The sequence below is a fragment of the Streptomyces sp. NPDC017991 genome (assembly GCF_044328075.1).
In the GTDB taxonomy this organism is placed as follows: Bacteria; Actinomycetota; Actinomycetes; order Streptomycetales; family Streptomycetaceae; genus Streptomyces.
Window position 1 is genome coordinate 1 of record NZ_JBIRGP010000012.1, and the last position, 56,724, is coordinate 56,724.

At 70.8% G+C, this 56,724-nt stretch carries 50 protein-coding genes (1 of these 50 only partly in view); 21 read left to right on the forward strand and 29 right to left on the reverse strand.

The window, feature by feature from the left end; translation table 11 throughout:
• Positions 1-227: 227 nt before the first annotated feature.
• The 4 genes from ACH4DZ_RS30820 to ACH4DZ_RS30835 form a co-directional block, all read right to left on the reverse strand.
• Complete coding sequence (locus ACH4DZ_RS30820; RefSeq protein ID WP_398290676.1) at positions 228-1,055, reverse strand: SDR family oxidoreductase; 828 nt, start codon at positions 1,053-1,055, stop codon at positions 228-230.
• 17 nt (positions 1,056-1,072) lie between these two features.
• Positions 1,073-1,714, reverse strand: coding sequence for a DUF1707 domain-containing protein (locus tag ACH4DZ_RS30825; protein ID WP_398290677.1), 642 nt, complete (start codon positions 1,712-1,714; stop codon positions 1,073-1,075).
• Between the two features lie 402 nt (positions 1,715-2,116).
• Positions 2,117-3,487, reverse strand: a complete 1,371-nt coding sequence (locus ACH4DZ_RS30830) for a PQQ-binding-like beta-propeller repeat protein (protein ID WP_398290678.1) — start codon at positions 3,485-3,487, stop codon at positions 2,117-2,119.
• Positions 3,484-4,035 (reverse strand): SigE family RNA polymerase sigma factor, encoded by a 552-nt coding sequence (locus ACH4DZ_RS30835; protein ID WP_398290679.1) that lies wholly within the window; start codon positions 4,033-4,035, stop codon positions 3,484-3,486. Before ACH4DZ_RS30835 ends, ACH4DZ_RS30830 begins: the two co-directional genes overlap by 4 nt.
• Positions 4,036-4,394: 359 nt before the next feature.
• On the opposite strand from ACH4DZ_RS30835, the gene ACH4DZ_RS30840 reads away from it, so the two are divergent.
• Entirely contained in the window at positions 4,395-4,793 is a 399-nt protein-coding gene (locus tag ACH4DZ_RS30840) for an STAS domain-containing protein (protein WP_398290680.1), read from the forward strand.
• A 215-nt stretch (positions 4,794-5,008) separates the two neighbouring features.
• Here the strand turns inward: ACH4DZ_RS30840 and ACH4DZ_RS30845 are convergent, their stop codons facing one another.
• The 4 genes from ACH4DZ_RS30845 to ACH4DZ_RS30860 all read right to left on the reverse strand — a co-directional run bounded on the left by ACH4DZ_RS30845 (position 5,009) and on the right by ACH4DZ_RS30860 (position 8,206).
• A complete protein-coding gene (locus ACH4DZ_RS30845) occupies positions 5,009-5,674 on the reverse strand; it encodes a response regulator (RefSeq protein WP_398290681.1) in 666 nt (221 codons plus the stop codon).
• Entirely contained in the window at positions 5,671-6,882 is a 1,212-nt protein-coding gene (locus ACH4DZ_RS30850) for a sensor histidine kinase (RefSeq protein ID WP_398290682.1), read from the reverse strand. The genes ACH4DZ_RS30845 and ACH4DZ_RS30850 overlap by 4 nt, the downstream gene beginning before the upstream one ends.
• Before the next feature lie 2 nt (positions 6,883-6,884).
• Entirely contained in the window at positions 6,885-7,430 is a 546-nt protein-coding gene (locus ACH4DZ_RS30855) for a hypothetical protein (RefSeq protein ID WP_398290683.1), read from the reverse strand.
• Between the two features lie 215 nt (positions 7,431-7,645).
• Positions 7,646-8,206 carry a hypothetical protein gene (locus tag ACH4DZ_RS30860; RefSeq protein WP_398290684.1) on the reverse strand — a complete coding sequence of 187 codons (561 nt, stop codon included), beginning with the start codon at positions 8,204-8,206 and terminating at the stop codon, positions 7,646-7,648.
• Between the two features lie 102 nt (positions 8,207-8,308).
• Here ACH4DZ_RS30860 and ACH4DZ_RS30865 point away from each other — a divergent pair, with 102 nt between their 5' ends.
• From ACH4DZ_RS30865 to ACH4DZ_RS30875, 3 genes are all read left to right on the forward strand, one after another.
• Entirely contained in the window at positions 8,309-9,001 is a 693-nt protein-coding gene (locus ACH4DZ_RS30865; protein ID WP_398290685.1) for a response regulator transcription factor, read from the forward strand.
• Positions 8,998-10,302 carry a sensor histidine kinase gene (locus tag ACH4DZ_RS30870; protein WP_398290686.1) on the forward strand — a complete coding sequence of 435 codons (1,305 nt, stop codon included), beginning with the start codon at positions 8,998-9,000 and terminating at the stop codon, positions 10,300-10,302. Before ACH4DZ_RS30865 ends, ACH4DZ_RS30870 begins: the two co-directional genes overlap by 4 nt.
• A gap of 124 nt (positions 10,303-10,426) precedes the next feature.
• Positions 10,427-10,957 carry a PepSY domain-containing protein gene (locus ACH4DZ_RS30875; protein ID WP_398290687.1) on the forward strand — a complete coding sequence of 177 codons (531 nt, stop codon included), beginning with the start codon at positions 10,427-10,429 and terminating at the stop codon, positions 10,955-10,957.
• A gap of 259 nt (positions 10,958-11,216) precedes the next feature.
• On the opposite strand, the gene ACH4DZ_RS30880 is transcribed toward ACH4DZ_RS30875, so the two are convergent.
• On the reverse strand, positions 11,217-12,530 hold the full coding sequence (locus tag ACH4DZ_RS30880; protein WP_398290688.1) for an NtaA/DmoA family FMN-dependent monooxygenase: 1,314 nt from the start codon (positions 12,528-12,530) through the stop codon (positions 11,217-11,219).
• 423 nt (positions 12,531-12,953) lie between these two features.
• On the opposite strand from ACH4DZ_RS30880, the gene ACH4DZ_RS30885 reads away from it, so the two are divergent.
• The 7 genes from ACH4DZ_RS30885 (at position 12,954) to ACH4DZ_RS30915 (ending at position 22,173) form a co-directional block, all read left to right on the forward strand.
• Positions 12,954-13,604, forward strand: coding sequence for a hypothetical protein (locus ACH4DZ_RS30885; protein ID WP_398290689.1), 651 nt, complete (start codon positions 12,954-12,956; stop codon positions 13,602-13,604).
• Between the two features lie 68 nt (positions 13,605-13,672).
• Complete coding sequence (locus ACH4DZ_RS30890; protein ID WP_398290690.1) at positions 13,673-14,965, forward strand: ABC transporter substrate-binding protein; 1,293 nt, start codon at positions 13,673-13,675, stop codon at positions 14,963-14,965.
• Positions 14,966-15,044: 79 nt separating this feature from the next.
• Positions 15,045-15,983, forward strand: coding sequence for a carbohydrate ABC transporter permease (locus tag ACH4DZ_RS30895; RefSeq protein WP_398290691.1), 939 nt, complete (start codon positions 15,045-15,047; stop codon positions 15,981-15,983).
• A 15-nt stretch (positions 15,984-15,998) separates the two neighbouring features.
• Complete coding sequence (locus ACH4DZ_RS30900; protein ID WP_398290692.1) at positions 15,999-16,826, forward strand: carbohydrate ABC transporter permease; 828 nt, start codon at positions 15,999-16,001, stop codon at positions 16,824-16,826.
• Complete coding sequence (locus ACH4DZ_RS30905; protein WP_398290693.1) at positions 16,823-17,896, forward strand: LacI family DNA-binding transcriptional regulator; 1,074 nt, start codon at positions 16,823-16,825, stop codon at positions 17,894-17,896. Before ACH4DZ_RS30900 ends, ACH4DZ_RS30905 begins: the two co-directional genes overlap by 4 nt.
• Positions 17,897-17,968: 72 nt before the next feature.
• The gene (locus ACH4DZ_RS30910; RefSeq protein ID WP_398290694.1) at positions 17,969-19,903 is read left to right on the forward strand and encodes a cellulase family glycosylhydrolase; all 1,935 of its coding nucleotides are present in this window, start codon (positions 17,969-17,971) and stop codon (positions 19,901-19,903) included.
• Entirely contained in the window at positions 19,900-22,173 is a 2,274-nt protein-coding gene (locus ACH4DZ_RS30915) for a glycoside hydrolase family 3 N-terminal domain-containing protein (protein ID WP_398290695.1), read from the forward strand. Before ACH4DZ_RS30910 ends, ACH4DZ_RS30915 begins: the two co-directional genes overlap by 4 nt.
• Before the next feature lie 25 nt (positions 22,174-22,198).
• On the opposite strand, the gene ACH4DZ_RS30920 is transcribed toward ACH4DZ_RS30915, so the two are convergent.
• From ACH4DZ_RS30920 to hisD, 9 genes are all read right to left on the reverse strand, one after another.
• A complete protein-coding gene (locus ACH4DZ_RS30920) occupies positions 22,199-22,990 on the reverse strand; it encodes a DUF4097 family beta strand repeat-containing protein (protein ID WP_398290696.1) in 792 nt (263 codons plus the stop codon).
• 78 nt (positions 22,991-23,068) lie between these two features.
• Positions 23,069-24,271, reverse strand: a complete 1,203-nt coding sequence (locus ACH4DZ_RS30925) for an NAD(P)/FAD-dependent oxidoreductase (RefSeq protein WP_398290697.1) — start codon at positions 24,269-24,271, stop codon at positions 23,069-23,071.
• Positions 24,272-24,385: 114 nt separating this feature from the next.
• On the reverse strand, positions 24,386-25,330 hold the full coding sequence (locus ACH4DZ_RS30930; RefSeq protein WP_398290698.1) for an RNA polymerase sigma-70 factor: 945 nt from the start codon (positions 25,328-25,330) through the stop codon (positions 24,386-24,388).
• A 10-nt stretch (positions 25,331-25,340) separates the two neighbouring features.
• On the reverse strand, positions 25,341-27,107 hold the full coding sequence (locus ACH4DZ_RS30935) for an alpha-amylase family glycosyl hydrolase (protein WP_398290699.1): 1,767 nt from the start codon (positions 27,105-27,107) through the stop codon (positions 25,341-25,343).
• A complete protein-coding gene (locus ACH4DZ_RS30940; RefSeq protein ID WP_398290700.1) occupies positions 27,104-28,006 on the reverse strand; it encodes a nitrilase-related carbon-nitrogen hydrolase in 903 nt (300 codons plus the stop codon). The genes ACH4DZ_RS30935 and ACH4DZ_RS30940 overlap by 4 nt, the downstream gene beginning before the upstream one ends.
• Positions 28,003-28,803 (reverse strand): carbohydrate ABC transporter permease, encoded by an 801-nt coding sequence (locus ACH4DZ_RS30945; protein WP_398290701.1) that lies wholly within the window; start codon positions 28,801-28,803, stop codon positions 28,003-28,005. Before ACH4DZ_RS30945 ends, ACH4DZ_RS30940 begins: the two co-directional genes overlap by 4 nt.
• Positions 28,800-29,807: a carbohydrate ABC transporter permease gene (locus tag ACH4DZ_RS30950; RefSeq protein ID WP_398290702.1), complete on the reverse strand. Its 1,008-nt coding sequence runs from the start codon at positions 29,805-29,807 to the stop codon at positions 28,800-28,802. The genes ACH4DZ_RS30945 and ACH4DZ_RS30950 overlap by 4 nt, the downstream gene beginning before the upstream one ends.
• Entirely contained in the window at positions 29,804-31,201 is a 1,398-nt protein-coding gene (locus tag ACH4DZ_RS30955; RefSeq protein WP_398290703.1) for an ABC transporter substrate-binding protein, read from the reverse strand. The genes ACH4DZ_RS30950 and ACH4DZ_RS30955 overlap by 4 nt, the downstream gene beginning before the upstream one ends.
• A 59-nt stretch (positions 31,202-31,260) precedes the next feature.
• Entirely contained in the window at positions 31,261-32,580 is a 1,320-nt protein-coding gene (gene hisD / locus ACH4DZ_RS30960; protein WP_398290704.1) for a histidinol dehydrogenase, read from the reverse strand.
• An 89-nt stretch (positions 32,581-32,669) separates the two neighbouring features.
• Between hisD and ACH4DZ_RS30965 the strand changes: the two genes are divergently transcribed.
• Positions 32,670-33,587: a LysR family transcriptional regulator gene (locus ACH4DZ_RS30965; protein WP_398290705.1), complete on the forward strand. Its 918-nt coding sequence runs from the start codon at positions 32,670-32,672 to the stop codon at positions 33,585-33,587.
• Between the two features lie 218 nt (positions 33,588-33,805).
• Here ACH4DZ_RS30965 and ACH4DZ_RS30970 read toward each other — a convergent pair whose 3' ends face one another.
• The 5 genes from ACH4DZ_RS30970 to ACH4DZ_RS30990 all read right to left on the reverse strand — a co-directional run bounded on the left by ACH4DZ_RS30970 (position 33,806) and on the right by ACH4DZ_RS30990 (position 39,291).
• Positions 33,806-34,051, reverse strand: coding sequence for a DUF5133 domain-containing protein (locus tag ACH4DZ_RS30970; protein WP_398290706.1), 246 nt, complete (start codon positions 34,049-34,051; stop codon positions 33,806-33,808).
• A gap of 214 nt (positions 34,052-34,265) precedes the next feature.
• Positions 34,266-35,720 carry a GH1 family beta-glucosidase gene (locus ACH4DZ_RS30975; protein ID WP_398290707.1) on the reverse strand — a complete coding sequence of 485 codons (1,455 nt, stop codon included), beginning with the start codon at positions 35,718-35,720 and terminating at the stop codon, positions 34,266-34,268.
• 101 nt (positions 35,721-35,821) lie between these two features.
• On the reverse strand, positions 35,822-36,766 hold the full coding sequence (locus tag ACH4DZ_RS30980; RefSeq protein WP_398290708.1) for a carbohydrate ABC transporter permease: 945 nt from the start codon (positions 36,764-36,766) through the stop codon (positions 35,822-35,824).
• Positions 36,767-36,779: 13 nt separating this feature from the next.
• Positions 36,780-37,769 carry a carbohydrate ABC transporter permease gene (locus ACH4DZ_RS30985; protein ID WP_398290709.1) on the reverse strand — a complete coding sequence of 330 codons (990 nt, stop codon included), beginning with the start codon at positions 37,767-37,769 and terminating at the stop codon, positions 36,780-36,782.
• 208 nt (positions 37,770-37,977) lie between these two features.
• A complete protein-coding gene (locus ACH4DZ_RS30990; RefSeq protein WP_398290710.1) occupies positions 37,978-39,291 on the reverse strand; it encodes an extracellular solute-binding protein in 1,314 nt (437 codons plus the stop codon).
• A 283-nt stretch (positions 39,292-39,574) separates the two neighbouring features.
• Between ACH4DZ_RS30990 and ACH4DZ_RS30995 the strand changes: the two genes are divergently transcribed.
• Positions 39,575-40,591 (forward strand): LacI family DNA-binding transcriptional regulator, encoded by a 1,017-nt coding sequence (locus ACH4DZ_RS30995; RefSeq protein WP_398290711.1) that lies wholly within the window; start codon positions 39,575-39,577, stop codon positions 40,589-40,591.
• 1 nt (position 40,592) lies between these two features.
• On the opposite strand, the gene ACH4DZ_RS31000 is transcribed toward ACH4DZ_RS30995, so the two are convergent.
• Together ACH4DZ_RS31000 and ACH4DZ_RS31005 are read right to left on the reverse strand one after the other, a co-directional pair.
• Positions 40,593-41,120, reverse strand: a complete 528-nt coding sequence (locus tag ACH4DZ_RS31000; RefSeq protein ID WP_398290712.1) for a hypothetical protein — start codon at positions 41,118-41,120, stop codon at positions 40,593-40,595.
• 40 nt (positions 41,121-41,160) lie between these two features.
• On the reverse strand, positions 41,161-42,138 hold the full coding sequence (locus ACH4DZ_RS31005; RefSeq protein ID WP_398290713.1) for a TIGR01777 family oxidoreductase: 978 nt from the start codon (positions 42,136-42,138) through the stop codon (positions 41,161-41,163).
• A 43-nt stretch (positions 42,139-42,181) separates the two neighbouring features.
• On the opposite strand from ACH4DZ_RS31005, the gene ACH4DZ_RS31010 reads away from it, so the two are divergent.
• Both ACH4DZ_RS31010 and ACH4DZ_RS31015 read left to right on the forward strand, forming a co-directional pair.
• Positions 42,182-42,322, forward strand: a complete 141-nt coding sequence (locus ACH4DZ_RS31010; RefSeq protein ID WP_398290714.1) for a hypothetical protein — start codon at positions 42,182-42,184, stop codon at positions 42,320-42,322.
• On the forward strand, positions 42,319-42,630 hold the full coding sequence (locus ACH4DZ_RS31015) for a hypothetical protein (protein ID WP_398290715.1): 312 nt from the start codon (positions 42,319-42,321) through the stop codon (positions 42,628-42,630). The genes ACH4DZ_RS31010 and ACH4DZ_RS31015 overlap by 4 nt, the downstream gene beginning before the upstream one ends.
• A gap of 122 nt (positions 42,631-42,752) precedes the next feature.
• Here the strand turns inward: ACH4DZ_RS31015 and ACH4DZ_RS31020 are convergent, their stop codons facing one another.
• Together ACH4DZ_RS31020 and ACH4DZ_RS31025 are read right to left on the reverse strand one after the other, a co-directional pair.
• Positions 42,753-43,280 (reverse strand): DinB family protein, encoded by a 528-nt coding sequence (locus ACH4DZ_RS31020; protein ID WP_398290716.1) that lies wholly within the window; start codon positions 43,278-43,280, stop codon positions 42,753-42,755.
• Between the two features lie 47 nt (positions 43,281-43,327).
• Entirely contained in the window at positions 43,328-44,104 is a 777-nt protein-coding gene (locus ACH4DZ_RS31025; RefSeq protein ID WP_398290717.1) for an alpha/beta fold hydrolase, read from the reverse strand.
• 111 nt (positions 44,105-44,215) lie between these two features.
• Between ACH4DZ_RS31025 and ACH4DZ_RS31030 the strand changes: the two genes are divergently transcribed.
• From ACH4DZ_RS31030 to ACH4DZ_RS31055, 6 genes are all read left to right on the forward strand, one after another.
• Positions 44,216-45,055, forward strand: coding sequence for a helix-turn-helix domain-containing protein (locus tag ACH4DZ_RS31030; protein ID WP_398290718.1), 840 nt, complete (start codon positions 44,216-44,218; stop codon positions 45,053-45,055).
• Between the two features lie 97 nt (positions 45,056-45,152).
• A complete protein-coding gene (locus ACH4DZ_RS31035) occupies positions 45,153-45,998 on the forward strand; it encodes an MIP/aquaporin family protein (protein ID WP_398290719.1) in 846 nt (281 codons plus the stop codon).
• 27 nt (positions 45,999-46,025) lie between these two features.
• Positions 46,026-47,543: a glycerol kinase GlpK gene (gene glpK, locus ACH4DZ_RS31040; RefSeq protein WP_398290720.1), complete on the forward strand. Its 1,518-nt coding sequence runs from the start codon at positions 46,026-46,028 to the stop codon at positions 47,541-47,543.
• A gap of 404 nt (positions 47,544-47,947) precedes the next feature.
• Entirely contained in the window at positions 47,948-51,061 is a 3,114-nt protein-coding gene (locus ACH4DZ_RS31045; RefSeq protein WP_398290721.1) for an AfsR/SARP family transcriptional regulator, read from the forward strand.
• A gap of 416 nt (positions 51,062-51,477) precedes the next feature.
• Positions 51,478-52,419, forward strand: coding sequence for a TauD/TfdA dioxygenase family protein (locus tag ACH4DZ_RS31050; protein ID WP_398290722.1), 942 nt, complete (start codon positions 51,478-51,480; stop codon positions 52,417-52,419).
• Between the two features lie 253 nt (positions 52,420-52,672).
• The gene (locus ACH4DZ_RS31055) at positions 52,673-55,039 is read left to right on the forward strand and encodes an AbfB domain-containing protein (protein ID WP_398290723.1); all 2,367 of its coding nucleotides are present in this window, start codon (positions 52,673-52,675) and stop codon (positions 55,037-55,039) included.
• A 48-nt stretch (positions 55,040-55,087) separates the two neighbouring features.
• Here ACH4DZ_RS31055 and ACH4DZ_RS31060 read toward each other — a convergent pair whose 3' ends face one another.
• Both ACH4DZ_RS31060 and ACH4DZ_RS31065 read right to left on the reverse strand, forming a co-directional pair.
• Positions 55,088-55,774, reverse strand: a complete 687-nt coding sequence (locus ACH4DZ_RS31060; protein WP_398290724.1) for a beta-glucanase — start codon at positions 55,772-55,774, stop codon at positions 55,088-55,090.
• A gap of 168 nt (positions 55,775-55,942) precedes the next feature.
• On the reverse strand, positions 55,943-56,724 hold the 3' portion of the coding sequence (locus tag ACH4DZ_RS31065) for a PP2C family protein-serine/threonine phosphatase (protein WP_398290725.1). 424 nt of this gene lie beyond the right edge of the window; only the last 782 of its 1,206 coding nucleotides appear in the window; its start codon lies off the right edge, out of view; the stop codon is at positions 55,943-55,945.

A 56,724-nucleotide genomic window follows, 5' to 3' on the forward strand; every position in this document is an offset into this window, starting at 1 on the left:
TCGCCCTGGTCCTGCACTGCACAGCAAAATGCCCGCACCGGAGCGCGGGCAGGTACTGCGAACCACGACATCTGGGGATGACGCTACACCGCGAAACCGGCTACCACCAGAGAGCAACAGGACATGATCCCGAACCATGTCGCGTGGACCACCCGGCGGAGGTCCGGGTTGCTGTGCCCACCGAGGCGGCCCGGGTGGTGCCGCACGCGTCCACCGGGAGCCGAGGGTCACACCCGGGCGGCGAGAAACCGGCGGGCGCCTCGTAGGGTGGTGCGCAGTTTCCGCTGGGTCGCCCGGCTGTCGAGCCGGACATCGAGGGCGCCGGGAAACGCACTGTCGGCGCGCAGACCCGCAGGCAACCGGGAGGGGTCGACGCCGTCGCGCTCGGCGATGAGAGTGCCGAGTTCATGACGGCTCAGAGCGTCTGCACCTGCAAGGTGGTGAACTCCATGGGCGTCCGTCGAGGCCAGTTCCAGGATGGCTGCGGCCAGGTCGGCGACGTGCACCGGGCAGCGGATGTCGTCGGTGAACAGGCAGCCCTCGCGGGTGCCGGCAGCCAGTTCGTGCACAGCGCGTTCATGACCGGACCGACCGTCGCCGATGATCAGCGAGGTACGGGCCACGACGGCCTGCGGGTGCACGAGCAGGACCCCGGTCTCCGCCGCCGCCTTCGCCGCTCCGTACGGGGTGACGGGGTCGGGGAGGCTGAACTCGTCGTAGTGCACACGGGATCCGGAGAAGACCGCGTCGCTGGAGACATGAACGAGGCGACAGCCGTGCCGCGCCGTTGCCATCGCAAGGCGGACCGGACCCTGGGCCGTGACCGCCCAGTCCGCCCGGCCGCTCGACGCGTTGACGACCGACCGGGCGCCGACCTCGGCCACGACCGCGTCCACCCGCCCAGGGTCCCGCAGGTCGAGGTGGCGCCATGCGGCGTGGGCGGCGCTGCCGGGTACGGTCGCGTAGGTCGCGACCGTCGGCCGTCCGGCTGCCGCCGCCTGCCGGATCAGCTCGGTGCCCAGAAAGCCGCTGCCGCCGATGATCAAGGTCGTCACGAGGTGACACCGTAGACCTACGAGGGCCTGCGCAGCAGCCACCGGCCGAAGGTCCGGCGTGCGGGTCGCACCACCACGCGGCCGTGGGCCTTCTGACCGACCAGCTCCACTACCAGAATGACCGGCGTATCAGGATTCGCGGGACTGTGACGGTACTTGAGCCTGCTGTGCAACAGCTGCAGACCATCCAGGTCGACCACGACGCCCGGCTTCGTGACCAGCCTCAGGGTCTTGCCCGTCATGGCCACATCGATCCGCAGGGTGTCGTGCGTGATCACTGCCTCGGTGAAGTCGAGTGTCACCTCACAGAAGGTGACTGCCAGTTCCAGCCTCCGCGGCACCACCCAGCGCCCCACGCGCTCGACCGCGCCACTGAAGGCCTGTTCGATCCGCACCATGTCCTTGGCCTCCGCCCCGGTCCCGCCGACCGTGGCCGCGGTGGGCGGCAGGTCGGCGGTGAGCGTGGCCAGTTCGCCCAAGGTGCGTGCGTTCAGGGCGACTTCGAGGCGCTGGTCCAACTCGTCCACGGTCAGCAGGCCGTCTCCCGCCGCGATCCGCAGCACGTCCACCACCCGATCCCGGTCCGCGTGAGAGGCACGCAGCTCGGGCGACGAACCGGGGCCGGAGTGCTCCCCGGTGGGCGAAATCTCTTCCGGCATGCTTCCGTCCTGGTCCGGTCGAACGTCTCCGCGCGACGCGGTCAGCGGCGCGAGGAGAAGACTAGCGTTATATCGCGACATGAATTCCGGCCGGGCCGCCCTCAGGGAGAGGCAATGGTCAGCCCCGGTTCATGTCATGCGCCGTCCATCATGCCGAGGTCCGGTCGCGGCAACAACCGCGTCCCGCGGCCGGTTCGCCGCACCAACAGAACTCGCGGAGAACAAGGGAACAGCAGGACCCGCAAGCCCGCAGGACACAGGACCCACAGGACCATGGTCCGCCCGGAGTGGCGAGGGGTGAACGGCGAGAGGGCGGGGCGCCGAACCATCGCCCCGCCCCTCCGCGGCCGTGTGGGACCCGGGTTCCCCCTCCGGGTCCCACACGGCCTCCTCGCGGTCCGGCTACGAGCCCGTCTCGGCCGGTTTCGGCTCGATCCGGAACAACTCGCCGCCGACCTGGCCGATGAGCCCTCGGTCGTAGAGCATCAGCTCGGGGGCGATCCCGCCTTCCACCGGGCTCTTCGGCACATCCACCGCGCCGCGCCAGCGCACCGCGCCGCTGTCCAGGTCAAGACCCACCAGGTGCCCGGACGGATCGAGGTAGTACGCCACCCGGCTGTCGAGATCCACCACGGCGGCCGAGGGCAGCTCCCGCATGGTCGGATCGCCCGACTCCTTGCGCAACTTCAGCCCCGGTGCGTGGGACCACAGCCGCCGGCCGTCGTCGGCGGAGTACGCGATGACGTTGCCGCTCCTGCCGGTCACCAGGACGATGCCGTCCTCGACCGGGCCCATCGGCAGGCCGTCGACGCGGTGTTGCGACACCTTGCCGGAGTCGAGGTCGACGCGGGTGAGGGTGGCCGGACCCGCGTCTCCGAAGAACTTCTGTCCATCCGCCATACCTCCCAGCAGTACGGCGTCCCCGTCGGTGCCGATGTAGGCGGTCGGGCCCTCCACGGTCGCGACCGTCTTCGGCGTGCCGGTCTCCGGGTCCAGCCGGACGACGGTGCTGCGCTGCGGAGCCTTGTCGCTGTCAGGTGAGCACATCAGGTAGGGGACGCCACCGATGGCGGTCCGGTCGCAGTCGGCCTTCTTCCACGAGTACGTCCACAGCGTTTGGCCCGTCCTGTCGTCGAGCGCGACGACGCTCTTGAAGGTCGGGGAGTTGGCGAGGATTCCGCCGTCGAACAGCACGGCGGAGGAGCGGTTGCGGCTGTCGTCGGCCAACTCGTGCTTCCACAGCACCTGTTGCCCGTCGATGTCGAGGGCGACGAGATCGGTACCGGCCCGGGAAGCCCCCGGCTTGTGATCGGCGTACGTGTACAGCACGCCGTCTCGGACACCGGGGAGCGACCCTGCCGGGGAGCGGCTGCCGTTGGCGTCCTGGGCCTTCTGCCGCCACTCGACCTTTCCGGTACGGGCGTCCACGCCGATGCCGTCGAACTCCGCCCCACGGCAGTAGACGGCACCCGTATCCGTGGTGCAGGCGTCCCAGGACTTGCCGGGCAAGGTGGTCTGCCACAGAAGCCTGCTCTCCCTGCTGACCCGCGAGGCCGGCGGCTGCGCCCCGTCGCCGTCGCCCGCGCCGGTGGCGAGAACCGCGCCGAAGGTGATGCCGGCGACGGCGAGGACCGCTCCGGCGGCCCGCGCGAGGTTGCGCCGCCGATGGCGGCGCACGATGCGGTCGGCGACACCGGCGGGGGCACTGGGGTTGTCCGGGGTCCACTCGTGCAGGACGTCCCGGATCACGCGGTCGAGCTGGTCGCCGTTCATGTGTGGGCTCCCTTCGGCAGGTTGCTGCTGGGGATGCCGGTCGCGGCCCGCTCCGGCGTGTCCAGTTCCGGCGCGAGACGGCGCAGCCGGGCCAGTGACCGGTGGGTGGTGCTGCGCACCGTGCCCACGGAGCAGCCCAGGGTGGCCGCCACCTCCGTCTCTGACAGGTCCTCGAAGTAGCGCAGCACCAGCATCGTGCGCTGCCGCGGGGTCAGCCGGGCGAGCGCCTGGCCCACGGTGATCCGCAGGTCGGCGGCGGACGTGCCGTCGGCGACGCCGAAATCCGCCGGTGGCGTCGCGAACGTCGGCTCGCGGTGCGGGCGGCGCAGGCGCCACCGGCTGATCTGATGCCGGTACATCACCTTGCGTACGTAGCCCTCCGGGTCCTCGATGTGCCGCCAGCGGCTCAGCGCCTTCATCAGAGCGATCTGCACCAGGTCCTCGGCCTCGTGCCGGTCGCCACCGGTGAGCAGGTTCGCCAGGCGCAGCAGACTGCTCCACCGGCCTTCGACGTACTCCCGGAATCTCTCGTGATCCTGCGGATCCATGGGCCCTCCCGTTGTCTGACGCACACAAGGACGTGCGGACCCCTGACGATCTATGCCTCCCGGTTCGGAGTTTCTTCTCCGGCGTCAGGGCGCCTGAGGGCGAGCGCGCGGTACCGCGGTACCGCGCGGCGCGTACATCGCGAAGGGGGAAGCACAGGCCCACCGCAAGCGCCTTGGCCATCATTCATTCGATCGGGTGACCTTGTGGACAGGCATATCGTTTCTGCGTGCCCATCGCGCCCTACCGTGCGACTGAGGCGACCTGGACCCCGTGAGCCTGCAGCAACAGATCAGCGCGGCCTCCGCATTGCCGTGCCGCCGTGCACGGAGGCCCGGACGACGCTCTTGGTGAGGCCCTCATGCCGCTGCACGATTCCTGCCCGCTGCCCAGTACAGATCTGCCTGACGCCCATGCTCGCTGCTTTCCGCTCGGCAGGGCCACGGTGGTCGAACTCCACGGGGAGATCGACGTCTTCACCGTCGACAAGATCAGCCTCGACCTCGACGCCGCGACCGCCCAGCCCGTCCCGCACGTCATCGTCGATCTGCGGCAGGTGTCCTTCATCGACTCCAGCGGCCTGCACCTGCTGGACCGCGCCAACGGTCGAGCCCGCGCCCGCAACGGCGGTATTCAGCTGGTCAGCGACGAGCCGCGCATCCGGCAGCTGCTGCGGCTCACCGCCCTGGACCACATCCCCCTCTCCGCCACTCTCGACGAAACGCCCGCCGTCGGGGCCCATCAGCAGGCCACCCCGTGAGAGCCGCGCTGTGCGGACGGCGCGCGCCGCGCGCGTAGGACGATGTCGTGGGTGGTGGAGAGCAGGGTGCCGCCGGGGGCTGCCCACTCGACACTGCCGACGTGGCGGGGCCGGCCGCCGTACTAGCCACGCTCACCGCACTCGCCGCACCGAAGCAGGTCCCGGACGAGGGGGAGGACCGGGACAGGACAGTGAGAGGACTCAGGGGCCGAGGGTCAGGCGAGGCCCGCCGCGATGGCCCGGCGGACGGCGTCGGGGCGGTCTCGGATACCGGCTTTGGCGAACAGGTTGTTGATGTGGGTCTTGACCGTGGCCTCGCTGATGAAGAGCTTCTCGGCGATGGCCCGGTTCGGCAGGCCCTGGCCGATGAAAGTGAGCACCTCGCGCTCGCGTGGTGTCAGGTCCGGCGGTAGTGCCTGGTCCGTGGCCGGCGGACGGGCGCGGGCGGTGGCGAGGAGACGGTCCTGGACCTCGCGGTCGAGTACGGACTGTCCCGCGGCGGCTGCGCGGATCGCACGGAGGATGTCCTGGCGCCCCGCGTTCTTCGTCAGGTAGCCGCGGGCACCGGCGCCGAGTGCGGCCAGGATCGAGTCGTCGTCGGCGAAGGTGGTCAACACGACCACGGCGACCTGTGGGTGCTCCTCGTTCAGCCGGCGGGTCGTCTCGATGCCGTCCATCACGGGCATGCGCAGGTCCATCAGGACGACGTCCACCGATGCGGCGGCCACGGCGGCGAGCACTTCGGCGCCGTCCGCCGCGGCGGCGACGACCTCGATGTCCTCGGACATGCCGAGCACGGCGGCAAGGGGCTCACGGACGGCGGCCTGATCGTCGGCGACGACCACCTTCAGCCGTTGCGGTTCATCGGTCGGTTCACTCATCCCGGGATCACTGCCTCCACGTGCCAGCCGCCTTGGTCAGGGCCCTCGGTGACCGGGCCCGCGGTAATGGTGCCACCCAGCAGGGCGACGCGCTCACGCATCCCGATCAGCCCCATTCCGCTGCCGACGCCTGCGGTCACCGCGCCGGTCGCGGGTCCGTTGCGGATTCTCAGCGTCGTCGACGCGGCGTCGAACGTCAGCTCCACCCCGGCGTCGGCGCCCGGGGCGTGCCGGGCGGCGTTGGTCAGCGCCTCCTGGGCGATGCGCAGCAGGTTCTGAGTGACCTGGGCCGGCAGTTCGCGGACGGTTCCGGTGACGGTGAGGGCATCACGGTGGCCGGAGGACTCGACCATCGCGCTGAGGCTGTCGAGCAGTGGAAGGGAATCCTCCCGCAGCGCGTGTACGGTCCACTGGGCCTGCTTCAGGCTCTCCTTGACCAGGCTGTGTGCCTTGTTGTTTGCCTCGCGGACCTTTTCCAGGTCGCCGGTGTCGATCAGGGCGTCCGCCAGTTCCAACTGCATGTTGATCCCGGCCAGTGAGTGCGCCAGTACGTCGTGGACGTCCCGGGCGATGCGGCCGCGTTCGGTGAGTACGGCCGTCCGGGCCTCGGCGCGGGCGGCCCGCTCGGCGGATTCGGCGGACGAGAGCATCGCCTCCATGGCGCGCTGTCTGCTGCGGCTGAGGATCCCCGCCACCACCGGAGCGCCGATGGTGAGGCCGAGGGCCCAGGGCAGCGCCTCGTGGCCGGGGCCGAGGCGGAAGTACAGGACACCGCCGCAGAGGAGGCTGGTCAGAGCGGCGAGCGAGAGGGCCTGCTTGAGAGGAAGCCGGTAGCCGATGTGGCCGACGAGGAAGTAGGCGAACAGGTAGCTGGAGCCGGTGCGGCTGACGCCGATCAGGGCGGCGGCCGCAACGACACCCGTGGTCAGCCAGACGAGCGCGACGCGGGGCGGAATCCTGGCCTCGGGAAGGTGTCGCGCAAGCAGGGCGACGGAGTTGACCACGAGCAGTGCGGCCACCACCAGACCATGGCCGCTCGTGTCCAACGGACGGACGGTCACGAACGCGGCGACGACGACCGTCAGGGTGATGGCCCACTGCAGACGGGGGTCCTGGCGGGGCACGACCCGGGGGCCGGGCTCCCGGTCCGGGGCCGGCCCGGGGTGCGGGGCACTCACGGATGCGGACACGCCGTGACCATAGTCCACGGTCAGACCGTGTGGTCGAGGGCCGCGGCGGCGGGGCGCGTGCCCACGGGGCGCTGCGGCTCGCGTATCGCCAGGCGGCTCCTGACGAAGATCGTCGCCAGGCGGGTGACCACCTCGGTGAGCGCCATCAGCACGAACGCGGCGACCCAGGCCTGGCCGGTGGTGATGTCGTGGGCGGCGCTGAACCGGCCCACGTCGTCGGCGCCGCCGTGGTCGACCCAGACCTGGAATCCCATGCGCGCACCCATGCCGAGCACCCACAGGACCGCCGATATGGCGCCCGCCTTGATGAAGAGGTGTCCGTCGGCGCTGCGGATCCGGGTGTAGACGCCACCTGCGACACCGAGCGCCGCGCCGGCGCCGACCAGCGCTCCGATCAGCACCAGGTCGTTGCCCGCGGAGGGGACGGTGTGCAGGTACTGGGAGGCCACGAAGGCCACGATCCCCAGCGGGATCAGATAGGACCTGAGATCCAGGCGGCCTTCCCGCAGCTGCCGGAAGACAACGAGTACGAGGGCGACATCGGTGATCCAGTCGGTGGTGGTCATGTCCTCAAGGTTGTCGTTTCCGGGCCTCGCACGCCTGGACCCACGGGTGGAAGTACGGGTGGAGTTCGGGCCCGCGTCTCCTCCACCCGCTGCCCACCCGGCACGGTTGCCGAGGGCGTCCCGGCCACCCGTCCGCCCCCACCGTCTCGTTTTGAGAGGCCCCCGCGACGAACAGTGACCGCGTGTCCGTCGCCGCCCCGGAGCGCCGAACCGCGTCAGTCGTCCTGCTTCCACGATCCGGTGGGGCGGCCGTCCGTGCAGCGCACGCGGAGTTCGACCTTGCCCGCGGCGCCCTCGAACCTCACTTCGGCGTGTTCGTCGTCGGGGCCCGGGTCGGCGCTCTTCACTCCGTACCCCTGAGCGGGAGCCCACGACAGCAGCCGTACGGTCGTTCCTTCGCATACGGCGATGGCCGTGCCGCCCGGAGTGGAGAGTGTCTTCCCGGCGCCGACCCCGTCCCTGTCCCTGTCCCTGTCCCCGTCTCCGTCTCCGGTGGCGGTGGGAGTGGGCGTAGAGGAGGAAGGGGAAGCGGGCTTGGATGTCCGGGCGGCAGACGGCGTACTCGGTGTCGCGCTGCCCGCTCCCTCGCCGGGGCCCGACGACGAGGCCTTCGCCGCGTCGAGCTGCCGGTCGACCTGCTCGGAACTGAGCGTCGTGCCGTCGGAGGAACCGGTGATCCCGTCCCCGATGATCTCGACGGCGGCCAGGCCGGTGAGCGTGGCGGCCACGGCGGCGGCCGTCCAGCCGGCCAGGGCGAGGAAAGTGCGGGATGGCATGCGTACGACTATGCCCCGGCCGTCGATAAGGCGAGCACCGGGGAGACCTAAGGGATGGTTAACAGCGCGGACCTGCCCGACCGCTCGGATAGCGTGCCTGCTGTGGTTCACCTCCTGATAGTCGAAGACGACCCGACGATACGGACGCCGTTGATCCGCGCCCTGCGCGAGCGCGGTCACGCCGTCGCCGCCGCGCACACCGCGATGGGCGGGCTGCAGACCGCGCTGGACGAGCGTCCCGATCTCGTGGTCCTCGACCTCGGCCTGCCGGATCTCGACGGCATCGAACTGCTGCGCATGCTGCGGGCGGTCAGTCCGGTACCGGTGATCATCGCGACGGCCCGGGACGACGAGGCGGAGATCGTGCGAGGGCTCGACGCCGGCGCCGACGACTACGTGGTGAAGCCGTTCACCGCCGCCCAACTGGAGGCACGGATCAGGGCGGTGCTGCGGCGCGGCGCCAACTCCCGCGAGCCCGCTGCCGCCACCGTCGTCGGTGAACTGCGCATCGACCCGGGCACGCGCGAGGCGAGTCTCGCCGGAACCGTTCTCGACCTCACGCCCCGCGAGTTCGACCTCCTCCACCATCTCGCCGGCCGGGCGGGACAGGTCGTCACCAAGCGGGAACTGCTCACCGAGGTGTGGCGGGTGCCGTACGGAAGCGCCGACAAAACCGTCGACGTACACCTGTCCTGGCTGCGCCGCAAACTCGGCGAGAGCGCGCAGGAACCCCGCTACCTGCACACCGTACGAGGTGTCGGTGTCAGACTGAGCGCGCCCGCGGACCGGGCATGAGGCGCCGTCTGACCCTGCTCGTCGCGGCGACCATGTGCCTGGCGCTCCTCGCGTTCGTCGTGCCCCTGGCACTGCTGCTGCGTACGGTCGCGCAGGACCGCGCCACCGTCGCCGCCAGTGCGGACGCGCAGAGCCTCGTCCCGCTGGTGGGCACCTCGGACCCGAAGACCCTGCGGACGAGCGTCGAGCACATGGCGGCGGGGGCCCGGGGCCCGCTCACCGTCTTCCTCGCCGACGGGTCGGTCCTCGGTACCCCGGTGGCGCGGACCAGTGCCGTGCGGCTCGCGGGCCTGGCCGGCGTCAGCCGGACCGTGGAACGGGCCGACGGACGCGAGATCGTCGTGGCCGTGCTCGGCCGCCCGGACGGCACCGCTGTCATCCGTGCCTTCGTGCCCGCCGCCGAACTGACCCGCGGGGTCACGCAGGCCTGGCTGGTGCTCGCCGGTCTGGGCGTCGCGCTCCTGCTGCTGGGCCTGCTCGTGGCCGACCGCCTCAGCCGCGCCCTGGTGAGCCCCATCTCGGATCTGTCCGCCGTGTCCCACCGGCTCGCGCGGGCCGACCTCACGGCACGCGCCCGCCCCGACGGGCCACCGGAACTGCGCGAGGTCGCCGGTGCCCTCAACCATCTCGCCGAACGGATCCAGGAACTGCTGCGCGAGGAACGCGAACAGGTCGCCGACCTCTCCCATCGGCTCCGAGCACCCCTCACCTCCCTGCGGCTGGAGGCCGAATCACTGACCGGAACCGACGCCGCCCGGATCACCGCCCGCGTGGACGCCATGGAACGGGCGGTCACCGGCCTCATCAGCCAGGCCCGGCACCGCCCGGAGGCGGACGCACACGCGCGGTGCGACGCGGCTTCGGCGCTCCGCGAGCGGGTGGCGTTCTGGACCGTACTGGCCGAGGACACCGGGCGGGCCGTCACCTTGGACGTCATGGTGGAGGGCCCCCTGCCGGTCGGCGTCCCCTCGGACGAACTCGCCGCCGCCGTGGACGCGTTGCTGGGGAACGTGTTCGCCCACACCCCCGACGGCACCGCCTTCTCCGTCACCCTGTCGGCCCGCTCCGGCGGCGGAGCCGTGCTCACCGTGGCCGATGACGGCCCCGGACTGTCGGCGGACCTGGCCCAGCGGGGCGCGAGCCTCGGCGGATCCACCGGCCTGGGCCTGGACATCGCCCGCCGGGCCGCCCAGTCCAGCGGTGGCCACATGGCGCTGACGACCGGCCGGGCAGGCGGCGCCCGCGTGACTCTGGAGCTGGGACCCCCGACACCCCCGGTCTCCCCTCCCCCATCTCAATGACCGCCACTGCGTCTCAATGACCGCCAATGACCGTCTTAGCGCGCTCTTAGCACTGCCGCAGCGCGGCCCTATCCGGGCCCGCGCGAACCTCTCTCCGACACCAGGCACGCACAGGAGGTTCGCCATGAAGCGCACATCACTCGTCCTGCTCACTTCGGGAGCACTCGTCGCCGCGATCACCGGCACCGCACTCGCGGGCGGAAGCGACGACGCGTCGCGCTCCAGCAGCGCGTCGTCGATCTCGGCTACGGCTACGGCCACGGCCTCATCCGGACCGTCCTCCGACGCACCGAGCACGTCACCGTCCGAGGCCCAGTCCCAGTCCCAGTCGGAGTCGCAGTCCGGGGCGCCGACGGCCGACGACGACACGTCGGGACCGGCCACGGCCACACCCGCACACCCGAGTTCTTCGGTGGGCAGCCGACGCGCCGAGCAGATCGCGCTCTCCCATGTGGGCGGCGGAACCATCACCGAGGTCGAGGCCGAAACGGAGCACGGCCGCGCGGTGTGGAGCGTGAAGATCCTCAAGAACGGCAGCCGGTACGAGGTACACGTCGACCGGGGCAGCGGCGAGATCACGCGGTCACGGACCAAGTCCGGCGACGACCACGGTGACACCGAGGACGGCGGCCGTCACGGCCGCCACCACGACTGAGCCTGCCTCTGGCGCGTGAGACGGGACCGCCCGGCGGGGGCCCGCCCCGCTCCGTCGGCCGGCCGGCTGACGGAACACCGGAAGGGCTGAAGGGCAAAAGGGCGACAATTCGCTCCGTCGCCCGGCCGAACTCGTGCAAGCACGAGTCGGCCGGGCTCGGTGAGCGAGGCCGGGACTGCTGCCCCTTGTGCCCGCCCGCCATCGGAAAGCGGGCGGGCGGGCGGGCACAGGACATGAACGGCACGGTCGTCGGGTCGGTTCAGACCCTGATGGGTGCGGAGGCGCGGGCCGGCAGTTCGAGTCCGAGGTTCTCGCGCAGGGTGGTGCCGGTGTAGTCGGGGGCGACGATCTTCCGTTTGCGCAGCTCGTGCAGCAGGCCGTTGACGGCGAAATCGTGCTGCTGCGGGTCCGCGAGGCCACTCAGCGAGATCACGTCGAGAACACCTGCGCGGAACCGTTCCTCGACGGCGTCGGCGAGCTGTTCGGGCGTCCCCGCGGCAGCCCAGTGTCCGGTGTCCTGGGCCGCGATGACGAGCTCCCGCAACGTGTAGCCCTGGCGCGCGTAGCCCGTGAAGATGTCGACGCGGCCTCGGCGGCGGTTCACCGAGGTGATGTCGGGCAGCAGACTCTCCGGCAGCTTCGAGTCGAGCGGGAGCTCCGACAGGTCGACTCCACCGCCGAGCATGTCGGCGACCTGGGCGCGGCCTCGTTCGAAGTCGATCGACTCCCGTTTCTCACGTACGAGCCGTCGCGCTTCCTCCTCAGTGGAGCCGTAGGTGGCATGCAACGAGCTGAAGATCAGCGGCAGTCCGCCGGCCCGCCCGAGGCGCTCGGCGTGGCTCCGGATCTTCCGGGTGAAGTCCGCCGCGATGTCCAGGGTCGGCAGCGAGGTGAACACGATCTCGGCGTACCGGGCGCCCAGTGCCTGGCCGGCCTCCGACTGACCGGCCTGCATCTGTACGGGGCGCCGCTGCGGCAGCGGCGGGATGTTCAACGGACCGGCCACGGTGAAGAACGGGCCCGAGTGGTCGATCGGATGCACCCGGTCGCGGTGCAGCACCGCCTTCCCGTCCGCGCCGACGGTCAGCGCACCGGGTTCCCAGCTGTCCCACAGCGCGTTGACCACCTCCAGGGTCTCCGCGGCGCGCGCGTAACGCTCCTCGGGGCCCGGCAGTTCGCCGGGGCCGAAGTTCTCCTCACCGATCGAGGAGGTGACGAGGTTCCAGGCGGCCCGCCCGTTGCTGACGTGATCGAGGGTTCCGAACAGCCGGGCCAGGTTGTACGGGTGGTGGAACGTCGTCGAGACCGTGGCGATCAGACCGATTCGCGATGTCACCTGGCTCAGCGCCGAGACGAAGACCAGCGGCTCCTGCGAGCCGATCGGGCCCTGGGCGCCGAAGCTGAGCAGATCGGCGGTGAACAGGGCGTCGATCCTCGCGGCCTCGGCGAGTCCCGCCACGCGTACGGCGGTGTCCAGGGTCGATCGGGTCGGATCGATCGCCAGGTCGTAGGTCTCGGACGTGCCGCCTGCTCCGGTCACGGTCTTCAGCGTCCTGGGGCGTTCTGCACTCACGAATCGTCCATTCTCACCGCTCCGACGCCGATGCCGATGGCGGTGGCGGTGGCGGTGGCGTCTGGGGCGGGGCGGGGGAATTCCGGCGGTGCGCGTCGACGCCGTCCGAACATGCCGGACACACCGGATCGGACGCGACCAGGCGCGACCGGGCGGGGCTGCGGCAACACGTGACGCGCAAAGCACAGGCACAGGCACGGAAGCACGGGTACGGGCCCGCAGGCACAGGCACGCGATGCGCACACGCTTGCCAGAGAGACAGCCGGAACGAGAGTCAGTTCCGGAACAAGGGGTCAGCTACAGAGCGCGCCATGCGTCCGGCACAGATCCACGTGCCGACGCTTCGTCCAGACCGGCAGCGTCACCGCGCTGCGGACCGGCCTGACGTGTGACGTCCTCAAGGGTGACTCCCGTGTTGGGTGGTTGCGCAATGAACGTACGTTGCGGGGGTGCGCCCTTGTCAAGAGTGCACCCCCGCAACCGGACCCCGCGCCCCACACCCCGGCCCCGCGACCCCGCGGCTCAACTCCCGCCCCATCGGCGCATTTCACGATCCCCAAGAAGCCGACGTACGCGCCGACCGAGCGCCAACTCGCCCGCGTAGACGTCGACTTCCGCAACGATCCGGCGAAGGAGGTCGACGAGTTCCGCTACGACATCCAGCCCTACCTCGGGCTGAAAATCGGCATGCAGCGGCTGTCCCACTCCGATGCGCGGCGCACCGGCGACACCGTCGTGGCGTACGTACCGGGCTGGGGTGACGGTACGCACGGTCATGTGAGCACCTACGGAACCGGTACGACCTCTCAGCGGACGGAGCTGTACCGGGGCGGCGCCCTGGGCGCGGGTTCCGACGGCTACTCCCTGGAAGGCGACGTACCGGCGGCCAGGGGCGACTACCGCCTGGTGACCACGACGGAGCGCACCGAGGCCGCTTTCCTCGGAGGTGGCCGAGCGCGCAGTCCCCCGCGCCCCTTCAGGGCGCTCGCCCCACGGTCGCCCGGAAGGGATTCGCCCCTCATTCAGGGGAGCGGATCCCTTCCGGGTCTTGACCGCACGCGGAACCCCTCCTAAAGTCCTCGCACTTCCGCAGGTACATCGATTAACCACTCGTTAACCGCCATGGTTGGAGACACCCCGCTGTGCGCTCACCGCTGACTCGGCGCGGCTTCCTCGCCGCCGGTTCCGGCCTCACCGCCGCGACCGCCCTGCCCGCTCTGTCCGGCTGTTCCGCGCTGGCCGCGGCGGACTCCGATCCCGACACGCTCGTCGTGCACAGCCAGCTGGGCACCACCGCGCCGGGATCGCCCACCTATCTGGCCTCCCTGGACCGCTTCCGCGAGGAGAACCCGGGGCTCAAGGTCAAGAACCTCGTCAACGGTGACGACCTGGCCCAGGTCTACGAGACCTCCCGGCTGGCCCGCAAGGAGCCGGACGTCGTGATGGTCAACCTCTACGACAAGACCCTGGCCTGGACGGATGTCGGCGCCACGGTCGACGTGAAGGACTATCTGGACGACTGGGGGCTGCGCGACCGGGTCCTCCCGGTGGCCCTGGACGCCTGGACCGACGGCGAGGGCAGGCTGCGGGCCTTTCCCTACTTCGCCACGAACTGGCCCGTCGCCTACAACCGCTCACTCCTCGACAAGGCCGGCGTGGACGAGATCCCGGTCACCGGCGACCAGCTGATCGCCGCGGCCCGCAAACTGCGGGCCAAGGGCATCGGACCCGTCACCACCGGCGGCAACGACTGGACCGGGCAGAAGCTCCTCGCCCAGATCATCCAGACCTTCCTCAGCGAGGACGAGGCCCGGCACGTCTACTCCACCGGCGACTTCAGCGGCAGCAGGGGCGCGAAGGAGGGCATCGAGTACTTCGTGGCGCTGCGCGACGCCGGGGTGTTCGTCGACAAGGCGCAGGGGCTGACCTCGGACCTGATGACCACGCAGTACAACACGCAGTCCGCCGCCATCCAGTCGGCGATGTCGTCGGCGCTCGCGAAGGTGCCCGAGGCCGTCGCCCGCCACACGGACGTGGGTGGCTGGCCGCTCGCCGAGGGTGCCGCGCACGAGCTGCCGACGATCCTGCGGACGTACACGCTGATCGGGTTCTGGATCAGTCCGAACGGTACGAAGAAGATCGACGCCGTCGAGAAGTTCCTGCGGTTCATGTACCGGGCCGACACCGTGTCCCGGTTCATCAAGGAGAGCGGTCGCGACATGGCGCTGCGCTCCAGCACGGTCAGTACGGACTTCCCGCTGGTCGCGGCGGCCCAGCGGCTGGGGGACGACGTCAGCCAGATCCTGCTGCCCGACGTGTACGTGCCGCCCGCGGCGACCCAGCCGCTGATCACCGCGACCAGTACGTCCTTCACCCGGGGCACCGGCGCCGCCAAGGTCCGCGCCGCTCTCGAAGCCGCGTACCGCTCCGCATGAGCCTCCCGCCCTCTCCCCCGTGCCCTCCATGTCCCCCGCGCCCCCCGCGTCCTACGCCCCAGTCCATCGGAGTCACCGCATGACGACGTTGACGCCCACACCGGGCGACACCACGGTCCGTCGCCCCGGCCCGCCGTCCGCCACCGCGGGACGGCGCCCGCCCCGACAGGGCGGCACCGTCCTCGCCGTGCCGGCCCTGATCTGGTACCTGGTCTTCATGGTCGGGCCGATGATCGCGATCTTCGTGGTCGCCGCCCTGCACTGGCCGGGCATGCTGCAGCCGGTGTCGTTCGCCGGCCTCGGCAACGTGCGTACGGTCATGGACGACCCGGTCTTCTGGGACGCGGTGCGCAACACCGCCGTCCAGCTCGCCGTCGCCCTGCCGATCATGATCGTGTGCGCCTACATGCTGGGCTACTACGTGGCGCAGAAGCCGCCGGGGCACCGGGTGATCCGCTATCTGCTCTTCATCCCGGGGCTCATCTCGACCCCGGCGAAGGCCATGGTCTTCTACGCCGCCCTGTCTCCGGACGGTCTTGCCAACGGCGCTCTGGAGTCCGTCGGACTGGGCTCGCTCACCGACGCCTGGCTCGCCTCGCCGTCCACCGCGCTGGCGTGTCTGATCGCCCTGGACGTATGGGCAGGGATCGGCTTCACGGCCGTACTGTTCGCGGCCCGGCTCGGCAGTGTGCCCGACGAACTCGGCGAGGCCGCGCAGCTCGACGGCGCCGGGCACTGGCGCACGATGTGGCTCGTCCACTTCCCCGTCATCCGCGACTACGTCGGCGTCGTGACGATGCTGCAGTTCCTGTGGACGCTCTTCGGCTCCGCCCAGCACGTCCTGCTGCTCACCCAGGGCGGGCCGGGCAGCTCGTCCACCACCCTGTCGTTCCTCGTCTACCAGAAGGCGTTCATCGCGGCCGACCTGGGCTACAGCCAGACCGTCGGCGTCATCCTCTTCCTCGCCGGGCTCGTCGGACTGCTCACCATCCGCCGCGCATTCCGCCAGAACTACTGATCGGAGCCGCTCACCATGAAGCTCGGCAAGCGCTGGCTGCCCGCGCACATCCTGGTGTGGTCCTACGCGGTCCTGCTGATCGTGCCGCTCTACTATTTCCTCGCCTCGGCCTTCAAGACGAACGACGAGATCTTCGCGCACCCCCTCGCCCTGCCCACCTCGTTCGGGTTCGGCAACTTCCGCACCGCCTTCGACAGCGCCGACCTGGGGCTCGCCGTCGTCAACTCGACGCTCGTGACGGTCCTCGCCCTCGTGCTGACCCTGGGGCTCGCCCTGCCCGCGGCGTTCGCGCTCGCCCGGTCCACCGGCCGGCTCGCGTCGGTCATGGAGAAGGTCTTCTCGCTCGGCTTCCTCATCCCCACCTTCGCCGCGCTCTTCCCGACGTTCCTGCTGGCCGCGGCGACGGGTCTGTTCCACACCCGTACCTTCATGGTGCTGTTCCTCCCCGCGACCGCGATGCCGTTGTCCGTGGTGATCCTGGTGCAGTTCATGCGGACCATCCCCAAGGAGATGGAGGAGGCCGCCCGGATGGACGGCGCGTCCACGTTCGCGGTGCTGCGGCACGTCTACATCCCGATGTGCATGCCCGGCATCGCGACGGTCCTGCTGCTGAACTTCCTCACCTTCTGGAACGAGTACCTGTACTCGCTCGTGATCATCGGGCCCGATCCCGCGCAGCGCACGGTCCAGGTCGCCCTGCCCACCCTGAAGTCGATCACCGGAACCGACTACGGCGTGCTCACGGCGGGCACGGTCCTCACCCTCGTACCGGTGTGGGTCGTCTACACGGTGCTGCAGAAGCGCATGCAGCAGGCGCTCGTCAGCGGGGCGGTGAAGATGTGAGCACGCCCGTCGAAGAGCCCGGCACGCCGGACAGGACAGGGCGGCGTCCCACCATCAAGGCCGTCGCCGCGGCCGCGGGCGTGTCGACCGCGGCCGTCTCCCAGGCCTTCAACGACAAGGGACGGCTGTCCTCGACGACCCGCCGCCGCATCCTGGACACCGCGCTGGAGCTGGGCTGGTCGCCGAGCGCGCCCGCCGCCGCACTGCGCAGCGCCCGTACGCGCACGCTCGCCCTGGTCGTCCGGCGCCCCACCGACGTCCTGGGCGCGGACCCCCACTTCAGCGAACTGATCACCGGGATAGAGGGTGAACTGGCCCCGCGCGGTTACGGGTTGCTGCTGCACCTGGTCGCCGGGGCGCAGGAGGAGAACATCCTCTACGAGCGGCTCGCCGCCGAGGGCCGGGTGGACGGCGCGGTGCTCACGGACGCGCGTGCCGTCGACCCCCGCCCCGCGCTGCTGGCCCGCCTCGGTCTGCCCGCGGTACTGCTCGGCGCCCCCGACCGCGCGGCGGCCGTGCCGAGCGTCGGCCTCGGACAGCAGGGGGCCGGCGTCGAAGAAGTCGTCGCCCACCTGCTGAAACTCGGCCACCGGCGCATCGCCTATGTGGCGGGTCCCGAGGAGCTGCAGCACACCAGGCTGCGGCACGGCGCCTTCGACGCGGCCCTGCGCGAGGCGGGGGTACGGCCGGTCGCCGTGCTGCACACCGACTTCTCGGAGGTGTCGGCCGTCGCCGCGACCGTCGCGCTGCTTGACACCGCCGACCGTCCCACGGCCATCGTCTACGCCAACGACTCCATGGCCGTCTGCGGCATGGGGGCCGCCCAGCGCGCGGGCCTGCGCGTCCCCAAGGACCTGTCGGTCGTCGGCTACGACAACCTGCCGCTGGGCCGTTGGCTGCACCCGCGGCTGACCACCGTCGACCAGCAGGTGCAGCGGGTCGGCGCGGCTGCCGCGCGGGTCCTGCTCGCCCGCTGCGGCGAGGACGTCGAGGCCGAGCGGCTCGACGACCGGCCCCGCCTGGTCGTCCGCGAGTCCACCGGCCCGGCTCCCCGAAGACCGGCCCCCTGACCTCGCCCCCGTCGGACACCGCACGCGTGCACGCACCCGCACCCGCACCACCCGATCGATCCGAGAAGGACCATGCGACGCCACAGCGCCCACCTGACCCACGACTCCGCCGTACTGCCCTGGCTCGGCGCCAACTTCTGGTCCCGTACCGGCGGCCCCCTGATGTGGCGCGACTACGACCCCAAGACGGTCCGCGAGGAACTTGAGGTGCTGCGCGAGCACGGTCTGACCATGACGCGCTCCTTCTTCTACTGGCCCGACTTCCACCCCGAGCCGCACCGCGTCGACGAGACCCTGTGCGAGCGTTTCGCGGACTTCCTCGACGCCCATACCGAGGCGGGCATGGGCACGGTTCCCACCTTCATCGTCGGCCACATGTCGGGCGAGAACTGGGACCCCGTCTGGCGCGGCGGACGGGACCTGTACGAGGACGTCTGGATGGTAGGCCGCCAGGCGTGGTTCGCCTCGCAGATGACCCGCCGCTTCAAGGACCACCCCGCGGTCACCGGCTGGCTCATCACCAACGAGATGCCCGGCTACGGCCGCGTCTACCAGGAGAACCCGCCCTCCTCCGACGTCGTCACGGCCTGGGCGCAGGCCATGTGCAACGCCGTCCGGGCCGCCGGCGGGACCCAGCCCGTCTCCCTCGGGGACGGCGCCTGGGGCATCGAGGTGACCGGCCGCGACAACGGTTTCTCGCTGCGGGACACCGCCGAGTACGTCGACTTCGTCGGCCCGCACGTCTACCGCTCGGACACCGACCGGCCCCGCCAGCACTACCGTGCCGCCTTCGAGTGCGAGCTGGCCTCGGTGACGGAACAGCCCGTCGTACTGGAGGAGTTCGGCCTCTCCACCGACACCGTGTCCGCCGAGAACGCCGGGATCTACTACCGGCAGACCCTGCACAACAGCCTGCTCGGCGGTGCCACGGGCTGGATCGCCTGGAACAACACCGACTACGACGACCTGTGGGACCGCTCGCCGTACGACCACCACCCCTTCGAGATGCACTTCGGCATCACGGACAGCGAGGGAGCGCCGAAGGCTCCGCTGCTCGAACTGGCTGCGTTCGCCCAGGTGTTGGAAGCCGTGGACTTTGCCCGCTGCCGACGGGCCGACACCGACGCCGCCCTGGTCGTGCCCGCGTTCCTGGAGCATGGATACCCCTACAGCAGGCCCGCCGACCGACCGCTGATCTTCACCTCGCTGCACCAGGCGTACGTCGCCGCACGCGTCGCGGACCTGCCCGCCGGACTGGTCCGCGAGGCCGACCACCTCCCCGGGCACGCCAAGCTCTACCTGCTGCCCGCCACCCGGCAGTTGACCGCCCGCACCCGGCGCGAACTGGCCCGGCGGGCGGCGGAGGGGGCGACGGTCTACCTGTCGTTCTGCTCCGGTGAGCATCCCGGCACGCGCGGGCCGTGGTTCGACGACCTCGACGGCCTGTTCGGGGTCGAGCTGCAACTGTCGTACGGGGTCGCCGAGCCCATCACCGACGATGTACTGGAGATGACCTTCACCGAGGACTTCGGACCGCTCACGGCGGGCGAGACCCTCACCTTCCCGGTGGCGGGCAACGAGGACAGCCGGGCCTATCTGCCGGTGGTCCCGCGCGACGCAAGGGTGGTCGCCGTGGACGGGCACGGCCGCCCCGCCCTGCTCGTGCGCGAGACCGGACAGGGACGCACGGTCCTGGCGACCTACCCGCTGGAACACATGGCCGCCCGCACCGCCCACGTCAATCCCGAGCAGACGCACCGTCTGTACGCGGCGCTCGCCGACCTCGCGGGCGCCGACCGCCCGGTCACCGTCGACAGCCCGTACGTGGGCGCCGACCTGCTCGTGCACGAGGACGGACGGCGCTTCGTGTGGCTGGTCAGCCAGTCCGCCGAGGAGCTGACCGTACGCCCGGAGGCGGTCGGCACCCTGCACGACGTGGCGTCCGGCGAGCAGGTGACGGACGTGCCGCTCGCCCCGTACGGGATCGCCGTCCTGGAGCTGACATGACCGGCCCGCTCCACCGGGACCCGGACGCGCCGGTCGAGGCCAGGGTGCGGGACCTGCTCGGCCGCATGACGCTCCAGGAGAAGGTGGGCCAGGTCAACCAGCGCCTCTACGGCTGGGACGCCTACGAGCGGACGTCGTCCGGTGCGTACCGGCTCACCGACGCCTTCCGGAGCGAGGTCGCCGCCCATGACGGCATGGGCGCGCTCTACGGGCTGCAGCGCGCGGATCCCTGGTCCGGGGTCGGGTTCGCGGACGGCATCACGGCGGCCGACGGCGCCCGTGTCTCGGACGACGTGCAGCGGCACGTCGTGGAGAACACCCGCCTGGGTGTCCCGGTGCTGTTCGTGGAGGAGGTACCGCACGGCCACCAGGCCCTCGACGGCACCCTCCTGCCGGTGAACCTCGGCGTGGGCGCCACCTGGGACCCCGCCCTGTACGAGGCCGCCGCCGAGGCCGCGGGCGCCGAACTGCGGTCCCGCGGGGGCCATGTGGCGCTCGTGTCGGCCCTCGACCTGGTGCGCGACCCGCGCTGGGGCCGCGCCGAGGAGTGCTTCGGCGAAGACCCGTTCCTGGCGGCCCGGTTCACGGAAGCGCTCGTACGCGGAATGCACAGGGTGGACACCGCGGTCGTCCTCAAGCATTTCGCCGGGCAGGGTGCCACGGTCGGCGGACGCAACAGCGCGGCCACCGAACTGGGACCGAGGGAACTCCACGAGATCCACCTCGCGGCAGCGCGCGCGGGCGTCCGGGCCGGCGCCGCCGGGGTGATGGCGGCGTACAACGAACTCGACGGGCTGCCCTGTGTCGCCAACCGGCCTCTGCTGACCGGGCTGCTGCGGGAGCGGTGGGGCTACGACGGGATCGTCATGGCGGACGGCGGCGCCATCGACCGTCTGGTCCGCCTCACCGGCGACCCGGTGGCCGCGGGGGCCATGGCCCTGTCGGCGGGCTGCGATCTGAGCCTGTGGGACGCCGGCTTCCCGCGGCTGGCCGAGGCCGTCACCCGTGGACTCGTTCCCGAGGCCGCACTCGACACCGCCGTCGCCCGGGTCCTCACGCTCAAGTTCCGGCTCGGCCTCTTCGAGCAGCCGTACACGTCAGGGCGGCCCACTCATGAAACGCCCCACCCCGTGCGGGAGTTGAGCGAGCGGATCGCCCGTGCCTCCGTCGTCCTGCTCGAACACGACGGAGACACCCTGCCGTTGGGCCCGGCCGCCCGGCGGATCGCCGTACTGGGGCCCAACGCCGACTCCGTACCGCACCAGATCGGGGACTACACCGCGCCCCAGCGCCCCGGGACCGGCGTCACCGTGCTGCGAGGCATCCGCGAGGCCGCCCCCGACGGTGTTGAGATCACCCATGCCGCCGGGTGCGCACTGACCGGTGCCGATCTGTCCGCGTTCCCCGAGGCGGTCGCCCTGGCCGCCGCGGCCGATGTGGCCGTGCTGGTGCTGGGCGGTTCCAGTGCCCGTGACGGCGGGACGGCCTTCGACAGCAACGGGGCCGCGCGGGTCGGTTCGGCCGCGCCGAGTGACATGACCTGCGGCGAGGGCGTCGATCTGGCCGAACTCTCACTGTCCACCGGTCAGTTGCGGCTCATCGACGCCGTGGCCGCTACGGGCACACCTGTCGTCGTGGTCCTGGTCCAGGGGCGCCCGCACGCGCTGCCGGACCTCTCCCGTACCGCGGGCGCCGTACTGAGCGCGTGGTACCCGGGACCGTGGGGCGGCCGGGCCGTCGCCGACGTCCTCTTCGGCCGGGCGGAACCCGAGGGACGGCTCCCCGTGTCGGTACCGCGCTCGGCGGCCCAGTTGCCCGTCTTCTACAACGGCAAGGACCACCGTTACCGGGGATACGTCGACCAACCGGCGTCCGCCCGCCACCCGTTCGGCCACGGACTGTCGTACACGACGGTGTCCTACGGGGTGCCGAGACTGTCGCATGCGTCCGTGCCGTCGGACGCGCCCGAGCTGACCTGTACGGTCGCCGTCACGAACACGGGCGACCGGCCGGTGTGCGAGACCGTGCAGTTGTATGTGCGGCGGATGTCGGGCGGCTCCTCGTGGCCCAGGACGAGAGAGCTTCGCGGGTTCGCACGGGTTCGGCTCGCCCCGGGACAGAGCACGGAAGCCGTGTTCGACATCGACGCGGACACGCTCGGTTCGGTGACGCGCAACCTCACCGTGGGTGTGGAGGCGGGCGAACTCCTGCTGGAGACCGGCCCGTCGTCCGACAGGACCAGTGGGACGCCCCTCACGGTTGAGCCCTGAGCCGACCGCACCCGCGGCGCGTGCACTATTCCACGCCGGCCGTGACATCGCCGTTGACGGTGGTGAGCGTCATACTGCGGTCCTCGTCCTCGTCGCCGGTGGGGACGGTGACCGAGGGGCGGCCGTTGTCGGTGGTCGCCGCGACGCGGTAGGCGGGGGCGTCGTGCGGCAGCATGACCCGGACCGAGCCGTTGGTGGTGAGGGCGCCGACGCCGTCCGGCGAGGTGGCGCAGTCGAGCGTCACATCGCCGTTCACCGTTTCGGCGTGCACGTCGTCGGCGCGCAGGGTGCCCGCGCGAACGGATCCGTTGCGGGTCTCCAGCCGGACGGCGGCGTCCTTCTTACCGGACCTGGTCACCGTGACATCGCCGTTGACGGTCGTGAGGTCCAGTGCGGCGAGGACACCGGCCACGTCGATACCGGCGTTGCGGGCGGAGACGGTGACGGACGTGCCCTCCGGGACGTCGACCTCGGGCATCCGGGCGCACTCCCGGCCGGATTCCTGGCCGGCCTCCTGACCGTCGGTGTCCTGCTTCGGGCACGACAGGTCGAGCACCCAGGTGTCGTCCCGGTGGGACCACTCGTGCCGGACGTGGCCTCCGACGCCGATCCGGTCGCCGTCGGCGGGGCGCAGCCGCACCCCGTTGTCGGTGGTGATCACCAGGTCGGCGCCCCGGGCCACGGCAGGTTGTGCCGCGGCTCCCCACGCGCCTTCGTCGTCGTTTCCGCCGTGGCCTCCGCCGCACGCCGCGACGAGGGGGACGACCGCCATCAGGGCGACCAGGCTCCGTGCGCGCGTCGTTGTCGTTGCGTCCATGCCCGGTCGGTTTCCCCCTGCCCGCGCATCCATGGCTCCTGGACACCTGGCGAATCGCGAGAACCGGTGCCGTACGCCTCAGGCCACCGCCTTGACGTCCGCTCCCGCCCGGTCCGCCTCCCCCACCAGGTGGCGGCGCCGGCCGGGCAGGCCGAGGGTCGGGTTGGCCACGCCCCAGACGGCGCCCTTGCAGACCAACTCCTTGTAGAGGGCGGCCAGTCGGCCGGTCAGGGTCGCGTCGACGGCTCGGTCGTCGGCGGTGACGTACTGGATCAGGCCCTCCTTGCGGCCCAGCGAGATGCACTGGTTGTAGTAGCGCACCGACGCGTTCGGGAGCTTTCCGCCGGTCAGGCGTGCCGCGATGGCGTCGGCGGCCTGCCACGCGGCGGGGGTGCCGGAGGCGCACGACATCCGCAGCGGCTTGTCGCCGGGTCCCATCGCCATGGCCGCGTCGCCGACGACGTACACGTCCGGGTGCGAGAGCGAGCGCATCGTGCTGTCGACCACGATCTGGCCGGTGCCGGTGGTCTCCAGGGTGGTGGCCCGCGCGATCGGGTGGACCGCGAAGCCGGTCGTCCACACGGTGACCGCGGCGGGGACGGCCGCCCCGTCCGCGGTCGTGACCCGGTCGGCCTCGACTCCGGTCACGGCGGCGTTCTCGTGCACGGTGATGCCGAGGTTGCCGACGACCTTGCGCAGGTGCTCGCGGCCCTTGTCCGAGAGCCAGTCACCGAGGCCGCCGCGGGCGACGAGGGCGACTGAGAGATCCGGGCGGGCCTCGGCCAGCTCCGTCGAGGCCTCCACACCGGTGAGACCGGCGCCGACGACGACCACGGGCCGGCCGGCCTCCAGGCCGGCCAGCCGCTCGCGCAGCCGGAGTGCTCCGGGCCTGCTCGCGATCTCGTGGGCGTGCTCGGCGGTACCGGCGACGCCCTGGTCGTTCCAGCCGCTGCCGAGGGCGTACACGAGGGTGTCGTACGGCAGTTGTTCGGGGCGTCCGCCGTGCGCATCGGCGACCGTGACCGTCTTGCGGTCGGCATCGACCCCGGTCACCTCGGCGATCCTCAGCTCGACGCCGGTGCCCTCGAACATCTCGCTCAAGGGGCGCGGGGTGAGGTCCTGGCCGACCGCGAGCTGGTGCATCCGGACCCGTTCGACGAAGTCGGGCTCGGCGTTGACGAGGGTGATGGCGACCTCGTCACGGTGCAGCCGCCTGGCGAGGCGGCCGGCCGCGATGGCTCCGGTGTATCCGGCGCCGAGAACGACGATGCGATGCTGCATGACGGTGACTCCTGTCTGGGCGGGTCCGGCCCGTGTCGAGCGCGGTTACGGCCCTTGAACCGGACAGCACGCCGATTCCTGACAGGAACACCTGTGAAGCAGCTCACACCGGCGTCAGAAGGCGTTGAACAGCGGTTCCCCGTGGTCGGCCGCCGCCCACACCTCGGCCGCGCGTTCCAGCTTGTCGGGGTTGGCCTGGCTGCGGAACGCGGCGATGCCCTCGGCGGTGACCTCCAGGCACGTGACGCCGACGACCCTTCCCTCGACGACGGCGACGACGGCGAGGCCGCCGTTGGCGGTCGTCAGGTGTATCCCGGCCGACCCGCCGAGCAGAGCGCGCTTGGCCGGCGCCGGCTTGAACAGACCCCGCATGAACTTCGCGACCGCGAGGGCGCCCGCAACCGGTGTGGTCCGGGCCGGGATCTTCCCGCCGCCGTCGCCGATCGACACGGCGTCGGCGGTGAGCAGCCGCACGAGGGGCTCGGTCTTCCCCGTGGTGGCGGCCGACAGGAACTCCTCGACGATCCGCCGCGCGGCGGCCCCGTCGATCTCGGCACGGGCCCTGCCGTCGGTGATGTGCCGCTTGGCCCGGTGGAAGATCTGCTGGCAGGCCGCCTCGGTGACGCCGAGGATCTCGGCGATCTCCCGGTGCGGGTAGTCGAAGGCCTCCCGCAGCACGTACACGGCCCGCTCGTTGGGAGACAGCCGCTCCATGAGGGTCAGGACCGCGTACGAGAGCGACTCGCGCTGCTCGGCGGTGCCCGCGGGGCCGAGCATCGGGTCCCCGTCGAGCAGCGGCTCGGGAAGCCACTGCCCGACGTACCGTTCACGCCGTGCGCGGGCCGAGGTGAGCTGGTTGAGGCACAGGTTGGTGAGCACCTTCGTCAACCAGGCCTCCAGGACCTCGATACGCCCGGTGTCGGCGGCCTGCCACCGCAGGAACGTCTCCTGTACGACGTCCTCGGCCTCGCTCGCCGAGCCCAGGAGGCGGTAGGCGATGGCCTCCAGACGAGGCCTCAGCGTCTCGAACCGGTCCACGTCTTCCACGGTCAGCGGCATGACCCGGATCCTAACCGGCTTGCTCCTGCGCGGTGCCGGCCTCCCCCGTGGTGAACCAGACCGTGGCATCCGGGGGCACATGGGCCGTCACCGGCTCGGAGGCGGCCAGGACACGCGCCGCGGGAGGCAGCGGGACGGGCTGCGCGCCGAGGTTGGCGACGACTTCGACGGAGCCGTTGGCGAGGTGCAGGACGTCGTCGTTTCCGGGGCGCGGGGCGTCGTCTCTTCCGGGGTGCGGGGCGTCGTCGGGAGGGGTCACCCACTTGAGGGTCCCCTCCCCCAGCCGGTACCGGCGGCGCAGGTCCAGCAGGGTGCGGTACAGCTCCAGCGTCGACCCCGGACGGCCGCGCTGTGCGGCCACGGCGTACGGACCGTAGTCGGGCGGCTGGGGCAGCCAGGTGTCGGAGCCGGTGCCGGTGCCGAAACCGAAGGCAGGCCCCTCCTCGGTCCACGGCAGGGGCACCCGGCAGCCGTCGCGTCCCCGGATGCGGTGTCCGGACCGTTCCCACACCGGGTCCTGGCGTGCCTCGTCCGGCAGGTCGGTCGCCTCGGGCAGGCCCAGTTCCTCGCCCTGGTACAGATAGGCGGATCCGGGCAGTGCCAGCATGAGCGCGGTGGCCGCTCGCGCCCGGCGCAGTCCCAGCGGGCGGTCGGGCTGCGGGTCGTCGGCGCCCACGCCGTGTTCCAGCTCGACCTGTCCGTCGTACCCGAAGCGGCTCGCGTGCCGCATCACGTCGTGGTTGGACAGCACCCAGGTGGTCGGCGCGCCGACGGCGTCGTTGGCCGTCAGCGACTCGGTGATGACGTCCCGCAGCGGGGCCGCCTGCCAGGGCGTTTCCAGGAAGCGGAAGTTGAAGGCCTGGTGCATCTCGTCGGCGCGGATGATCCGCGCGGCGCGCTCCGGTGGCAGCCATGCCTCGGCGCACAGGATGCGCCGGCCGTCGTAGGTGTCCAGCAGCCGGCGCCAGTTCCGGAAGATCTCGTGGATGCCCTCCTGGTCCCACATCGGAGGCATCACGCCGTCGACGGGCTCGATCACCCCGTGGGTCGGCCGGGGCCAGTCGGGCAGACCGGGAGCCTTCACGAGGGCGTCGCACACGTCGACGCGGAAGCCGTCGACCTCGCGGTCGAGCCAGAACCGGAGCGTCCGCTCGAAGTCCTCCCGCACCGCGGGGTTGTCCCAGTTCCAGTCGGGCTGGGAGGGGTCGAACAGATGCAGATACCACTGCCCCGGATTTCCGTCGGCCTCGGTGACCCTGGTCCAGGCGGCGCCTTCGAACATCGACGTCCAGTCGTTGGGCGGCAGGGAGCCGTCCGGTCCGCGGCCGTCGCGGAAGTGGAACAGGGCCCGCTCTTCGCTGCCGGGGGCGGCGGCCAGCGCGGCACGGAACGCGATGTGCTCCGAGGAGCAGTGATTGGGCACGAGGTCGACGATGACTCGGATGCCCAGCTCATGGGCGCGTGCCAGGAGTTCGTCGAAGTCGGCGAGTGTGCCGTACCGCGGGTCCACCGCGCGGTAGTCGGCCACGTCGTAGCCGCCGTCGCGCTGCGGCGAGGGGTAGAAGGGGGACAGCCACAGGGCGTCGACACCGAGGTCCGCCAGGTGGTCGAGCCGTCCGGTGATGCCCGGCAGGTCACCGGTACCGTCGCCGTCGCCGTCGGCGAACGAGCGCGGGTAGATCTGGTAGATGACGGCGGTCCGCCACCAGTCGTCGTCGGCCGCGCCGGACAGCGGGCCGGCCTGGGCGGCTGCGGGAGTGGAGTCTGCTGTGGTCATAGCAGCGGGGTCTCCTGTGCGTAGATGTCGGGCCGGCGGTCGCCGAGCAGGTCGTTGTGCGGGGAGATCGCCTTGTCGCGGGACAGGTGGAGGAAGAGGTCGGCCACGGCCCGCTGGTCCGAGGCGCTCGAAGCACTCGGAGCGCTCGGAGCGCTCGAAGTGGTGGGACCGGTGGCGGCGGAGGTGAGCCAGCCGAACTGGTCGATGACCGCCGTGCCCTGCGTCCACTGCTGCCCGCGCTCGACGCCGCTGCGGTCCGCGCACGCGATGAAGACACCGTTGGCGCGTGCTGCGGACTGGGCCTGGATGATCTCCGCCGGATACTGGCCCGCCGGATGCCCGACGAGCGGCCAGTTGGTCGGAACGGCTATCAGGTCGGCGCCGGCGAGGGCGAGCCGACGGGGCATCTCCGCGAACTCCAGGTCGTAGCAGATCAGTACACCGATGCGGCCGTGTGCCGTGTCGACCACCGGAGGCGTCCGGTCACCGGGCGTGAAGAACAGCGTCTCCCTGTCCCACAGGTGTGTCTTGCGGTAGACGGCCCGCACACCGCTCGCGTCGACCACGGCGGCACTGTTGTACAGCGTGTCGTCCGCGGCCTGGCAAAAGCCCAGGACGACGACACTCTGCGAACCGGCGAGCACCGCGCTCAGGTCGGAGAAGAAGGGGTCCTCGACGGTGATCGCCGTGGTCCGGGCCTCCTCGGCGGTCTCGAAGACGTAACCGGAGGTGACCAGTTCGGGCAGCACGACGATGTCGGCCCCGTCGGCGAGGGCACGCCGGACGGCGTCCAGGGCCAGCCCCTTGTTGTGGATCAGATCGCCGACCCGTGGCGCCAGCTGCTCGCACACGACACGGGTCACCCCGGTCTGCGCGGACGACGAACGGCTGCCGGTCATTTCACCGCTCCTTCCGTGAGGCCGCTGATCAGACGCCGCTGCAGGACCGTGTACGCCAGCAGCACCGGAAGGGCTACGAGGACGGCGGCAGCGGCGGTGACCGCGGGGTCGCTGGAGCGGGCGGCCCCGGAGAAGAAGGACAGCGCCAGCGGAACGGTCTGCACGGCCGCGTTGTCGGGGACGAGGATGAGGGCCAGCAGGAACTCGTTCCAGGTGAACAGGAAGAGCACCGTGCCCAGGGTCGTGAGGGCGGGCCCGGCGATGGGCAGCACCACCAGTCGCAGGGTCTGGAACCTGCTGGTGCCGTCGATGCGCGCCGCTTCGAGCAGTTCCTGCGGGACCGAGGCGAAGAACGTACGCATCCAGAGCACCCCGAGCGGGACCGACAGGGCGATCTGCGGAAGGATCAGCGCCCAGTAGGTGTCGATGAGGTTCCAGCCCGCGAGCAGTTCGTAGAGGGGCAGCACGGTGACCTCGTACGGGAGGACGAGGCCGAGCAGGAGAAGGCCCAGGATGACCTTGCCGCCGGGGACGCGCATGGTGGCCAGCGCGTAGCCCGCCAGGCTCGCGAGGATCACGGTGACCACGACGACGGTGACGGACACCAGCGCGCTCGACAGCAGGGCGGAGCCGAAGCGGCCCTGGGTCCAGGCCGCCGAGTAGCTGGACAGGGACAGTCCGCCGGAGGAGCCGTCGAAGGAGGAGACCACGATCGACACCAGCGGGAAGACGGCGACGACGGACGCGAGGACGAGCAGGGCGTGCGTGGTGACGCTCTCGGTACGGGCGATCCTCATGGCTGCACCTTCCTGGCCGGCCGGGCGGGACCGCGTCGTAGGGGGCCGCGACCGGTGCCGTCGCGTTCCCGCAGGAGGAGCTGTACGGCGACCACGACGGCGAGGATGACCACGGTGAGGACGATGGCCAGGGCGGATGCGCGGCCGAGCATGCGGTTCTGGAACGCGTCCTGGTAGACGTACAGGCTCGGGACGGTCGTCGAGGTGCCGGGTCCGCCGCGGGTGGTGTTCCAGATGAGGTCGAAGTTGCGCAGGGCGAAGGTGACCGTGAGGATCAGCGCGATCGAGATCTGCGGGCGCAGGGCGGGCAGGGTGATGGAGAAGAACTCCCGTACCGCTCCGGCGCCGTCCAGCCGGGCCGCCTCGTAGGTCGACCGGTCGATGGCGACGATGCCGCTGAGGAAGAGCACCATGCACAGGCCGTACTCGACCCAGGTGCCGACCACGCCGATCGAGGGCAGCGCGGTGTCGAAGTTCCCCAGCCAGCTCGTCGTGAAGCGACCCAGGCCCACGGCCCGCAGCAATGCGTTGACCGGGCCGTCCTCGGCGAGGAGGTTCCGCCAGGCGACGGCGACGACGACGCTGGAGAGGATCTGCGGCACGAAGAGCAGCGCCCGGAACAGCGTCAGGCCGTACACCCGGATACGGGACATGGCTCCGGCGAGGAGCAGGCCGACGGCCACCGGCAGGGCGGCGTAGAAGAACAGCAGGACCAGTGAGTGCAGCAGGGCCGCGCGCAGGTCCGGGTCGGTGAACACGGCCGTGTAGTTGCCGAGGCCGACCGGCGTGCCCTCCGTCAGGCCGTCGTACGCGTAGAACGAGTACCAGACCGAGATGCCGATGGGGTACAGGACGAAGACGGCGAAGAAGGCCAGGGCCGGTGCCACGTACAGCAGCGAGGACCAGGAGAGGGAGGTCAGGTGGCGGCGCGGTCGGCTGATCCGGCGTATGCCGGTCGGCGGGGGCGCGGTGTCGCGTTCCCGCGCGGGGGCGACGGTGCTCACTTGGACTCCCTCGCCTTCTGCCAGGAGTCCTGGACGGCCTTGGTGAAGGCGGCGCTGCTCGTGCGGCCTGCCATGACCTCCTGGAGCTTGCCGCCCATCACGGAGAGCATGTCGGTGGCGCTCCAGTCGTAGTAGCCGACCTGGGTGCCCGCGGCGATCGTGCGTTTCAGCACGTCGAGGGTCTGGCTCTGCAGGCTGTTCGCGCCCTTGACGCCGTCGGTGACGACGGGCAGGCGGCCGGTGTCGAGGATCTCCTGACCGGCTTCGGGGGTGTGCAGGGCCGCGAGGAAGGCGACGGCGGCGGGGGTGACCTTGGAAGAGGCGGCGATGTGCCACGGCGAGGCGGTGGCTCCGGCGCCGCCGGTGGTGAGCGCGCCGAAGCCGAACTTCTCGGGGTCGAGCTTGGCGCCGTTCCAGGAGCCGCCGACGAAGAAGGCGCCCGAGCCCTTGGCGAACCGGGCGATGGCGTCCTCGTTGCTGAGGCCGTCGTAGCCGGAGCCGAAGTAGCCCTTCTTCGCCCAGTCGGCCATGGTGTCGGCCGCCTTCTCGTTGCCGGAGGTGGCGAAGGTCGTGCCCGCCTTGCCGCCGATCCAGTCGCTGATGGAGGCGGGGCTCTGCTCGGTGACCGCGAGGTCGGAGAAGATGTGGGTGGCGGCGTACTGGTCGCTGTTGCCCAGCATGACGGGCTGCTTGCCGGCCTTCTCGACGACCGGCAGGTCCTTCTCCAGGTCGCTCAGGGACTGCGGCGGTTCCAGGTCAAGGGATTTAAGCAGGGCCTTGTTGTAGTAGATGCCCTGCACCTCGCTGATCGGGGACATCCCGTAGAGGTTCCCGTCGCCGAACGCGGTGCCCGCGCTGTTCCAGCGGGCCGGTGCCAGGGTGCTCGCACCGGTGCCCGTGAGCCAGCCGTAGGTCGCTGCCACGTCGTCGAGGGGGCGTACCAGCTTGGCCTTGACCAGGGCGCCGTCGACGGCGTAGCCGATGTTGCCCTGGAACAGGTCGGGCGGGGTGCTGCCGGAGGCGGCGTTGACGACGGTGGCGACGAGGTCGTCGAAGCTCTTGTAGGTGATGTCGACGGTGACGTTCGGGTACTTCTTCTCGAAGGCCGGGACGACCGACTTCATCAGCGGCTTCTCCGCCTGGTCCGCCCACATCCGCAGGGTGACGTCACCGAGGGCGGCGACCTGCCCGGTGGTGACGGGCTCGGTGATGAAGGACTGCGTCCCGGCGGTGGCGGACTTCCCCGCGCCGGGCGCACTGCACCCGGCGCAGGCGAGGACCGCGGCGAGCGCGACGGCCGCGGCCGTACCCCAGGCGCGACGGGGCGCGCCCGCTGTCCCGCCCGCTCTCTCACGGAGTACGTGACGACGTACCTCACGACGTACGGATTTCATCCGGTGCACCGTTCCTGTGTGGGCCTGTGCAGACCCGTGTGGACCTGTGTGGGAGAGGGTCAGCCCGCGTAGGAACGCAGGCGGAGGGTGGCCGTGGCCTGGTGGGCGGTCATGCCCTCGCTGGCGGAGATGACCTCCACCGCTTCGGCGAGCGACGGCGTGGCCTCACGGGTGATGCGCTGGTACGTGAGCGGCTTCAGGTAGCGGGAGACGGAGAGACCGGCACTGTGCTTGGCACCGCCGGCGGTCGGGAGGGTGTGGTTCGTGCCGGCCATCCCCTTGTCCGAGTACGCGACCGTGCTCCAGTGGCCGAGGAACAGGGAGCCGTAGTTGCGCAGCGTGTCGTGGTACCAGTCGTCCTCGGCCGTGTGCACCTCCAGGTGCTCCGGGGCGAGTTCGTCCATGACCGCGACCGCGTCCTCCTTGCTGTCCACGAGGATCACGGAGCCGAAGTCGTGCCAGGCGGGTCCGCAGATGTCCCGGGTGGACAGGGTGGGCAGCTGGCGCTCGACGGCGGCGAGCACGTCGCGGCCGAGCTTCTCGGAGGTCGTGACCAGGGCGGCCGGTGAGTTGGGGCCGTGCTCCGCCTGGCCGAGCAGGTCCGCCGCGACGGCTTCGGCGTCGGCCGTGCCGTCGGCGATGACGGCGACCTCGGAGGGCCCCGCGAGGAGGTCGATGGCGACCGTGCCGAACAGCTGGCGCTTGGCCTCGGCCACATAGGCGTTCCCGGCGCCGACGAGCATGTCGACGGGCGGGCGGCCCAGCAGCCCGAAGGCCATGGCCGCGAGTGCCTGGACTCCGCCGACGACGAAGAGGTGGTCGATGCCGGAGAGGTGGGCGGCGTAGGTGACGGCGTCGTTGGCGCGTCCGTCCGGCTGGGGCGGGGTGCATCCGACCACCGTGGGTACGCCCGCGACCTTGGCCACGCCCACGGTCATGAAGGCGCTGGCGGTGAGCGGGAAGCGGCCGGCGGGGAGGTAGGCCCCGACGGCGGAGACCGGTACGTACCGCTGGCCGACCACCAGGCCGGGGGCGATCTCCTCCTCGAAGTCCGCGAGGTGGTCGCGCTGGAGGGCGGCGAAGCGCTGGGTGCGCTCCGCGCCGAGCTCGATCGCCGCCCGCAGATCCTTCGGCAGGCGGTCGCCGCTGCGGGATATCTCCGTCGCGTCCAGCTCGATCGCGCCGTCGGGCTGGCCGTCGAGGGTGCGTGCGTAACGACGGACGGCGTCGAGGCCGTCGCGCTCGATGTCGGACAGCATGCGGCTGACCGTCTCGATCACCTCGGGGTCGCGCTGGGCGGGCGGAGCGTCGACCGCTGGAGCCTTGAGCAGGGTGAACCGGTCGGCGAAGGCAGCGGTGAAGCGGGAGCTCAATTTCATACTGCTGAGCCTGAAGGACGGTTTGCCCCGGGACAACCTCGAATTGTCCTCGCCAACCCATAGGGCGACCCTATGGCAGAGTGGGCGGCATGCCTCCTTCGTCCACTCCGGCGATCACCCTCAACCAGCTGCGCGCCTTCCTGGCCGCCACCCGGCTGGGCACGTTCTCCGCCGCCGCGGCCGAGCTGCGCACGACACAGCCCTCGGTCTCGGAACTGATCAAACGCATGGAGGACCACTACCGGGTGCCGCTGTTCACCCGCGGGGCGCGCCGGCTCGTCCTGACCGCGGCGGGCGAGGAGCTGCTGCCCTACGCCGAGCAGGCGGCGGAGGCGGCCGAGGGCGCCGACCGGGCACTGCGCTCCCTGACCTCGCTCGACGGCGGAGTGGCCACCTTCGGTCTGCTGCGCAACGCCGACTACTACCTCCTGTCGGACCTGCTGGAGACGTTCCACGCCCGGCATCCCCGGGTACGGCTGCGGATCGTGGGCCTGAACTCGGTGGAGGTCGCCGAGGCCGTCACCGCGGGCGATCTGGAGGCCGGTCTGGTCGTCCTCCCCATCGACGCCGAGGGCCTCGACATCACGCCTCTCATGCGGGACGAGGTCGTCTACGCCTCGGCGGACCCGGAGCGCACCGCCCGGCCCGTGACCATGACCGACCTCGCGGAGGCGCCGCTGATCCTGTACGACGCCCACTACGGCTGGCGCGATCCCACGCGGCGCCAGCTGGCCGAGCGCGCCCAGGTGGAGGGTGTCACCCTGTCCCCGGTGGTCGAGGTCGAGCAGGTCGACTCCGCGTTGCACCTGGTCGCCCGGGGCGCGGGAGACACCATCGTGTCCCGGGCGGTCGCGGGCAGCCGGACGTTCCCGGAGAACCTGCACACCGTCGGTTTCGCCGAGCCGCTGTACGACACCATCGCCGTGGTACGGCGGCAGGGAGCGGTCCTGTCACCCGCCACCCGGGAGCTCGCCCGCCTGGCCCGCCGCATGCTGCTGGAGCACTGACCTGGACAGCGGCCTGGACATCGACCGCGCCCACGGGGCAGGGGTGTTGCGTATCGGGTGCGCGCGGCGGTGCGCTGTCCCTTGCTCCGGTCGGCCCGGTGTGCGCCCCCGCGAGGTCACCGTGCCATGGGGCTCCGGGCCGCCGCGGGGACCCCGGCGGAGGAGGCCGACTGTGTCCCCGCGTCGGCGGAGCCGCCGTCGCCGGGCGGCCTCGGCCCTTACGCGGCCAGCGTCTCGTCCTCCTGCGCCGCGCCCTCCCGGGTGGCGCGGTACTTCTCGATCAGCAGGTCGGCCGTACGCAGCGCCTCCTCGGCGGTGCGCGAGGCGGTCATGACGCACAGCGTGTAGGTGACGTCCTCCAGAGCGCGGCTGGTACGGCCGGTGGGGCGCACGTCGTGCTCGATCCGCACCTCGGCGAACTGGGCCAGGACCGTACGCAGTTCCTTCTCCGCCGGCACCATCATGGTGATTCCTCTCCCACACACAGCACAGCTCGCACGTGGGCAGATGCCACCGCGAGAACCCGGACTTCCTCAGTGGCGTCTTTGTCACTGGGCGACACCGCTCACGGTGTCGGGTACACCCCCTGGTGCCCCGTCGTGGCGGGTCCATACCTGCACATGCCCCACATCCACCACACGGCTCCGCGCCCGGGCGCGCGCGTCGAGGCGGACCGGCTCAGTGCTCGCCTCCTTCGCCCGGCAAGGTGCCCGTGCGCGCCACACCGGCGTACCACCGCGCGCTGGCCTTGGGGATGCGCCTGCCGGTCGGATAGTCGACGTAGACGGCGCCGAAGCGCTTGCTGTAGCCGTAGCCCCACTCGAAGTTGTCCAGCAGGGACCACAGGAAGTAGCCCCGCACGTCGACGCCGTCCTTGATCGCCCGGTGCACCGCGGACAGATGGCCGCGGAGGTAGGCGATGCGCTCGGGGTCGACCACCTCGCCCGCCGGGTTCACGTAGTCGTCGAAGGCCGCCCCGTTCTCCGTGATCATCAAGGGCATGGCGGGAAAGTCCGCCTTGAGGCGCAGCAGCAGGTCGTACAGGCCGCTGGGGTCGACCGCCCAGCCCATCGCGGTGGTGCTGCCCTCCGGGCGGTGGAAGGCGACCTCGGCCCCCGGCCAGGGGCTGTGCTCGCTCTGCCCGTGCCCGTCGGAGCCGTGGCTGGCCTCACCCGTGGCGGCGGAGACGACGGTGGGCGTGTAGTAGTTGACGCCCAGGAAGTCCAGCGGCTGGTGGATCGCGGCGAGGTCACCGTCCTGTACGAAGGACCAGTCGGTGAGGCCGGCCGTGTCCTGGAGGAGGTCCTGCGGGTACCGGCCCTCCAGTTGCGGGCCCGTGAAGACACGGTTGGCCAGCGCGTCGATCCGGCGGGCCGCGTCCACGTCCTCGGCGGCCTCGGTCAGCGCCCGGACATGGTGGATGTTGAGCGTGATGGAGGCTCGCGCGTAGGACGGCAGTTCGGCCCGCAGTGCCTGAACGGCCTTGCCGTGGGCGAGGTTCAGGTGGTGCGCCGCGCGCAGGGCCGCGACCGGGTCAGTGCGTCCGGGGGCGTGCACTCCGGAGCCGTAGCCGAGGAAGGCGCTGCACCAGGGTTCGTTGAGGGTGGTCCAGGTCTTCACCCGGTCCCCCAGCGCACGGGCCGCCAGGGTCGCGTAGTCGGCGAACCGGTCGGCGGTGACGCGCTCGGGCCAGCCGCCCGCGTCCTCCAGTTCCTGCGGCAGGTCCCAGTGGTAGAGGGTGACGACCGGTTCGATGCCCTTCTCCAGCAGGGCGTCGGTCAGGGCGCGGTAGAAGTCGAGGCCCTTCTGGACGGCCGGGCCGCGGCCGGTGGGCTGCACCCGCGACCACGACAGGGAGAACCGGTAGGCGCTCACCCCGAGGTCGGCCATGATCTCGACGTCCTCGCGCCAGCGGTGGTAGTGGTCGGTGGCCACGTCACCGGTGTCGCCGTTGCGGACCCTGCCGGGCGTGTGCGAGTAGGTGTCCCAGATCGAGGGGGTGCGTCCGTCCGCGGTGGCGGCGCCCTCGATCTGGTAGGCGGCGGTCGCCGTGCCCCAGGTGAAATTCTGCGGGAACCGGACGGTGGTGGAGTTTTCCGGGGTGGGCGCGACACGTCGGGTAACGGTGGTCACGTGAGTCCTTCCAGATGTGCTGCGGGACGGGAGGGGCGAGGTGGGGTGGTACGGGGTGGCGGGAGCCGGCGGGCCGCGGCACGAGGGGGACGGCGGGTCGGTCATCCCTTGACCGCGCCCTGCATGATCCCGCCGACGATCTGACGGCCGAAGACGATGAACATGACGAGCAGGGGCAGCGTGCCGAGCAGGGCGCCCGCCATGATCAGCGACTGGTCGCGCACGTACCCCGCGCTCAGCTGGGTGAGGGCGACCGGCACCGTCGGATTCGACATGTCGAGCACGATGAACGGCCAGAAGAAGTCGTTCCAGGCGTGCACGAACGTGATCATGAACAGGACGGCCATGGGAGCCCGGGCGATCGGCAGCACGATGCTCCAGAAGATGCGCAGGGAGTGCGCGCCGTCCACCCGCCCGGCCTCCACGAGTTCGTCGGGCAGCGCCTCGCTCAGGTACTGCCGCATGAAGAACACCCCGACGGCACTGACGAGCGTGGGGAAGATGACGGCGGGCAACTGCTGGCCCCAGCCCAGCTCGGTCATCATCATGAACAGTGGTACGACGCCGAGTTGGGGCGGCACCATCATCGTGCCGATCACGAGCATCAGCAGGATGTTGCGGCCCTTGAAGCGGAGTTTGGCGAACGCGAAACCGGCGAGGGTGGCGAACAGGACCGTCGACAGGGCGATCACACCGGCCACGATCATGCTGTTGAGCATGGCCTTGCCCAGCGCGGCGTCCTGCCAGGCCTTGCCGAGGTTCTCCAGCAGGTGGGGTCCCGGCAGGAACGGCGGGGGCGTCTGGGTGACGCGCGTGTTGTCGGTCGAGGCCGCCACCATCGTCCAGTAGAGCGGGAAGAGGGAGAAGAGCGCCGCGATCGCCAGCAGGATGTAGGCGACGGGGCCCGCGTGGTGCTGACGTCCGGCCCCCGGGTGCCGGAACAGCTGCCGGCTCCGGCCGCCGGTCGGGGCGTTCTTCCGTGTCTTCTTCTGTACGGTCCCGGGGCGTGCGTCCGCCGTCTCGACCGGGATGCTGTCTGTGGTCATGGGGATCTCCCGGTCAGGCCCTGCGCGCCAGGACGCGCTTGACGACTCGTTGGACGACGAAGAGGACGATGAGCAGCAGGAACATCGCCCAGGCGACCGTGGCGGCCCGGCCCATCTGGTAGTTCTTCCAGCCCTCCTCGTACAGCAGCAGTCCCAGCGTCTGGTACTGGTTGTCCGCTCCCCCGGTGATGCCGTTCGGGCCCTGGCCGAAGATCAGGGGTTCACCGAAGAGCTGGGTGGCGCCGATCGTGGACAGGACGATGGTGAACACGATGGTGGAACGGATACCCGGGACCGTGACCTTGAGGAACTGCTGCCATCGCGAAGCGCCGTCGATGGCCGCGGCCTCGTAGCGGTCGCGCGGGATCGCCTGCATCGCCGCGAGGTAGAGCAGGGCGTTGTAGCCGGTCCAGCGCCAGATGACGATCGTGGAGATGGCCGTCTGCGCGGCCCACTTGTTGTTCTCGAAGTCGATGTTGTCGATGCCGACCAGGCTCAGCATCCAGTTGATCATGCCGAAGTCGCGTTCGAAGAGCATCGTGAACACGAGGGCCGCGGCGCCCACCGAGGTGGCGTACGGGGTGAGGGCGGCGACGCGGAAGAACGTCGAGCCGCGCAGCTGGTAGTTGAGCAGGTGCGCGAGACCGAGCGCCATCATCAGCTGCGGCACGGTCGACAGGACGCCGATGGTGAACGTGTTGAGCAGCGCGTTCCAGAAGCGGTCGTCCTCCCACAGAGCCGTGTAGTTGTCGAAGCCGACCCACTCCATGACGTTCAGGGTCGACAGTTCGACGCGGTGCAGCGAGATCCACGAGGTGTAGACGAGCGGGTAGAAGCTGAAGGCGGCGAAGACGACGAAGAACGGGGCGACGAAGGCGTACGGGGCGCCGCGCACGTCGAGGCGGTGCAGCAGCGTACTGCGGCGCTCGGCGCCGGAACCGGTCCCGTCCGGCGCGGCGGTGCCGGGCGCACCGTCTGGGGGTGTGGAGGTGGAGATGGCCACCGGAAGGCGTCCTTCCTGGAGGGTGGGAGCTTGGGGGTGACGAGGGGCGGGCAGGGGCCCGGCGGCCCGCACGGGCCGTGCGCGGGACGCCGGGCGACTGCCACGGAAGCGGCGGCGGTCGGTGGGTCGTGAGCTGAGGGCCACAGACCGTGAGCCGTACGGGCCGCAGGCCGTGTGCCGTGCGGGCCGTGGGCGATGGAAGCCCAGGTCAGCCGGCGGCCTTCTCGATGCGCTTGTCCGTGGTCTTCCACGCCTCGTTCGGGCTCTTGTTCTGCGCCTCGATCAAGGTCAGACCCTGCGAGAAGATGTCCTTGATCGTGCCGTCCTTGCGGCCGAGCACCTGCTCGTCGGGGATCTCCTTGGCCGCTTCACCAAAGATCTGCCCGATGGGCGCGCCGGCGAAGTAGTCGGACTTGGCGTCGACCACTTCGGGCATCTCCAGCGCGGTCTGCGAGGAGGGGAAGTTGCCGATCTCCTTGAACAGGTAGGCCTGCTGCTCGGGGGCGGTCAGCCAGGCCACGAGGTCCTGCGCCTCCTTCTTGACCGGGCTCTTCTCCATCACCCCGAGGAAGGACCCGCCCCAGTTGGCGCCCTTGGGTGCCTTGGCCACGTCCCACTTGCCCTTGTTCTTCGGTCCGGCCTTCTCACTGATGTGCGCGAGCATCCACGCCGGGCAGACGGTGGAGGCGAAGGTGCTGTTGGCCAGGCCGGGGTCCCAGCCGGGCTGGAACTGGCGGAGCTTGGCGGTCAGATCGGACGTGGCCGCCTCGGAGGCCAGCTTCCACGCGTCCTTCACGACAGGGTTCGTCTCGTAGATGAGCTTGCCCTGCTTGTCGTAGAACTGCTGGGAGTTGCCGTAGATCATGGCGTTGAACAGCCCGCTGGAGCTGTCCATGAAGGCGACCTTGTCGTCCTTGGACCCGGCCTTGAACTTCTTGCCCGCCGCGACGTACTTCGACCAGTCGCCCTCCCACAGCTTGGCGACCTCCTCGCGGTCGGTGGGCAGACCGGCCTGCTCGAACAGGTCCTTGCGGTAACAGACCGCCATCGGGCCGATGTCGGTCCCCAGGCCGATGACCTTCTTGTCCGCGGTGGTCACCTGGCGCTGCTTCCACGGCAGGAAGTGGTCCGTGCCGGCCGCGCCGGCCAGGTCGACGAACTTGTCCTTCTGCGTGTCGGACAGCTCCTTGGCCCTACCAATTTCTATGCCCTGGATGTCCTTCAGCCCGCTGCCTGCCGCCAAGTGGGTCTGCAGGGCGGTGTAGTACGTCTGCTCGTCACCCGCTACGTCCGCCTTGATGACGACGTCCGGGTGCTCCTTCATGTACTTGTCGAGCAGCCCGGTCTCCTTGTAGCCCATGACGCCGAACAGCCCCATGGTGATGGTGGTCTTGCCGTCCTTCTTCCCTCCGCCCGTCCCCCCGCTGTCACTGCCTCCGCAGCCCACGACCAGGCCGAGAGCCGACACAACCGATACGGCGGCCACGGCTCGTGTACGCGACTTCCTTCGGACCTTGCCCATTTCGTCCTCCTAGCGGCGGCGCTGACGCACCGGAGTTCGAGCCCCACGGTCCGCTCCGTAGGCCCGATTTGTCCGGTGGGTACGTTCCCAAACTACGATGGGAACGTGCCCACTCGGTGGCCCAGAGCGTGGCCGCCGTCACAGGGTCCTGTCAAGAAGTAGAAACCACTTCGTTTCCGGAAGATGTCGTGGCGCCCTGCCCGGACCCTTCGGGCGCTCTTCGCGGGTCTGGCACAATGCGCAGGTGACAGCCGTTCGGGCGGCGCGCGGGCGAGGAGGCGGCATGCGGGGCAGACAGCGTCCGACCATCAAGACCGTGGCCGCGCGCGCCGGTGTCGGACGCACCACGGTTTCACGAGTCATCAACGGCTCGGAGCTCGTCAGCGAGAAGGCCAGGGCTGCCGTGCTGGCCGCCATCGCCGAGCTGAACTACGTCCCGAACTCGGTCGCCAGGGGCCTGGTGACGAGCCGGACGAACTCCGTGGCCCTGGTGATTCCCGAGTCCGAGAGCAGGCTGGGCTCGGAGCCGTACTTCTCGGCGGTCATCCGCGGGGTCAGCACCGCTCTCGCGAAGACCCGCACACAGCTCCAACTCGTCCTCGTACGCGACCAGGCGGAGCGGGACCAGCTCACCGAGTCGGTGGCGGAGCGCCGTGTCGACGGGGTGCTCCTGGTCTCGGTGCACGAGCACGACCCGCTGCCGGGCCTGCTGGAGGACATGGGGCTGCCCACGGTGCTCGCCGGGCGCCGCTCCCCCGCCGAGTCGCTCAGCCATGTGCACTCCGACAACGCGGGCGGAGCCGCGACGGCCGTCGGCCATCTGCTCGCACAGGGGCGGCGGACGATCGCCACGATCAGCGGCCCCCTCGACATGGACGTGGCACGCAGCCGGCTCCAGGGGTGGCGCGAGGCCCTTGAGAAGGGCGGACACGAAGCAACGGAGCGGCTTGTGTCCTCCGGCGACTTCACCGAGGAGGGCGGCGGGGCCGCGATGCGTTCACTCCTTGAACAAGTCCCCGCGCTGGACGCCGTGTTCGTCGCCTCGGACGTGATGGCCGCGGGGGCGCTGGTGGAGTTGCGCAGGCAGCGGCGCCGTGTCCCCGAGGACGTGGCGGTGGTCGGCTTCGACGACTCCATCATCGCCCGGCACACCAACCCGCCCCTCACCAGCGTGCGTCAGCCCGTCGAGGAGATCGGCGAGACGATCGCCCGCATCCTCCTGGAGGAGATCGGCAACCCCGAGGAGCCGCGCAGGCACGTCGTGCTCCCCACGGAACTCGTCGTACGCGAATCGTCCTGAGTCAGGGGTAGTACAGCGCCGCCTTCTCCAGCACGTGACGCGTGAACATCCCGCCCCACACGACCCCGCCCGCGTACATGGTGACCCGGGCGGCCCCGGGCGCCGACGTCTCCACCGTGAGGGGTCGCGCGATCAGGGACGTACCGAGGATCCGGGCGTCCTCGGCGGCCCAGCGCGCCGCGGACCGCTGAACGCTGCCGCTGACCAGGGCGGGCAGGACCCTCGTCGCGTCGCGTGCGCCGGGCAGACCGCCGCGGAGGCCTTTCACGTGGGTCAGGGCCCACCCCGTGAACTCGGCGAGCGCGGTGCTGTCGACGGTGGGAACGGCGGCGGCGAGGACGAACAGTTCCACCCTGGTGCCGAACCACCGGACCTTGCGGTCCGACCTGCTGCCGATCAGCACCCGGTGATCGTCCCGGTCGGTCGCGGTCACTGCGCATCCGTCGGCCGCCAGCCGCTCACGCAGTGCCTCAAGACAGGCGCCGGGCGCGGCGGCCGACGGGACTCCGTCGGTTCGCTGGTGCGTCATGCGTGGATCCTCCCCGACCGGTGGGGGCCGGGGAAGACCGCTACCGCTGCGACAACTGGCCGGCGTCGCGGCCCGGACGCCCGTGTCCGGCCTGCTCGACGAGAGACGCGGCGGCACTCCCCCACTCGGGATGTGCGAACGCGAACCCGGCCGCGCCGAGCCGGCCCGGCACCACCCGACGGCTCTTGAGCAGCAGTTCCGTGTCCGAGCGCAGCGCGAACGCCCCCAGTTCGGCCATCCGGCGTGTCGCCGGCAGCCCCACCGGGACACGCCACGCGGTGCGCAGCGCCCGCATGAAGTCGCGGTGCGGAAGGGGCTCGGGCGAGGCGAGGTTCACCGGTCCCTCGATGTCGTCCCGGTCGATCAGGAACTCCACCGCGCGCACGAAGTCCTCGTCATGGATCCAGGAGACGTACTGCGCGCCGCCCGCCACCGGCCCGCCCAGTCCGAGTCGCACGAGCCGCGACAGTACGTCGAAGACGCCGCCCCGGTCCGGACTCATGACCATCGCCGAGCGCAGCGCCACCTTGCGGGTCGCGGGAGTAGGCGCCTCGGCCTGCGCCCGCTCCCAGTTCTTCGCGATCTCGACGCTGTACGCCCAGTAGTCCGGCACCCCGGTCTCCGAACCGCCGATCACCCCGGTCGCCTCGTCGTGTGCCGCGTCGACACTGTGGGCGTAGACCGTCGCCGTACTCATCTGCAACCAGACGCGAGGTGGTCGCGCGGCGGCGGCGATCGCCTCGCCGACCACGCGCGCCGAGTCCACCCGGGAGTCCATCATGGCCCGCAGGTTCTCCTCGGTGTAACGGCAGGAGACGCTGCGTCCGGCCAGGTTGACGACGACGTCGCAGCCGTCGATCGCCTCGGCCCAGGGTCCGAGTGTGGTCCCGTCCCAGCGGATGTCGTGTGCCCTCGACGGGCTCCGGGTCACCACCGTGACCTCGTGGCCTGCCGCTGTCAGCGCACGGTCGAGAATCGCGCCCACCTGTCCGGTTCCCCCGGGCAGCACTACCTTCATCGAACCCCCTCGGCTTCGTTCGAGGACAGCGTATCGCTCATTTTTGAACATGTTCAACTACGGGTCGATCGGGATGCGGTCCACCGACAGCCCCACGACCTACGTGTTCGCGATCGCCGGCGCCTTCGACCTGGCGGGTGACAGGGGCCGGCTCACGGTGGACCTTGAGGACAGCGGCGGGTGAACGACGCTGCGGCGGTGCACTACCGGGGCGCGGTCGACCACGCCACCGCGACGCTCCGGATGACGACGAAGACCAGACAGGGTCTGGACGAGGTGCGCGAGAAACTGGGCGACGACGTGCCCGTGTACGCGGATGTGTGGGTCGACGGGAAGGGGCGCGCCGTCCAGGTCCGGCTGTCCTACTTCGGCGGCATGAAGGCCGTGACGACGATGACGCTGTCGGACTTCGGGACGCCGGTGAAGGCCGAGGCGCCCTCGGCCGAGGAGGTCGTCCCCGTGACGGCGGGCGAGGACGTCCTGCTGGCCTGAGCGGGGCGCGGACGCGGCGGTGAGCGACGGGCGCCGTTGCCGCACCCTGCAGCGGCGCCGACCACACACTCCCGTAGGAGCACCCCGAGGACGGTCGGCACCCCGCGTACGGTCGGCACCCCTCAAGTGCCGGTGACTCCGTCGATTCCCTCCCGGATCAGATCGGCATGACCGTTGTGACGCGCGTACTCCTCGATCATGTGCACCAGGATCCAGCGCAGCGAGACCCCCTGATGACCGACGTGCCCCGCATCCTGTTCGGACAGGCGGCCGGAGTCGTCCAGGGTCGCGTCGGCGATCAGCTCACGTCCCCGGGCGATCTCCGCCTGCCAGACGGCCAGCACGTCGTCCAGCCCCCGGCCCGGCTCAAGGGCGAAGCCGTCGTGATTGCCCTGCCCGAAGACAGGTGGTAAGTCCTGTCCTGCGAAGACGCGTTGGAACCAGTTGCGCTCCACCTCGGCCAGGTGCTGAACGAGGCCGAGCAGTGTCATCGACGAGGGCGCCGCCGCGGCCAGTCGTAACTGATCGTCTTTCAGGTGCGCGCACTTGAGGGTGAGAGTCGCGCGGTGGAAGTCCAACCACGCTTCCAGCATGGCGCGTTCGCCGGCGTGGGTGGGCGGGATGGGTCGTCCGTCCGGTGTCGTATGCATGTCCACACCCTCGCAGGGGTGGCTGTGGCCCCACAGCCCCGCGCCGGTCAGGAAACGGGTGCGAAGGCGACGATCGCGTCGACCAGGCCGCCCGGGGCTTCCAGCGGGATCAGGTGACCCGTGTGCGGGAGCACCACGAAGTCGGCCTCGGAGAGGTAGGGCACCAGGTGGTCGCGGAGCACGTCGACGGGCTCGACCCGGTCGTTCTCTCCGGCGACGACGAGGGTGGGGACGCTGATCTTGCGGGTGTGTTCGGTGATGTCCTCCGCGATCCCCCGTAGCGGCCACTCCGTGCGGGCGTCGTCGGCACCGGCACGTGAATCGGTCACGATCTGCGACTTGATCGACGCCGGCAGCTCGGTCGCCGTCAGGACGGCGTCCCGCGCACCGGCGACGGACTCGTCGGAGTCGTAGGCGCGGGACAGGCCCTCCCTGTACTCGGGAGTGATGGCCGCGGAGGGCTTCGCCGGACCGGGACCGACGAGGACCAGCCCACGGAGGCCAAAAGGGCGGGTCGCCGCGATCAGTTGCGCGACCTTCCCGCCCATGGAGTGGCCTACGAGGACATGGTCGGTGACGCCCGCCTCGGCGATCACGGCGAGCGTGTCGTCCGCGAGCCGTCGGAGCGTGTAGGGGCCCGGCAGACCGCTTGAGCGGCTCCACCCTCGGAAGTCGACCGTGAGTACGTCGCGCCCCGCGAGGCGGTCGGCGACGAGATCCCAGGTGCGGGCGGAACCGCCCCAGTAGTGCAGGAACACCAGGGCCGGTCCGGTTCCGGGACGGTGGTCGTAAGCGGGAAGCGGCGTCTGTGGTGTATCGATCATCGCGACTTCCTCGATCGGTGTGCTGAGGTGTGTCCTCCTGCATCGATTGAAGCTCCGTGGCCGCTCCAGGACATCGGCACGACTGGTCGCCCCATGGTGGAAACTGGACACGTGACCGCGATCCGACACATGACCTATCAGCCCGTCGGGGGCGACGCCGGCGCTGTCGAGACGATGACGTTCGACCGCCTTCGCGAGCTCAACGACGGCGGTACACAACGTGCCGACTTCCATGTCCTCGCGGTCGTCGACGCCGGGCGGGGATCCGTCACGGTCGACTTCCTGCGACACCCGCTCGGGGAGCGGTCCGCGGTGTGGGTCGCTCCGGGCGCGGTGCACCGATGGGACGACATCGCGGGTGTGGCAGGGCACGTCGTTCTGTTCACGCCGGCCGCGCCGGTCACCCACGCCACCCGCGAACTCGTCGCGTCTCCGGACCGGGTCGCACGGTGGCGCGTTCCCGACGCCGACTGGCCGTTCGTCGACGCCGCGCGGAGGCATCTCCTCCTCGAAGCATCCGCCCCGCCCTCGGACAGGGTGCCGGAGCTGCCCGAGATCCTGCTCTCCGCGCTCCTCACCCGGCTGCGGCCACCGTACGGTGGGGCGGGGACGATGAATCCGACGTTCCAGCTGTTCAGGTCCAGCGTCGAGGCGCACTTCCGGAAGCACCACGACGCCGCCTACTACGCCCGGGCTCTGGGCTACGCGCCCCGCACCCTTTCGAGAGCGGTGCGGCAGGTCACCGGCCGCACCGCGAAGGCGTACATCGTCGACCGGATCGTCCTGGAGGCCCGACGGCTCCTCGCGCACGACCGCCTCACAGCGGCCGGTTGTGCGCGCGCACTCGGCTTCCCCGACGCGTCCAACTTCTCGGTGTTCTTCCTGAACGCGACAGGTGTCCGCCCGGGTGCGTGGCAGGCAAGGGCCGCCGCCGACCGACGTCGCGCCTGAAATGCCCTGATATGCGCTTTTCCGTGAACCGTCCTAGCCTGGCGGATACCGCTCGGGGCGGTCGACGGCCGGTACAGCCGGCGGAGGGTGAGCTTCCATGGCTGAGCGACGTATACGGTCCGGGCTGGTCGGCGAGTTGTCGGCCGAGTTCGCGGGCACACTGATCCTCATTCTCTTCGGCTGCGGTGTGGTGGCCCAGGTGTCCGCGGGAGGCGCTCTCACGGATCCGGCGGGCGGCCTGGGTGACCACGACAGCATCGCCTGGGCATGGGGCCTCGGTGTCACCCTGGGCGTCTACGTGGCGGCGAGGCTGAGCGGCGCCCACCTCAATCCCGCGGTGACCGTCGCACTCGCCGCGTTCAAGGGATTCCCGTGGCGCAAGGTGGCTCCCTACGCGCTGGCCCAGACGGCCGGCGCCTTCGTGGCCGCGCTCCTCGTCCGCTGGAACTACAGCGAGGCACTGGCGAAGGCCGACCCCGGACACACCCTCAAGACGCAGGGCGTGTTCTCGACCCTCCCCGGCAACGGCAACCCCGCCCTTCCGGTCCACGAGTGGGGCGCGTTCCGTGACCAGGTCATCGGCACCGCCATCCTGCTCCTGCTGATCATGGCCATCACGGACATGCTGAACACGCCGCCGGGCGCGAACCTGGGCCCGTTCATCACCGGCCTGGTCGTGGTCGCGATCGGCATGGCCTGGGGGACGAACGCGGGGTACGCCATCAACCCGGCCCGTGACTTCGGACCGCGGCTGGCCAGCTTCCTCACCGGCTACGGCGGAGCGTGGCGAGATCAGTACGGGAACCTCTACTTCTGGGTTCCGATCATCGGTCCCCTGATCGGCGGGCTGCTCGGCGCGGGCCTCTACAAGGTCTTCATCAGCCGCTTCCTGCCGTCCGCGGAACCCGAGCAGCCGGGACGCGCCCCGGCATCCAAGGACTGACCCGACCGGCCGGAGAGGCGGAAACCCATGGCGGACTTCATCGGCGCGGTGGATCAGGGAACCACCAGCACCCGATTCATGATCTTCGACCACGGCGGCAACGAGGTGGCGAAGCACCAGCTGGAGCACGCCCAGATCCTGCCGCGTTCGGGCTGGGTGGAGCACGACCCGGTGGAGATCTGGGAACGCACCAACTCGGTGATCCAGAACGCCCTGCGCTACGGCGGTCTGACGGCGACCGACCTGGTCGCGATCGGTATCACCAACCAGCGCGAGACCACGGTGGTCTGGGATCCGCGCAACGGCCGCCCGTACTACAACGCCATCGTGTGGCAGGACACCCGCACCGACCAGATCGCGGCGGCCCTGGAACGCTCGGGGAAGGGCGACGTCATCCGCCGCAAGGCCGGGCTGCCGCCGGCCACGTACTTCTCCGGGGGCAAGATCCAGTGGATCCTGGAGAACGTCGACGGCGTACGCGAGGCGGCGGAGCAGGGCCATGCCCTGTTCGGCAACACGGACGCGTGGGTCCTGTGGAACCTCACCGGCGGGCCCGACGGCGGTATCCACGCCACCGACGTGACCAACGCCAGCCGCACCATGCTGATGAATCTGGAGACCCTCGACTGGGACGACGAACTGCTGGGCTTCTTCGGCGTCCCGCGGGCCATGCTGCCGGCCATCAAGCCCTCGTCGCACCCGGAGGCGTACGGTGTCACCCGCGCCTCCCGGCCACTGCGCGCGGCCCTTCCCATCGGCGGCGTGCTCGGCGACCAGCAGGCGGCGACCGTCGGACAGGTCTGCTTCGCGCCCGGCGAGGCGAAGAACACCTACGGCACGGGCAACTTCCTGGTGCTCAACACCGGCACGGAGCTCGTCCGTTCCGATCACGGACTGCTCACCACCGTGGCGTACAGGTTCGGCGACGAGCCGGTGGTCTACGCGCTCGAAGGCTCCATCGCGGTGACCGGCTCCGCGGTGCAGTGGCTGCGCGACCAGATGAAGATCATCAAGACCGCCGCCGAGAGCGAGGAACTCGCCCGGAGCGTCGAGGACAACGGCGGCATGTACTTCGTGCCGGCCTTCTCCGGTCTGTTCGCGCCCTACTGGCGCTCCGACGCACGCGGGGCGATCGTCGGGCTCGCCCGGTACAACGACAACGCGCACCTGGCACGAGCGACCCTGGAAGCCATCTGCTACCAGAGCCGCGACGTCGTGGACGCCATGGAACAGGACTCCGGGGTCCACCTCGACGTGCTCAAGGTCGACGGCGGGGTCACCGCCAACGACCTCTGCATGCAGATCCAGGCCGACATCCTCGGCGTCCCCGTGAGCCGTCCCGTCGTCGCCGAGACGACCGCGCTGGGCGCGGCGTACGCGGCGGGACTGGCCACCGGATTCTGGCGGGACACCGACGAACTGCGCACCCACTGGAACGAGTCGAAACGCTGGGAGCCGCAGTGGTCCGACGAGCAGCGCGCGGAAGGCTACGCGGGGTGGAAGAGGGCCGTGGAACGCACCCTCGACTGGGTGCGCGTCCCCTGACGGCGCGTGCGCGAAGCGCGGCATCGGCTCCGTCCGGTGCTCCGCTCCGCCGCCGCTGACCCCCGTTGACAGCGGCGACGGGCGAAGCCCCACAACAGGTTCGACTCCGTGTCAAAACCTGCGGCTGATCCGGTTGACCGGCCCGGCACGAAGGGGGGTCCGTCCGCCGGGCCGGCCAACCGGCTGCTCGAAGACTGCAAGAGCGACCTTGTGAAAACCTTGCCGGTCCTCCCGGCCCCGGCCCGGCCGTCCCCCGGACCTGCCTGTCGTCCCTGGGCCGAGCCGGGCTCACGGGGCGTACCGGAACCCTCACCATGACGGCACCACCGGCCCCGCATGTGTGGAATCCTGGGCAAGATCGGGGGAGTTCGTGAAAAGCAGAGCGGGCGATCGTGGGTGGGGACGTGGATCTTCGATTACTGGGCTCGTTGGAACTGTGGGCCGGTGACCGTCGCATCGAGCTGGGACCGCCCAGACAGCGCATGGTCCTCGCGGCGTTGGCGGCCAACGCGGGCCGGTTGATGACCGTGGACGCCCTGGTGGACCGGGTCTGGGACGACACCCCTCCCGACGCGGCCCGTTCGACGCTGTACTCCCATGTGAGCCGGGTCCGGCGCGTACTGGACGACGCGGTACGCGGCGAGGACGGGACGGCGGACCGTCCGCCGCTCCAACTGGCAAGGGTTTCAGGCGGCTACCTTCTGCGGGCGGCCGACGACAGCATCGACCTCCTGCGCTTCAGGGCGCTGGTGACCCGGGCCCGTGGTCTGCGTCCGGGTGACGCCGAGTGCGGCCGGCTCCTGCGGGACGCCCTCGACCTGTGGCGGGGCTCGCCACTGGCCGACCTGCCGGGTGCCTGGGCCGAGCGGACCCGGACGGCCTGGCTGAACGAACGACTGGAAGCCGCCCTCCAGTGGGCGCGGGCCGAGACCGCGACGGGACACGACGCGCAGGCGATCGGCCGGATGCGGGCCCTGTCCGACGAGTTCCCCCTGGCCGAACCCCTCGCCGCCCTGCTCGTCGGATCCCTGGCCCAGGCCGGCCGGACCGCCGAGGCCCTGGACCACTACGCCGAAGTCCGCCGCCGGCTGGCCGACGAGCTGGGTTCGGTCCCCGGGGTGGAACTGCGCACCGCCTACAGGGAGGCCCTGGGCGACCGCCCCCCGCCCGGCACCGGCACGGAGTCCGGCCCCGCTGCGGGCGGCACGCGGACCTCATCCTCGCGGCCCGCGCAACTTCCCTTCGATGTGCGGGCGTTCACCGGCCGCGAGGAACAACTGGGCGAACTCTCCCAGCACTTGCTCTCCGCCGAAGAGGGGGCCGACGCCACCAATACGGTCGTGGTGTCCGCCGTGTCCGGCACCGCCGGAGTCGGCAAGACCGCCCTGGCCGTCCACTGGTCCCACCGGGTGCGCGAGCAGTTCCCCGACGGCCAGCTCTACGCGGACCTGCGGGGCTACGACACGGACGAACCGGTGCACCCGGCCGAGATCCTCACCGGATTCCTCGTGGCCCTCGGCGTCCCGGGCCCCGAGATCCCGCTGCGGCCGGACGACCGCTCCGCCCGCTACCGCACCGAGCTGAGCGGGCGCCGCATGCTCATCGTGCTCGACAACGCCTCCTCCAGCGAGCAGATACGCCCGCTCCTGCCCGGCGCGACCCGGTGCAGGACCGTGGTGACGAGCAGGGACGTCCTCAGCTCCCTGGTGTCCCTGCACGGCGCCCACCGGCTCGTACTCGACGTGCTGCCCCCAGAGGACGCCGTACGACTGCTGAGCAGGCTCATCGGCCCCCGGGCCGCGGCCGAGCCACAGGCCGCGGCCGTCCTCGCCGAGCAGTGCGGACGGCTGCCTCTCGCCCTGCGTATCGCCGCCGAGCTGGCGCTCTCCCGTCCCGCGTCGCCGCTGAGCGCCCTCACCGCCGAACTGGACGACCGGCGGAGCCGGTTGGAACTGCTGGACTCGGACGACGATCCCCGGGCTGCCGTACGTGCCGTCTTCTCCTGGTCCTACGACCGCCTGCCCGTCGAAGCCGCCGCCGCCTTCCGGCTGCTCGGTCTGCACCCGGGACCCGATGTGGACGCGTACGCGGCGGCCGCCCTGTGCGGGCGCTCCGTCGCCGACACCCGGCGGACACTGGACCTGCTGGCCCGCAGCCATCTGATCCAGCCCACCCGCGCCGACCGTTACGGCATGCACGACCTGCTGCGGGTGTACGCGGCCTGGCAGGCCGAACGGCACGACGGGCCGGCCGACCGCGAGGCGGCGCTCGACCGTCTCCTGACCCACTACCTCGCGGCGTCCTGCGCCGCCATGGACGTACTGTTCCCGGCCGAGAGACACCTGCGGCCCCGGATCCCGGCCCCCCGGACCGAGCTGCCGCCGTTTCCCGACGCGACCCACGCCAAGGAGTGGCTGGCGGCCGAGCACACCGTGCTCACGGCGGTCACCGCGGCCGAGGCCGGGCGTGGCAGGGCCGAGCACGCCGTCGGCCTGTCCACCACCCTGCAGCGCCACTTCGACAGCCGTGGGCTCTTCACCGACGCGCTCGTCATCCACGGCAACGCCCTGCGTGCCGCCCGCGCGGCGGGCGACCAGCGGGGCGAGGCCGAGGTGGGCACCTCGCTCGGCACCACCCACCGAAGGCTTGCGCAGTACGACGAAGCGGTCCGGCACCACACGGAGTCGCTCGCCCTCTGCCGGCGGATCGGGCTGCCGGTGACCGAGGCCCGCAATCTCACCAACCTCGGTGTCCTGCACGAACTGCGCGGGCAGTACCGCGAGGCCGCCCAGCGGCACGGCGAGGCAGTCGTCCTCTTCCGGAAGGTCGGGGACACCGGCGGCGAGGCCGACACGCTCAACAACCTCGGCATCGTGCACGAACTGCTCAACGACTACGAGACCTCCGCGGAACAGCACCGGCAGGCGCTCGCCCTCTTCCGCTCCCTCGGCCATGCCTTCGGCGAGGCCAGCGCGCTGGGCAATCTCGGTATCGTGCTGTCCCGGCTCGACCAGCACGCCACGGCGGCCGAGCACTTCGAGCAGGCCCTCGCCCTGTTCCGGCGGCTCGGCCACCGCGGGGGCGAGGCGCACGCCCTCAGCAACCTCGGTGACGCCTACCACCGGCTCGGCCACCACCGGGAGGCGGCCACCCATCAACGGGAGGCTCTCGCCCTGTTCCAGCGGACCGGGGAGCGCTACGGCGAAGCGGGCAGCCTCAACGGTCTCGGCGAGGCCCTGCACGGCTCGGAGCAACCGGACGAGGCCGCGACCGCCCACCGCGCCGCCCTCGCACTGGCCATGGAGATCGAGGAGAAGGAGGAGCAGGCCCGCGCCCATATCGGCCTTGCCCGCATCCACCAGGACCGCGACGACCTGCCGACGGCCCGAGGACACTGGCAGGACGCGCTCGCCCTGTACAGCGCCATCGGTTCACCGCGCGCCGCGGGAGTGAGCGAGTCGCTGGCCGCCCTGGAGACACGACGGCAGGAGGACACGCACAGCCCTGGCTGCGCCTGATCCGTCGGCGATCATGACCGGTGGGGAGCGGTGGGCCGCGTTCAGCAGCGGCCTCCGCGGGAGGCACATTGACACCTGGGAGGGTGCCTCCCACAATGATCAGCATGACCTGGCACTGTTGCGACACGATGACGGGGCCTCTGCGCGTCCCGAATCGGTTCGGGTGCGAGCGCTCAGGCCGCTAGCGGGTTCCGCCCGGCCGTGACATCCACCGCGCCGCAGTGCAGTCGTGCTGGTCATTTCCCAGGTGACCGAGAGTATCCGGACATCCTTCTCGTCCTGTGCGCCTCCTGGTGGGGCGACGACGGATTCGTCCCTCAGCCCTCCACCGCACTCACGCGTTCGCGGCGCCCTTGACCACACGTCTCGCGCCTGTTGGCGACTGCCATCGAGCCATGCGAACGAGGAGCAACTTCATGACCGTGACCGTTCCACAGACCATCGTGCCGATCCTGCGCGAAGCCCACGTGCCGACGGGCGGTATCTACGAGGGTGTCCGCGAGCTGCGGCGCCTGCCCGAGGGCCGGCCGGCCCGCCCCTACGACCTCTTCGAGCTGATACCGCAGGGGAGCACGATCGGGGCCGAGATCCGCGGCCTCGACCTGTCCCGCCCACTGGACCCCGCGCTGCGCGAGGAACTCGACCGGGCCCTGCTGGAGTGGAAGGTGCTCTTCTTCCGCGCCCAGCACCTCACGTCCGAGCAGCAGAGCGGCTTCGCCCGCAACTGGGGTGAGCTGGAGACCAATCCCCTGCTCGCCCGCGGCTCCAGCGCGGACGTGGTGCGCTTCGACAAGGGGGCAGGCGCCACACCGACCTTCGAGAACGTGTGGCACGCGGACGTCACCTTCCGGGAGCGGCCCGCGCTCGGTGCCGTGCTCCAGTTGCGCGAGGTGCCGCCCTTCGGCGGAGACACCATGTGGGCGGACATGGCCGCCGCGTACGACAACCTCGCGCAGGAGGTGAAGGACCGTATCGACCATGCCACCGCCGTGCACGACTTCATCCCCGGCTTCGCCCGCTTCTACGGCCCCGAGCGGCTCGCCCCGTTCCAGGACGCCTTCCCGCCCGTGGAGCACCCGGTCGTCCGCACGCATCCGGAGACGGGCAGGAAGCTGCTCTTCGTCAACACCTCCTTCACCACGCACATCACCGGCCTGGCCCGCGAGGAGAGCGACCAGCTGCTGCGCCACCTCGTACAGCAGGCGCATGTTCCGGAGTACCAGGTGCGCTTCCGCTGGCAGGCCGGGGACGTCGCCTTCTGGGACAACCGGGCCACCCAGCACTACGCGGTGAACGACTACGGCTCGCACCGCCGTGTGGCGGAACGCGTCGCCATCGCCGGCGACCGCCCGTACTGAGCGGGGCGACCGACGGTACTGAGCGGGGAGAGCGCCTGTACCGGGCAAGGCGTGCGGCCCCTGGGCGAGAAGGGTCCAGGGGTCGGCGGCGAGTCCCATCGCACATGGTCTTGTCATGCACCTGTACAGATCTTCGGTGTCGTGCTGTCATGCCAACAACTGCCTTTTCCAACGTTGTACAGGCCGGGACGGCAAGCCGCCGGCCTTCCCTCCGTACGTGTACGTCCTTGCCCCCGACACCCAAGGAGTCACGATGCGCAGCACCACCCCGGCCCCGCACCCGTGGGCACGCTGGCTGAGACAGCGGGCGAGGCGTCTCACCACCGTGCTCGCCACCCTCGCGCTGGTCTGCACGGCCGCGCTGACCGCCACGGGCACCGTGCAGGCCGCACCGGCCGCGTGGACGCCCAAGCCCTCCCCCATGACCACCCCGTGGACCAACCAGGTATCGGTCGACAATCCGCTGCCGGAGTATCCGCGTCCGCAGCTCACCCGTCCCGACTGGGCCAATCTCAACGGCATCTGGGACTTCGCGGTCACCTCGGCGGACGCGGGCCAGCCCGCGTCGTTCTCCGAGCAGATCCGGGTGCCGTTCGTCGCCGAGTCGGCGCTCTCCGGGATCCAGCGCAGGATCACCCAGAACGACAAGCTCTGGTACAAGCGCACCTTCACGGTCCCGGCGGGCTGGAACGGCCGCCGCGTCCAGCTCAACTTCGGTGCCAGCGACTGGCGTACGACGGTCTGGGTCAACGGCAGCCAGGCCGGCGGCACCCACAGCGGGGGGTACGACTCCTTCTCGTACGACATCACGAGTCTGCTCAACGGCGGCACCAACACCGTCGTCGTGTCCGTCTGGGACCCCAGCCAGACGGGCATCGGGGCGGTCGGCAAGCAGCGCATCAGCGACGTGACCCCGCACCCCGGCGGCGGCATCTTCTACACCGCGGCCTCCGGCATCTGGCAGACGGTGTGGCTGGAGCCGACGGCAGCGGCGCACATCACGCGCCTCGACATGGTGCCGGATCTCACGAACAGCACCTTGAAGGTCACCGTCAGGGGCGACGGTGTCTCCGGGCAGAGCGCCAGGGTGACCGTGTCCTCCGGCTCGACCACGGTGGGCAGCGCGACCGGCGCGGTCGGCGGCACGATCACCGTGCCGATACCGAATCCGCGTCTGTGGACCCCCGAGGATCCGTTCCTGTACGACGTGAAGGCCGAGCTGCTCTCGGGTTCGACCGTCGTCGACTCCGTGGGCGGCTACAGCGGGATGCGCTCCGTGGGGGTCGCACGGGTCGACGGCGTCCTGCGTCCCGTCCTCAACGGCAAGTTCGTCTTCCAGACCGGCACCCTCGACCAGGGCTACTGGCCGGACGGCATCTACACCGCGCCGACCGACGACGCCCTCAAGTACGACCTGCAGAAACACAAGGACCTCGGCTTCAACATGGTGCGCAAGCACATCAAGGTCGAGCCGCAGCGATGGTTCTACTGGGCGGACAGGCTGGGGCTGCTGGTGTGGCAGGACATGCCCGCCATGGACACCCGCACCCCCGACAGCGCCGCCCGCACACAGTGGGAGGCCGAGTACGACCGGATCATCGACCAGCACCGCAGCTCACCGTCCCTGGTGATGTGGGTCGACCAGAACGAGGGCTGGGGGCAGTACGACCAGGCCCGTATCGCCGATCATGTGAAGGCGTACGACCCCTCGCGGCTGGTGAACAACATGAGCGGCATCAACTGCTGCGGCGCGGTCGACGGCGGCAACGGCGACGTCCTCGACCACCATGTCTATGTCGGTCCGGGCACCACCGTGCCCAGCGCCACCCGCGCCGCCGTCCTCGGCGAGTACGGCGGTCTGGGGTTCAAGGTCACCGGTCACGAGTGGTATCCGGGCGGCGGCTTCAGTTACGAGGACCAGGCGGACCAGGCCCATCTCGACAACCGCTTCGTGGGACTCCTCGACGCCCTGCGCGAGGTGCGGATGCCCGCCGGGCTCTCGGCCTCCGTGTACACGGAGATCACCGATGTGGAGAACGAGGCGAACGGCCTCCTCACCTATGACCGGCAGGTCGTCAAGGTGGACGCCGCCCGCGTCCAGGCCGCCAACCGCGCCCTCATCGACGCCTCCCGGGCCACGACCACCCCGGTCACCCTGCCCACGAACCAGTACAAGTCCCTGCGGGTGACCACGTCCGGCCACACCAACCGCTATCTGCGGCACCGCGACGGGGCCGCCTACACCGACGTGGTCGACGCGAACAGCGCCGCCCTGCTCAAGAGCGACGCCACCTGGAGGATCGTGCCGGGCCTCGCCAACAGCGCCTGCTACTCCTTCGAGTCGCGCAACTACCCCGGCCAGTACCTGCGTCACCGCGACTACCGCGTCTACAAGGAGTCGGGCAGCGGAGCCGTGTTCCAGGCCGACGCGACGTTCTGTGCCGTGCGCGGCACGAACGGCGGCGTCCGGCTGTCCGCGTCCAACTTCCCCGAGCAGTATCTGCGCCACTACAACGCCGAGTTGTGGCTGGCCACCCCCGGTGGCTCGCACACCTGGGACAACCCCGCCTCCTTCACCGAGGACACCACCTGGGCCGTCGAAGCACCCTGGGCCCCCTGACCGCACGCGGGGGACGGCGGCCGGACCGGCCACCGTCCCGTCCCGCGCTCACGAGGGCGCTTCGGCCGCCCGGTGCGGTTCCGCGGCCGGACGGCGCACGATCAGGCTCTCGACGGCGTACGACATCTCCTTGGTCCCGGCTTCGGGGCGAGGATGGTAGCGACCGGCGCTCACCGACAGGTTGACGATGAGGTGGGCGTGCCAGTTCTTCCCCACCCCGCGTCTGTCGGCGAAGATCTGCGCGCCGTTGAGCCACCAGACCACCGAGCGGGCGCCGAACTCCACCCTCAGGTCGACGTGACCGCCGGGACGCACGGCTTCGTCGTGGTGATAGCTGTGCCCGCCCCGCACATGGTTGGAGAACTCCAGCAGATCGGGGTTGTCGGGGTGGTACTCGAACACGTCGATCTCCTGGCCTCCGTCCCGCCAGGTCCAGATGGCCGGCCAGGCCCCCACCTCGGTGGGCAGGCGCACCCGTGCCTCCAGCACGTCCCCCGCGCGCACCACGAAGTCGTCCTCGCTCCCCTCGGTGGTGAGCAGGCCCGCACTCCACAGGCCGTCCTTGCGGCGCTTGGCGCGGAACGTGCCGCTACGGGAGTACTCCGGGTCGGAGACCAGGTAGTCCAGCTTGTTGTCGGTCGGATTGACCGGACCGCCCTCGGGATAGGCCCAGGAGCGGCCGGCCACCCACTGCCTTCGCGAACTGAAATCGGCTGTGAAGACGACGTCGGACACAGTCCGGCTCCTTGTGATGGAGGAACAGGGACACATGCGCGCAGTCTGTTTCTCCCCGGCCGGCCGGCGCTCATGCGCCGGCCGGTACCACCCGCCGTGCAAACAACCCGCCCGGGTGAACTCGCCCACCGCAGAAGGGGTCTCGGGCGGACAAGGGCCGTCGTCGGGCTAAGGACGGGCGGGCCGGCCGCCCCAGTCGAGGCGGAGCACGGCCAGGTCGTCGGAGTGCCGGCCGGCGTTCAGCGCATGGGTCTCCTTGATGAGGAGGTCGACATGGGCGGCCGGGTCCGCCGACGGCAGCTTCCCGATCAGCGCGAGCAGCCCCTCGACGCCGAGCCGCTCGTCCATCGCCCCGTTGTGTCCTTCGGTCAGGCCGTCGGTGTAGAGGGTCAGAGCGCCGGAGGCCGGGAGCGGGATGACCGTGGAGGGCCAGCTGTGGACTCCCGGGACTATACCCAGCGCGATGCCGTGCGCGGCGGTCACCTCCCAGGTCCCCTCGGGTGCGGTGAGAAGAGGTTCGTGGTGGCCGGCGAGGTGGAGGGTCGCGGTGGCGGCTTCCTGGTCGAGCGTGAGCAGGGTGCAGGTGGCGAACAGCTGCTGGCTGCCGCGTTCGGCCATGAGGATGCGTTCCATCAGGTGCAGCAGGTCGTCCCCGCGGTGCCCGCCGAGCACGAGGGAGCGCCAGGCGATGCGCAGGCAGACACCGAGTGCGGCGGCGTCGGGGCCGTGCCCGCTGACGTCTCCGACCACGGCGTGCAGCAGCCCGTCGTCTCCTTCGACCACGTCGAGGAAGTCCCCGCCGAGCAGGGCCATCGTGGCACCGGGCAGGTAGCGGGACGTCACTCTGACCGTGGAGGTGTCGAGGATCGGCTGCGGCAGCAGACCGCGTTCCAGACGGGCGTTCTCCTCCGCCCGCAGCTGAGCGGCCTGGGCCGCGGCGCTCGCCCGTT

What these genes read in the sequence shown, in the direction of transcription:
- ACH4DZ_RS30825 (WP_398290677.1), bottom strand. Translation starts at nt 1,714, where the DNA reads ATGCCGGAAGAGATTTCGCCCACCGGGGAGCACTCCGGCCCCGGTTCG.
- ACH4DZ_RS30830 (WP_398290678.1), bottom strand. Translation starts at nt 3,487, where the DNA reads ATGAACGGCGACCAGCTCGACCGCGTGATCCGGGACGTCCTGCACGAG.
- ACH4DZ_RS30835 (WP_398290679.1), bottom strand. Translation starts at nt 4,035, where the DNA reads ATGGATCCGCAGGATCACGAGAGATTCCGGGAGTACGTCGAAGGCCGG.
- ACH4DZ_RS30840 (WP_398290680.1), top strand. Translation starts at nt 4,395, where the DNA reads ATGCCGCTGCACGATTCCTGCCCGCTGCCCAGTACAGATCTGCCTGAC.
- ACH4DZ_RS30845 (WP_398290681.1), bottom strand. Translation starts at nt 5,674, where the DNA reads ATGAGTGAACCGACCGATGAACCGCAACGGCTGAAGGTGGTCGTCGCC.
- ACH4DZ_RS30855 (WP_398290683.1), bottom strand. Translation starts at nt 7,430, where the DNA reads ATGACCACCACCGACTGGATCACCGATGTCGCCCTCGTACTCGTTGTC.
- ACH4DZ_RS30860 (WP_398290684.1), bottom strand. Translation starts at nt 8,206, where the DNA reads ATGCCATCCCGCACTTTCCTCGCCCTGGCCGGCTGGACGGCCGCCGCC.
- ACH4DZ_RS30870 (WP_398290686.1), top strand. Translation starts at nt 8,998, where the DNA reads ATGAGGCGCCGTCTGACCCTGCTCGTCGCGGCGACCATGTGCCTGGCG.
- ACH4DZ_RS30875 (WP_398290687.1), top strand. Translation starts at nt 10,427, where the DNA reads ATGAAGCGCACATCACTCGTCCTGCTCACTTCGGGAGCACTCGTCGCC.
- ACH4DZ_RS30895 (WP_398290691.1), top strand. Translation starts at nt 15,045, where the DNA reads ATGACGACGTTGACGCCCACACCGGGCGACACCACGGTCCGTCGCCCC.
- ACH4DZ_RS30900 (WP_398290692.1), top strand. Translation starts at nt 15,999, where the DNA reads ATGAAGCTCGGCAAGCGCTGGCTGCCCGCGCACATCCTGGTGTGGTCC.
- ACH4DZ_RS30910 (WP_398290694.1), top strand. Translation starts at nt 17,969, where the DNA reads ATGCGACGCCACAGCGCCCACCTGACCCACGACTCCGCCGTACTGCCC.
- ACH4DZ_RS30915 (WP_398290695.1), top strand. Translation starts at nt 19,900, where the DNA reads ATGACCGGCCCGCTCCACCGGGACCCGGACGCGCCGGTCGAGGCCAGG.
- ACH4DZ_RS30920 (WP_398290696.1), bottom strand. Translation starts at nt 22,990, where the DNA reads ATGGACGCAACGACAACGACGCGCGCACGGAGCCTGGTCGCCCTGATG.
- ACH4DZ_RS30925 (WP_398290697.1), bottom strand. Translation starts at nt 24,271, where the DNA reads ATGCAGCATCGCATCGTCGTTCTCGGCGCCGGATACACCGGAGCCATC.
- ACH4DZ_RS30930 (WP_398290698.1), bottom strand. Translation starts at nt 25,330, where the DNA reads ATGCCGCTGACCGTGGAAGACGTGGACCGGTTCGAGACGCTGAGGCCT.
- ACH4DZ_RS30935 (WP_398290699.1), bottom strand. Translation starts at nt 27,107, where the DNA reads ATGACCACAGCAGACTCCACTCCCGCAGCCGCCCAGGCCGGCCCGCTG.
- ACH4DZ_RS30940 (WP_398290700.1), bottom strand. Translation starts at nt 28,006, where the DNA reads ATGACCGGCAGCCGTTCGTCGTCCGCGCAGACCGGGGTGACCCGTGTC.
- ACH4DZ_RS30945 (WP_398290701.1), bottom strand. Translation starts at nt 28,803, where the DNA reads ATGAGGATCGCCCGTACCGAGAGCGTCACCACGCACGCCCTGCTCGTC.
- ACH4DZ_RS30955 (WP_398290703.1), bottom strand. Translation starts at nt 31,201, where the DNA reads ATGAAATCCGTACGTCGTGAGGTACGTCGTCACGTACTCCGTGAGAGA.
- hisD (WP_398290704.1), bottom strand. Translation starts at nt 32,580, where the DNA reads ATGAAATTGAGCTCCCGCTTCACCGCTGCCTTCGCCGACCGGTTCACC.
- ACH4DZ_RS30965 (WP_398290705.1), top strand. Translation starts at nt 32,670, where the DNA reads ATGCCTCCTTCGTCCACTCCGGCGATCACCCTCAACCAGCTGCGCGCC.
- ACH4DZ_RS30970 (WP_398290706.1), bottom strand. Translation starts at nt 34,051, where the DNA reads ATGATGGTGCCGGCGGAGAAGGAACTGCGTACGGTCCTGGCCCAGTTC.
- ACH4DZ_RS30980 (WP_398290708.1), bottom strand. Translation starts at nt 36,766, where the DNA reads ATGACCACAGACAGCATCCCGGTCGAGACGGCGGACGCACGCCCCGGG.
- ACH4DZ_RS30990 (WP_398290710.1), bottom strand. Translation starts at nt 39,291, where the DNA reads ATGGGCAAGGTCCGAAGGAAGTCGCGTACACGAGCCGTGGCCGCCGTA.
- ACH4DZ_RS30995 (WP_398290711.1), top strand. Translation starts at nt 39,575, where the DNA reads ATGCGGGGCAGACAGCGTCCGACCATCAAGACCGTGGCCGCGCGCGCC.
- ACH4DZ_RS31000 (WP_398290712.1), bottom strand. Translation starts at nt 41,120, where the DNA reads ATGACGCACCAGCGAACCGACGGAGTCCCGTCGGCCGCCGCGCCCGGC.
- ACH4DZ_RS31005 (WP_398290713.1), bottom strand. Translation starts at nt 42,138, where the DNA reads ATGAAGGTAGTGCTGCCCGGGGGAACCGGACAGGTGGGCGCGATTCTC.
- ACH4DZ_RS31020 (WP_398290716.1), bottom strand. Translation starts at nt 43,280, where the DNA reads ATGCATACGACACCGGACGGACGACCCATCCCGCCCACCCACGCCGGC.
- ACH4DZ_RS31025 (WP_398290717.1), bottom strand. Translation starts at nt 44,104, where the DNA reads ATGATCGATACACCACAGACGCCGCTTCCCGCTTACGACCACCGTCCC.
- ACH4DZ_RS31035 (WP_398290719.1), top strand. Translation starts at nt 45,153, where the DNA reads ATGGCTGAGCGACGTATACGGTCCGGGCTGGTCGGCGAGTTGTCGGCC.
- glpK (WP_398290720.1), top strand. Translation starts at nt 46,026, where the DNA reads ATGGCGGACTTCATCGGCGCGGTGGATCAGGGAACCACCAGCACCCGA.
- ACH4DZ_RS31050 (WP_398290722.1), top strand. Translation starts at nt 51,478, where the DNA reads ATGACCGTGACCGTTCCACAGACCATCGTGCCGATCCTGCGCGAAGCC.
- ACH4DZ_RS31055 (WP_398290723.1), top strand. Translation starts at nt 52,673, where the DNA reads ATGCGCAGCACCACCCCGGCCCCGCACCCGTGGGCACGCTGGCTGAGA.